Source organism: Candidatus Omnitrophota bacterium (genome assembly GCA_028716165.1).
Lineage (GTDB): Bacteria > Omnitrophota > Gorgyraeia > JABMRG01 > JABMRG01 > JAQUQI01.
Genome location: JAQUQI010000007.1, coordinates 1 through 57,671, shown reverse-complemented (window position 1 = coordinate 57,671; position 57,671 = coordinate 1). Strand labels below are relative to the sequence as shown.

The 57,671-nt window shown below is 43.5% G+C and carries 57 protein-coding genes, 4 tRNA genes and 1 pseudogene (1 of these 62 running past the window's edge); 6 read left to right on the top strand and 56 right to left on the bottom strand.

The window, feature by feature from the left end:
• The 4 genes in view from PHV77_04795 to PHV77_04780 are tightly spaced (at most 3 nt apart) and all read right to left on the bottom strand, a layout consistent with a single transcriptional unit that may run on beyond the window.
• A protein-coding gene (locus PHV77_04795) for a secretin N-terminal domain-containing protein (protein MDD5504612.1) crosses the window boundary here: on the bottom strand, positions 1-387 show its 5' portion. 1,164 nt of this gene lie to the left of the window's left edge; only the first 387 of its 1,551 coding nucleotides appear in the window; it begins with the start codon at positions 385-387; its stop codon lies off the left edge, out of view.
• A complete protein-coding gene (locus PHV77_04790) occupies positions 384-1,049 on the bottom strand; it encodes a hypothetical protein (GenBank protein MDD5504611.1) in 666 nt (221 codons plus the stop codon). The genes PHV77_04795 and PHV77_04790 overlap by 4 nt, the downstream gene beginning before the upstream one ends.
• A gap of 3 nt (positions 1,050-1,052) precedes the next feature.
• On the bottom strand, positions 1,053-1,877 hold the full coding sequence (locus PHV77_04785; GenBank protein ID MDD5504610.1) for an AAA family ATPase: 825 nt from the start codon (positions 1,875-1,877) through the stop codon (positions 1,053-1,055).
• Positions 1,874-2,104 carry a MerR family transcriptional regulator gene (locus tag PHV77_04780; protein ID MDD5504609.1) on the bottom strand — a complete coding sequence of 77 codons (231 nt, stop codon included), beginning with the start codon at positions 2,102-2,104 and terminating at the stop codon, positions 1,874-1,876. Before PHV77_04780 ends, PHV77_04785 begins: the two co-directional genes overlap by 4 nt.
• An 800-nt stretch (positions 2,105-2,904) precedes the next feature.
• Here PHV77_04780 and PHV77_04775 point away from each other — a divergent pair.
• Genes PHV77_04775 through PHV77_04750 form a run of 6 tightly spaced genes read left to right on the top strand, consistent with a single transcriptional unit; the run spans position 2,905 to position 5,677 of the window.
• Positions 2,905-3,831: a hypothetical protein gene (locus PHV77_04775; protein ID MDD5504608.1), complete on the top strand. Its 927-nt coding sequence runs from the start codon at positions 2,905-2,907 to the stop codon at positions 3,829-3,831.
• On the top strand, positions 3,804-4,805 hold the full coding sequence (locus PHV77_04770) for a radical SAM protein (GenBank protein ID MDD5504607.1): 1,002 nt from the start codon (positions 3,804-3,806) through the stop codon (positions 4,803-4,805). The genes PHV77_04775 and PHV77_04770 overlap by 28 nt, the downstream gene beginning before the upstream one ends.
• 21 nt (positions 4,806-4,826) lie before the next feature.
• Complete coding sequence (locus tag PHV77_04765) at positions 4,827-4,979, top strand: hypothetical protein (GenBank protein ID MDD5504606.1); 153 nt, start codon at positions 4,827-4,829, stop codon at positions 4,977-4,979.
• 16 nt (positions 4,980-4,995) lie between these two features.
• Positions 4,996-5,169, top strand: coding sequence for a hypothetical protein (locus tag PHV77_04760; protein ID MDD5504605.1), 174 nt, complete (start codon positions 4,996-4,998; stop codon positions 5,167-5,169).
• 16 nt (positions 5,170-5,185) lie between these two features.
• Complete coding sequence (locus PHV77_04755; GenBank protein MDD5504604.1) at positions 5,186-5,356, top strand: hypothetical protein; 171 nt, start codon at positions 5,186-5,188, stop codon at positions 5,354-5,356.
• Positions 5,357-5,386: 30 nt separating this feature from the next.
• Positions 5,387-5,677: a PqqD family protein gene (locus PHV77_04750; protein MDD5504603.1), complete on the top strand. Its 291-nt coding sequence runs from the start codon at positions 5,387-5,389 to the stop codon at positions 5,675-5,677.
• Between the two features lie 41 nt (positions 5,678-5,718).
• Here the strand turns inward: PHV77_04750 and PHV77_04745 are convergent, their stop codons facing one another.
• The 52 genes and pseudogenes from PHV77_04745 to purM form a co-directional block, all read right to left on the bottom strand.
• Positions 5,719-6,918 (bottom strand): nucleotidyltransferase family protein, encoded by a 1,200-nt coding sequence (locus PHV77_04745; protein ID MDD5504602.1) that lies wholly within the window; start codon positions 6,916-6,918, stop codon positions 5,719-5,721.
• A 91-nt stretch (positions 6,919-7,009) separates the two neighbouring features.
• Entirely contained in the window at positions 7,010-7,171 is a 162-nt protein-coding gene (locus PHV77_04740) for a hypothetical protein (protein MDD5504601.1), read from the bottom strand.
• A gap of 117 nt (positions 7,172-7,288) precedes the next feature.
• Positions 7,289-10,354 carry an autotransporter domain-containing protein gene (locus PHV77_04735; protein MDD5504600.1) on the bottom strand — a complete coding sequence of 1,022 codons (3,066 nt, stop codon included), beginning with the start codon at positions 10,352-10,354 and terminating at the stop codon, positions 7,289-7,291.
• 511 nt (positions 10,355-10,865) lie between these two features.
• A complete protein-coding gene (locus PHV77_04730) occupies positions 10,866-11,075 on the bottom strand; it encodes a hypothetical protein (protein MDD5504599.1) in 210 nt (69 codons plus the stop codon).
• A 588-nt stretch (positions 11,076-11,663) separates the two neighbouring features.
• A complete protein-coding gene (locus tag PHV77_04725; GenBank protein MDD5504598.1) occupies positions 11,664-13,820 on the bottom strand; it encodes a HEAT repeat domain-containing protein in 2,157 nt (718 codons plus the stop codon).
• Between the two features lie 124 nt (positions 13,821-13,944).
• The gene (locus tag PHV77_04720) at positions 13,945-14,076 is read right to left on the bottom strand and encodes a hypothetical protein (protein MDD5504597.1); all 132 of its coding nucleotides are present in this window, start codon (positions 14,074-14,076) and stop codon (positions 13,945-13,947) included.
• Positions 14,077-14,202: 126 nt separating this feature from the next.
• The gene (locus PHV77_04715) at positions 14,203-18,330 is read right to left on the bottom strand and encodes a class II fructose-bisphosphate aldolase (GenBank protein ID MDD5504596.1); all 4,128 of its coding nucleotides are present in this window, start codon (positions 18,328-18,330) and stop codon (positions 14,203-14,205) included.
• A gap of 592 nt (positions 18,331-18,922) precedes the next feature.
• Entirely contained in the window at positions 18,923-20,014 is a 1,092-nt protein-coding gene (locus PHV77_04710) for a hypothetical protein (protein ID MDD5504595.1), read from the bottom strand.
• Entirely contained in the window at positions 19,998-21,233 is a 1,236-nt protein-coding gene (locus PHV77_04705) for an acetate/propionate family kinase (protein MDD5504594.1), read from the bottom strand. Before PHV77_04705 ends, PHV77_04710 begins: the two co-directional genes overlap by 17 nt.
• On the bottom strand, positions 21,223-22,440 hold the full coding sequence (locus PHV77_04700; GenBank protein MDD5504593.1) for a hypothetical protein: 1,218 nt from the start codon (positions 22,438-22,440) through the stop codon (positions 21,223-21,225). The genes PHV77_04705 and PHV77_04700 overlap by 11 nt, the downstream gene beginning before the upstream one ends.
• Before the next feature lie 79 nt (positions 22,441-22,519).
• Complete coding sequence (locus PHV77_04695; protein MDD5504592.1) at positions 22,520-23,071, bottom strand: XRE family transcriptional regulator; 552 nt, start codon at positions 23,069-23,071, stop codon at positions 22,520-22,522.
• Between the two features lie 80 nt (positions 23,072-23,151).
• Positions 23,152-23,346 carry a hypothetical protein gene (locus PHV77_04690; protein MDD5504591.1) on the bottom strand — a complete coding sequence of 65 codons (195 nt, stop codon included), beginning with the start codon at positions 23,344-23,346 and terminating at the stop codon, positions 23,152-23,154.
• A 236-nt stretch (positions 23,347-23,582) separates the two neighbouring features.
• The gene (locus tag PHV77_04685; GenBank protein ID MDD5504590.1) at positions 23,583-23,900 is read right to left on the bottom strand and encodes a hypothetical protein; all 318 of its coding nucleotides are present in this window, start codon (positions 23,898-23,900) and stop codon (positions 23,583-23,585) included.
• A gap of 447 nt (positions 23,901-24,347) precedes the next feature.
• Complete coding sequence (locus PHV77_04680; protein MDD5504589.1) at positions 24,348-24,938, bottom strand: helix-turn-helix transcriptional regulator; 591 nt, start codon at positions 24,936-24,938, stop codon at positions 24,348-24,350.
• Between the two features lie 56 nt (positions 24,939-24,994).
• Positions 24,995-25,366 carry a hypothetical protein gene (locus tag PHV77_04675; GenBank protein ID MDD5504588.1) on the bottom strand — a complete coding sequence of 124 codons (372 nt, stop codon included), beginning with the start codon at positions 25,364-25,366 and terminating at the stop codon, positions 24,995-24,997.
• Between the two features lie 297 nt (positions 25,367-25,663).
• Positions 25,664-26,095, bottom strand: coding sequence for a VOC family protein (locus tag PHV77_04670; protein ID MDD5504587.1), 432 nt, complete (start codon positions 26,093-26,095; stop codon positions 25,664-25,666).
• Positions 26,096-26,213: 118 nt separating this feature from the next.
• Complete coding sequence (locus PHV77_04665) at positions 26,214-26,666, bottom strand: GNAT family N-acetyltransferase (protein MDD5504586.1); 453 nt, start codon at positions 26,664-26,666, stop codon at positions 26,214-26,216.
• A gap of 41 nt (positions 26,667-26,707) precedes the next feature.
• Positions 26,708-27,043 carry a DUF3795 domain-containing protein gene (locus PHV77_04660; GenBank protein MDD5504585.1) on the bottom strand — a complete coding sequence of 112 codons (336 nt, stop codon included), beginning with the start codon at positions 27,041-27,043 and terminating at the stop codon, positions 26,708-26,710.
• 191 nt (positions 27,044-27,234) lie between these two features.
• The gene (locus tag PHV77_04655; GenBank protein ID MDD5504584.1) at positions 27,235-27,468 is read right to left on the bottom strand and encodes a hypothetical protein; all 234 of its coding nucleotides are present in this window, start codon (positions 27,466-27,468) and stop codon (positions 27,235-27,237) included.
• 434 nt (positions 27,469-27,902) lie between these two features.
• Positions 27,903-28,403, bottom strand: a pseudogene (locus tag PHV77_04650) (zeta toxin family protein).
• 70 nt (positions 28,404-28,473) lie between these two features.
• Positions 28,474-28,563 (bottom strand) — tRNA-Ser (locus PHV77_04645).
• An 82-nt stretch (positions 28,564-28,645) separates the two neighbouring features.
• The gene (locus tag PHV77_04640) at positions 28,646-29,467 is read right to left on the bottom strand and encodes a DUF3108 domain-containing protein (GenBank protein ID MDD5504583.1); all 822 of its coding nucleotides are present in this window, start codon (positions 29,465-29,467) and stop codon (positions 28,646-28,648) included.
• Positions 29,460-31,343 (bottom strand): aminodeoxychorismate synthase component I, encoded by a 1,884-nt coding sequence (gene pabB / locus PHV77_04635; protein MDD5504582.1) that lies wholly within the window; start codon positions 31,341-31,343, stop codon positions 29,460-29,462. Before pabB ends, PHV77_04640 begins: the two co-directional genes overlap by 8 nt.
• 17 nt (positions 31,344-31,360) lie before the next feature.
• Positions 31,361-32,236, bottom strand: coding sequence for a hypothetical protein (locus tag PHV77_04630; GenBank protein MDD5504581.1), 876 nt, complete (start codon positions 32,234-32,236; stop codon positions 31,361-31,363).
• 63 nt (positions 32,237-32,299) lie between these two features.
• Entirely contained in the window at positions 32,300-33,124 is an 825-nt protein-coding gene (locus PHV77_04625; GenBank protein MDD5504580.1) for a class I SAM-dependent methyltransferase, read from the bottom strand.
• Positions 33,125-33,190: 66 nt separating this feature from the next.
• Complete coding sequence (locus tag PHV77_04620) at positions 33,191-33,433, bottom strand: GIY-YIG nuclease family protein (protein ID MDD5504579.1); 243 nt, start codon at positions 33,431-33,433, stop codon at positions 33,191-33,193.
• Between the two features lie 118 nt (positions 33,434-33,551).
• Positions 33,552-33,641, bottom strand: a tRNA-Ser gene (locus PHV77_04615).
• 276 nt (positions 33,642-33,917) lie between these two features.
• Positions 33,918-34,006, bottom strand: a tRNA-Ser gene (locus tag PHV77_04610).
• A gap of 87 nt (positions 34,007-34,093) precedes the next feature.
• On the bottom strand, positions 34,094-34,759 hold the full coding sequence (locus PHV77_04605; protein ID MDD5504578.1) for a M50 family metallopeptidase: 666 nt from the start codon (positions 34,757-34,759) through the stop codon (positions 34,094-34,096).
• A gap of 3 nt (positions 34,760-34,762) precedes the next feature.
• Positions 34,763-36,046 (bottom strand): serine--tRNA ligase, encoded by a 1,284-nt coding sequence (gene serS, locus PHV77_04600; GenBank protein ID MDD5504577.1) that lies wholly within the window; start codon positions 36,044-36,046, stop codon positions 34,763-34,765.
• Positions 36,047-36,088: 42 nt separating this feature from the next.
• Positions 36,089-37,552 (bottom strand): RtcB family protein, encoded by a 1,464-nt coding sequence (locus tag PHV77_04595; GenBank protein ID MDD5504576.1) that lies wholly within the window; start codon positions 37,550-37,552, stop codon positions 36,089-36,091.
• Positions 37,553-37,615: 63 nt separating this feature from the next.
• A complete protein-coding gene (locus PHV77_04590; protein ID MDD5504575.1) occupies positions 37,616-38,032 on the bottom strand; it encodes an archease in 417 nt (138 codons plus the stop codon).
• Between the two features lie 53 nt (positions 38,033-38,085).
• Positions 38,086-41,337, bottom strand: a complete 3,252-nt coding sequence (locus PHV77_04585; protein ID MDD5504574.1) for a hypothetical protein — start codon at positions 41,335-41,337, stop codon at positions 38,086-38,088.
• A gap of 238 nt (positions 41,338-41,575) precedes the next feature.
• A tRNA-Lys gene (locus tag PHV77_04580) sits at positions 41,576-41,651 on the bottom strand.
• A gap of 47 nt (positions 41,652-41,698) precedes the next feature.
• Complete coding sequence (gene frr, locus PHV77_04575; GenBank protein ID MDD5504573.1) at positions 41,699-42,262, bottom strand: ribosome recycling factor; 564 nt, start codon at positions 42,260-42,262, stop codon at positions 41,699-41,701.
• Positions 42,263-42,994: a UMP kinase gene (gene pyrH, locus PHV77_04570; protein ID MDD5504572.1), complete on the bottom strand. Its 732-nt coding sequence runs from the start codon at positions 42,992-42,994 to the stop codon at positions 42,263-42,265.
• Entirely contained in the window at positions 42,991-43,575 is a 585-nt protein-coding gene (gene tsf, locus PHV77_04565) for a translation elongation factor Ts (GenBank protein ID MDD5504571.1), read from the bottom strand. The genes pyrH and tsf overlap by 4 nt, the downstream gene beginning before the upstream one ends.
• Positions 43,576-43,595: 20 nt before the next feature.
• Positions 43,596-44,327: a 30S ribosomal protein S2 gene (gene rpsB / locus PHV77_04560; GenBank protein MDD5504570.1), complete on the bottom strand. Its 732-nt coding sequence runs from the start codon at positions 44,325-44,327 to the stop codon at positions 43,596-43,598.
• Between the two features lie 308 nt (positions 44,328-44,635).
• On the bottom strand, positions 44,636-45,355 hold the full coding sequence (gene thyX, locus PHV77_04555) for an FAD-dependent thymidylate synthase (protein MDD5504569.1): 720 nt from the start codon (positions 45,353-45,355) through the stop codon (positions 44,636-44,638).
• Between the two features lie 153 nt (positions 45,356-45,508).
• Positions 45,509-47,326 carry an ABC transporter ATP-binding protein gene (locus PHV77_04550; GenBank protein MDD5504568.1) on the bottom strand — a complete coding sequence of 606 codons (1,818 nt, stop codon included), beginning with the start codon at positions 47,324-47,326 and terminating at the stop codon, positions 45,509-45,511.
• A gap of 250 nt (positions 47,327-47,576) precedes the next feature.
• Positions 47,577-48,302 carry an anaerobic ribonucleoside-triphosphate reductase activating protein gene (locus PHV77_04545; GenBank protein ID MDD5504567.1) on the bottom strand — a complete coding sequence of 242 codons (726 nt, stop codon included), beginning with the start codon at positions 48,300-48,302 and terminating at the stop codon, positions 47,577-47,579.
• 24 nt (positions 48,303-48,326) lie between these two features.
• Positions 48,327-48,593 (bottom strand): thioredoxin family protein, encoded by a 267-nt coding sequence (locus PHV77_04540; protein MDD5504566.1) that lies wholly within the window; start codon positions 48,591-48,593, stop codon positions 48,327-48,329.
• Between the two features lie 17 nt (positions 48,594-48,610).
• Complete coding sequence (gene nrdD / locus PHV77_04535; protein MDD5504565.1) at positions 48,611-51,037, bottom strand: anaerobic ribonucleoside-triphosphate reductase; 2,427 nt, start codon at positions 51,035-51,037, stop codon at positions 48,611-48,613.
• Complete coding sequence (gene nrdR, locus PHV77_04530; GenBank protein ID MDD5504564.1) at positions 51,034-51,498, bottom strand: transcriptional regulator NrdR; 465 nt, start codon at positions 51,496-51,498, stop codon at positions 51,034-51,036. Before nrdR ends, nrdD begins: the two co-directional genes overlap by 4 nt.
• Before the next feature lie 133 nt (positions 51,499-51,631).
• Positions 51,632-52,102: a cytidine/deoxycytidylate deaminase family protein gene (locus PHV77_04525; protein MDD5504563.1), complete on the bottom strand. Its 471-nt coding sequence runs from the start codon at positions 52,100-52,102 to the stop codon at positions 51,632-51,634.
• Positions 52,103-52,146: 44 nt separating this feature from the next.
• Complete coding sequence (locus PHV77_04520; protein ID MDD5504562.1) at positions 52,147-53,394, bottom strand: serine hydroxymethyltransferase; 1,248 nt, start codon at positions 53,392-53,394, stop codon at positions 52,147-52,149.
• 44 nt (positions 53,395-53,438) lie between these two features.
• The gene (gene rpiB, locus PHV77_04515) at positions 53,439-53,888 is read right to left on the bottom strand and encodes a ribose 5-phosphate isomerase B (protein MDD5504561.1); all 450 of its coding nucleotides are present in this window, start codon (positions 53,886-53,888) and stop codon (positions 53,439-53,441) included.
• Positions 53,879-54,355, bottom strand: a complete 477-nt coding sequence (locus PHV77_04510; protein MDD5504560.1) for a low molecular weight protein arginine phosphatase — start codon at positions 54,353-54,355, stop codon at positions 53,879-53,881. The genes rpiB and PHV77_04510 overlap by 10 nt, the downstream gene beginning before the upstream one ends.
• On the bottom strand, positions 54,345-54,956 hold the full coding sequence (locus PHV77_04505) for an L-threonylcarbamoyladenylate synthase (protein MDD5504559.1): 612 nt from the start codon (positions 54,954-54,956) through the stop codon (positions 54,345-54,347). The genes PHV77_04510 and PHV77_04505 overlap by 11 nt, the downstream gene beginning before the upstream one ends.
• Complete coding sequence (gene purE, locus PHV77_04500; protein ID MDD5504558.1) at positions 54,953-55,432, bottom strand: 5-(carboxyamino)imidazole ribonucleotide mutase; 480 nt, start codon at positions 55,430-55,432, stop codon at positions 54,953-54,955. Before purE ends, PHV77_04505 begins: the two co-directional genes overlap by 4 nt.
• A gap of 23 nt (positions 55,433-55,455) precedes the next feature.
• Positions 55,456-56,751, bottom strand: coding sequence for a phosphoribosylamine--glycine ligase (purD, locus tag PHV77_04495; protein ID MDD5504557.1), 1,296 nt, complete (start codon positions 56,749-56,751; stop codon positions 55,456-55,458).
• A gap of 105 nt (positions 56,752-56,856) precedes the next feature.
• On the bottom strand, positions 56,857-57,671 hold an 815-nt coding region (gene purM / locus PHV77_04490; protein MDD5504556.1), incomplete at its 5' end, for a phosphoribosylformylglycinamidine cyclo-ligase.

The window sequence follows — 57,671 nt, the reverse complement described above, 5'->3', positions numbered from 1 at the left end:
TTTTCTGCCGAAAGCCTTTTCGTATTCATCCGCTGTCATGACCTTCATCAGGTTGCCGTTTCTTTCGTAAGCCAAGTTTTGCGTAGTCATAATAACATCCAAGGCGTTCTCAAAACTTAAATTATCTATCAGCACCGTCACGCGGCCCTGCACCGCGGGGGTGGTAATTATTGTTATCCCGCTTCGCTGGGATAAAATCCTGAAAAGCTCTTTTACATCAATACCTTTAAGGTCAAGATATATCTTATCGGTATATTCGCGGCTTTGCTCAACCGCCTCTTCCGCTAAAGAAGGGGAAGGCAACCCTTCTTCTGCCCGCGCCGGGCGCGGGCCGGGGCCTGATGCCGCAAGCAGACAACACAAAACCAAACAGGGCCATGCTCTCATCTTAATTCATAGTCCCTTAGCCCGTCTTTTGTTGATACCTGCAGTATGACGGAATTGCGCAGGACGTCTTTTACCGTGCATTTATCACCAAGTGTATCGCCTTTTTTAACGACAAGCGTCCTGGTGTCCATTTCGCTTTCAATTATCGCCTCGGGCACTTGAGACCATATAATCCCAACCAGCTTATATATGCCAAGCTCATCTTCTATGTTTATCTCCTGTTCTTCCTCGTAAGCGCTTTTAACGCCGAAAGGCAGGAAGATGTCCCTTTCTGATTCCGCTTCAGAAATATTGCCGCGCATTTCAAGCTGGTTGTGGCTTGCCTTTATCAGCCTTTGTATCTGGGTAATATCGGCAGGATGAAGGATAGCGCCCGCGGCACCCGATAATGCGGGGGACACAAACAGTATGTAAAAAAAGACAGCGCTTAATAAGAATGCCAGCGCGAAAAGAGACTTGTTAATATATGCCAGGTCAAATTTTGCTATTTTTAGCCTTAAAAAAGGCTTTAGGATATTGAGCCTGGAAACGGGTTTTATGCCCAGTCGCTTTGCCGGCTTAGGGTGCTGCGCGGGCTGTGATGGCGCTAACGGGCCATGGGTTGAAGAATACTGGCCTTCAAGCAATTTCAGCAGTCTTTCATCCGAGGTCTGCTTGTCCATATCTTAAATCACGCTCCTTGCTATAACCTCTCTTACGTCAACGCCGTCTATAAGCATCTTATCGCTTACGAGAAGGTTTCTTAGGGCATTGTGGCATATAAGATTTATCCTGCGCGGATATCCCTGGCTGTGCCTGTAAATTTCGCTTACCGCCTCATCGGTAAACAATAAAGTCCCGGGATTAAACCCTGAATGTTCCATGCGAAAATTGATAAAATCCTTTGTTTCCGCCTCGTCTAAAGAATTCACAACGTATTTCAGCACTATCCTGTCAAAAAAATTTTTCATCTCCTTAATGCGCGGCAAAAGCTCCATCTGGGAAAATAATACAAGCTGAAGCAGTTTAAAATCATTTGTCTCATAATTTAACAGAACGCGCAAGGTCTCAAGCGAGGCAGGATTAAGCTTCTGCGCCTCATCAACGACAAGGACAATGGTTTTGTTTTCTTCAACGCCTTTCTGGAATAAAAATTTCTTTATCGTTTCCTTATAGTCAAGTATCGTCGGCAGGCCTTCTATCTGCTCCTGCAGGTTAAACGTGCGAACAAGCGACTGCAGGAAAAGCTCCTCACTGCCGGAAGTGGGGTCCATTATCATGTAAAATAAAACGTCCTCGCGCTCCTTGAGCATCTGAAAAAGCTTGCGCGAAAGGGTGGTTTTGCCGACACCCACATCGCCTAATATCACACTCAAGCCCCGCCTAAGGCGTATCTCTATCAACAGCCTTGTAAGAGCGGCCTTGTGCTCGCTGGATTCAAAGAAAAACTCCGGGTCAGGGCTGTTTGAAAAAGGCTCTTTCTTTAAGCCCAGCGCGGTATAATAGCTCATCTATTCTCCCTCAACAGGCCGCATATAAGCCTTAGGGAATACCCCTGGCTTTTAAGGTCGGATAGTTTTTTAAGCCGCGAGTTGACGTCTTTTGAATTATACAGACGGCTGTTGGCTATTTTCTTTTCCACTTTTAAAAGCCCGAGATTGGTATAATAATTAACAGTCTGATATGAAATATCGTGCATCTTGCTTATTTCTGCCGGTGTAATAAGGGATTTTGCCATCGTGTTTTTCCTCCATAAAAGATAAGCCGCGCATCAGGGCTTATAACAGAAATTGCCCGAATGTTATTATAGTAAATTATAGCATCTCTTGTCATATCATATATAATCATATGAGATATTATATCCTTTGTCAAGCGTATTAAGCGGCTGTAAACGTTTTAAACCTTGAGCGCCGAAGGCTATCGTTGTCATTCAGAGGAGCGCCGAAGGCGCGACGAAGAATCCAATACTGACTTCACTCCCAGATCCTTCGCGGCTCACACTGACCCCGACTCCTGCCGCTCTGGATGACAGGCGTATGACCCGTGCCTCGCCGGTTCCGCTCTGGATGACAGGCGTATGACCCGTGCCTCGCCGGTTCCGCTCTGGATGACAGGCAGAGTACGCCTGTCATTCCGAGCGAAGCGAGGAATCTGGTACTCGCCTCCTTTTGTCATTCAGAGGAGCGCCGTGGGCTTCCTTGTCATTTAAGAGGAGCGCCGAAGGCGCGACGAAGAATCCAATACTGATTTCCCTCCCAGATCCTTCGCTAACGAAACTTGCTTCGCCGGTTCCGCTCTGGATGACACAGGGCTCACTCCCAGATCCTTCGCGGCTGACACTTGCCTCGCCTCCTGCCGCTCTGGATGACAGGCAAAGTGCGTCTGTCATTCCGAGCGAAGCGAGGAATCTAATACTGCCGCCCCGGATGATGCGTGAAAACGCTTGCCTCGTAACTTTCAAAACGTCTGTAATACTTGTTGATAACAACAGCCATATGAGATATAATTATTTTATTAAGCTTCCCAACAGGAGACCTGATGCCAAAAACAGCATACGCTCTGAATGACATTCACGCAAAACGGTTATTGACCTATGATTTTTCCATATATGATTACAAGATCAACCTGATAACCGATGTCCCCGTTCTGGTCAATTACATAAAAAATCATTATATAAATACCCCTACTGTAAAAAACCCAAAAAACATTACCATAACCCTGTTGCGCGGTAAAGAAACATACAAGACACTGCGGCAGGATATACTGGCATCCGGCGGTAAAATTCAAAACAATGACCACTATGAATCGTTATTTAACCTTAAAAACAGATCATGGGTTGGCCTTGTTTACAGAAACCAGCAGACTATAGGTTATTACGCGCTGTTTCAAAATACTTTAAAGACATTGTTAAAAATTGACGGTTTCGCGTTTCTGCACGCCTCATGCTGGGCAAAGGACAGGCATTGCGTAATTGCCACAGGGCCTTCGGGTTACGGCAAAACAACCCTTCTGATAAGCGCCGCGGTCAACGGATTTAAGATAATAAGCGATTCCCATACCATGATAGGTAAAAAAGGCCGTAACACCATATCTGTCACATTTCCCTATATTGAAGGACTAAGCAGAAGAAATAACCGCAAAGACACGCTAAATCTCTTAAATGCCGGCTCATGGGAAAGCTACCGCGTGCCGTCTCTGCTTATATTTCTTGAAAAAGCCACGGGGTGGAATTTGCGCTGGCAGGCCATCTCAAAACCGGAAGCCGCGATAAAACTATTGACATCAAGCGTTAATACCTTTAATATGGAGATTGTAAACAACCGCGCTGTAAAAAACATGTTCAACCGATTAAACAGCTTGGCACTTCAGGTAAAAAGCGGCATATTAACAATAGGCTGTGAAAATATCAAAAAAGAACTCTTGAAAAGAGGGTCATTGTGGAAGGACTTGCAAAAAATTATATAAAAAAGGTTCACATAGAACTCACCCGTTTCTGCAATCTTAACTGCATGTATTGCATCAATAAAAAAGACGGTGCCGAATTAAAACACGAAAGGCTGATAAAACTGCTGGATGAGCTCGCCGATGCAGGGGCTTTTCATATTACATTTACCGGAGGCGAGCCGTTTACCTTAAAAAAAATATTTTATTATATAGAACAGGCCCGCGACAGGGGCTTTAGGGTAGATATATTAAGCAATGGGACGCTGATAAATCAGGGCATGGCCAAAAAACTTTATGATTACGGCATCAATGAAGCTGGAGTAAGCCTATATGGAGCAAGCGAAGAAACTTATGAGGCGTTTACCGGCAAAAGAATGTTCAAAAAAGCGGTTGAAGGGATAGAGAATCTCCTTGCCGCGGGTATTAAGGTATACATTGCTTATAATATAAATGCCGTTACCTGCAATGATACCCCGCTTATTAATAGTCTTTTCGTGAATAGGCGCGATGTAGAACTAAAATTTTCAACAGGCGTTTCCGCCGGCAGGCACTGCGACCAGACGCTTACCAAATGTAAAATACCGCTGGAGCAGATACTTCCGAAATTAAAGCAGTGGGGTGTTATAATAAAATCATATGAAAAACCGGTTGAGCCGTCTCCTAAATCAGTTGACCCCTTACCGTGCCATGCCGGCACTGAAAGATGCTATATCGCCGCTGACGGAAAAGTTTTTCCATGCGCCGTATTTCCTATGGAAGCGGGTAATATATATAAACAGCCGCTTAAAGAGATATGGCGTAAATCTGAATGTTTTAACGCTCTTAGAAAATTAAAGTGTGAGGATTATATTGACTGCAAGGTATGTGAATTCAAAAAAACATGTATGTTCAGATGCCCCGCTCAATCACAGGCTGTGACAAATACCTTTGTAAAATGCCCCGAACAAGCTTATACCAGTATCAAGGCTCTGCACGATTTTTGGAAAGAATTATAATGAATAATATAAAACCCAAACATGAAAAATACGAATGCAAAAGATAAAATTCTTAACCGCGAAAAAACCAAGAAGAAATACCAAATACCGGAGATTGAGGCAATAGAGCATCCCGAAGAGGGCACTATAGCGCATGCCGCGGAATGCCCTTCATTTATAGTTTGCGACGGATAAACTGGAGGAGAAAACTATGAAAAATGATGCGAAAGATTTTAAACATTTTGCCAAAAAAAACACTAAAAAAAACTATCAAATACCGGAGATTGAGGCAATAGAACATCCCGAAGAGGGCACTATAGCGCATGCCGCGGGATGCCCTGTATCGCCCGCGGAATGCCCTTCATTTATAGTTTGCGACGGATAAACTGGAGGAGAAAACTATGAAAAATGATGCGAAAGATTTTAAACATTTTGCCAAAAAAAACACTAAAAAGAACTATCAAATACCGGAGATTGAGGCAATAGAACATCCCGAAGAGGGCACTATAGCGCATGCCGCAAGATGTACCGTCTCGCCCGTGGTATGCACGGGAAGTGTTGTTTGTAGATAAATAATATTCCTCATTGAAGAAAGGAAACATATGCTAAAAAATCAACCTGAACACAACCATAAACCTATAATAAATAAACGACAGCTGGCATGGCGGGCAATTGACGGAGAATTGATAATAGTGCACATACCTTCAAACAAGGTATACAGATTAAATCCCATGGGATTATACATATGGGACCGGATAGACGGTCAAAAAAACCTGTCGGACATTATCGGCCTTATCGGAGCTGAATTTGATGCTTCACCGGAAAACATAGAAAAAGACGTATTAGAATTTACCGACAATCTGCTTAAACATAATATCATTAAATATGCGTAATCTGCGCGCTTTGGCAAAGGATTTTCATTCCCCGCGCGACATCAATTCTTGCGTTTTTTCTTTAAAAACCGTCCTATGATATATGCCGTCCTAAACCTATAAGCTATTTCCGTTTTTTTATCGTCAAACGGCAGGCAATAATATTTGGCGAACTGTTCTTTCGGTATATTAATGATATACATAACGGGCTCTACAAGACTGTCATACAGCAAAAAATGGCTGCGGAGATAATTGGGTCTTATCCTTTCAAATAAATACCCTGAAGCTGTATTATCCAAGATAAATCTTTCCATCATCTTGCGCTTTAGAAAATCGGGCCTTAACAGCCGCAGGCCTTTCGCGATACCGGAATGTCCCGGCAGAAGGACTTCCGCCTGAAACAGCAAAAAATACACGCAGTTGCGCATACGTTCCTTCACGCACATATTGATAACGTAATCCCAGTCAAAATCATTCTCATATTTTTTAAAAAGAAGCGCGGTATCAAGAGCGTATTTAAGGCAAAGCGGCTTGCCGAATCTCCTCTGGTGCAGTGCCAGGCTAAACAGGCTGTCTTCGGGTGAAAGCCGGAGAAAATTCTTTCCGTTTATATTAATGTCTCTTGCCCTCTGCCAGACATAGGGCAAAGGTTCCCTGCCATATCGCTTAAAATCAAGCCTTAGATGCAGTTCAACGGCGGGATTGACCATTGCTTTTTTCTGCCGGGCGCTGAAAGGGACATGGCACTGTTTCATTATCCAATAAGACTCGCTTAACCCCCTAAGATCAATGTCATAATTCGCGCTCTTTAAAATATCTTTTGATTTTTCATAATCAGTTTCGCGGACAAGACAATCTATGTCGGACATAGGCCTTACGGGAAATTTTTCATAAAGGTCTTGCAAGAGGGCCGCCCCCTTGATCGGCAGTAATCCAACCCCGTTTGATCTAAACGCGTCATATATGTCCGAATATGTTTCAAGGATAAGCTGGTTTTGCAGGGCTGTCCGGCAATAAATCCAGGACAGGACTTTTTCCATGTCAGAGGGTAACAGGCATTTATAATGTTTTGCCGCTACATAAAAAAACGGGGCAATCTCATGATAGAATAATAAATTATTTAATAAATGCCAATCAATATTTTTATCACTCAATAAGCTCTCAAATTCTGAAGATAACTGTCCATTGACAATATAGCGCAGGGCATGACTGATTAATGTGAATTCGCGGTTGTTTCTAATGTTTATATTTTTTATATTCATTTTGTCGTCATTAGCGAAGCCCTTGTCATTCCGAGCCTCTTATTGTCATTCCGAGCGAAGCGAGGAATCTGGTACTCGTTTTCCTTGTCATTCAGAGGAGCGCCGAAGGCGCGACGAAGAATCCAATACTTCTTTCACTTCCAGATCCTTCGCGGCTTACTCCTGCCTCGCCTTCCGCCGCTCTGGATGACAGGCAAAGTACGCCTGTCATTCCGAGCGAAGCGAGGAATCCAATACTCGCCTCCTCTGTCATTTACAGGGTGTTACCTCATAGGACGCCTACAACACCGTGCCTTAAAACGTCTGTAAAATAAAAGACGCGGATGATCTGCCTTTTATCATCCGCGCCCCTTTTTTAAAACCTCATTATTTAAAAACTATATTTAACCGTTATAGCACCGTTGTGGGAATTAAAATCATCCCTAAAATTAAAGTCATAATCAAAGTCAACCTTTACATTGTTTTTACCCAAAAACGTAAGGCTGGCTCCTATGTCAAAAGAACTCTTTGCAGGTTCGGCGCCTGTTGTGCTAAATGAAGCGCCTCCTCCGGTAAATCTTGAGGTTGTCTCCATTTTGTCGCCTATGAAGTCATAGAGCCATTTGCCCCTTACCGAAGGGATGACATCGTAACCTTCGTTTTTCATTATTGAAGAGACCTTTACGCCGAGCCCTAATTCCAGAAGGTCGTAATGCTGTTTATTAACCGTAAGGTTCAGCGAATCAGCCCCGCTTTCGGTGTATTTTTCAATCTCAAGACGGCTATACTGCAAAGAGGCGAGCGGGACAAAATCTATGTTGCCCGATGGGATATAGTAGCCTGATTCAGCATATGCAGTATACTGCTGGCCGTCATAATCGGACTTTGCCTGCCTGCTTATACTGCCTGCGGACACATTACGCTTTCCTTCATACATATTCCAAGCGAATGAACCGATAAGATCAAAATACAAGGCGTCTTTACCTATATAATTTAATTCATTATTATAGCTGTAGTATAAAGAACCCTGCATACTATCTGATTCCGTTCTGCCGAGGCTTGTCTTTTTGGGTTTTATCTTGCTATACGCGTAGCCCGCACTGATACCGAGAGTGGCCTTTTCCGTGGCGACAAAATCCACGCCGACGGCAGCACCTATGACATCAGCCCTGTAACCTTCAATGCCCTTTCTCTTGTCCTGTTTGGCATATGTTCCGAAACCTTTTGCCCATATATCTTTTGTCTTTATATTGGGGTCTCCTGTGGCAACGCCCGAAGGTCCTCTATCTACTCCGAAACGGCTTATGATAGTCTGTATAAACTGTCCGGCGGCAAGATTGCTGGCGCCTATAACACCGGCATCAACTGATGGCTCAAGGGTCTGGAGCGCGGTATCAACGTTTGCTGCCGAAAGTCCCTCAAGGGTATTTAACACGGTGGTCATATCCGACGTGGGATTGGTGACATTGTCAAGGACATAACCCAAGGCCTTAGCATTGGAATCCGTGCCATTACTGGAAAAACCTGTTGCCGAGCGGTTTGCTGTCAGGATAAGTTTTCCGCTTGACATTGAAGGTGTAAAACTTATTTTTGAACTGGTTGATGTAGTCGTAATCAAGGTATCGTCAATGGTACTGCCGGCGCCGGTATTAAGGACCGTCAGCACGGTGCTATGGGGTATGTAACCGCCTACCGTGACATCAACCGTGCTTGCCGCGGCTGCATCCGCGGCGTCGCCTGTTGACACAATACTGCCGTATTCAGTTGAAGAATTGGCAGTCAATTGCAGGCTGCTGCCGGCGCCTTGAGTATAAACACCGGCTCCTATATCAACTGTATATGTTCCTATATTTAATGTCGCGTTATTGTTCACAGCTCCGGCACCTAAGGCTGAATTATTGCCTACCTGCAGTGTCCCGGCGCTGATTGTTGTGCCGCCGCTGTAAGTATTAACGCCTGATAAGGTAAGTGTGCCTGTGCCGTCCTTTGTAATTGTATTAGCGCCTGTGGCAATGATGCCTGTTATAGCGGTATTGCCCGCTCCGCCTACGGTTATGTCAAAGGCCTCGTCAATAGTAGCGCCGCTTAATGTCAGGGTGTCCGCATCCGAATTGATCCTGGCATTCGCGCCTAAAGTTACAACGCCTGACCAGTTTGTATTACCGCTGATATTTCTAAGAGCACCTCCTGAACTTATACCGGTGCCGCTTATTGTAAGCGCTTCATCAAAATCAAGAGCGCCTGTCACCTGAAGTGCCGCGCCGTCCGCAACGGTAATAGCGCCTGTACCCAAAGCTTCCGCTGACGTTGTAGCGCTTACAACACCGGCGCTGATTGTTGTGCCGCCGCTGTAAGTATTAACGCCTGATAAGGTAAGTGTGCCTGTGCCATTTTTGGTAAGCGTCCCTGCGCCTGTTCCGATAATACCGGTTATATTGGTACCTGCCGAACCACCTATAGTAAGATTTTGCCCGTCACCGCCTACCGCGCCAAGAGTCAGCAATCCGGTTGCTCCGCCAACACCGGTATTCGCGTTAATAGTAGCGGCACCGGTCAATGTAACATCGCCAAAGGTAAGTGCTTGCTCACCGCTGGCGGCTGTAGTAGCAAGACCGACAGTTAAAGTATTAGCACCTATGCTTAATGTACCCAAAGTATGTGTGACACCGGCTACACCGGTAAGTGTATCGGAATTAATAGTCGCGTCACCGCTTACAGTCACGTTACGGCCAAAAGCCAGCCCGGTGTCATTGGCAAGATTAAGTGTGCCGCCTGAGATTGCTACCGCGCCGGCGCCGAGAGCATTTGCGCTGTTTGTCGCGGTAAGTGTCCCGGCGCTGATAGTAGTTGTTCCTGTATAGGTATTATTTCCTGAAAGTATCCATGTGCCGGCGCCTGACTTGGTTATACCTAAAACACCCGTTCCGCTGCCGTTACTTATTACACCGCTTAATGTATTTGATCCCGTGTTGCCGCCGCTAAGAGTAAGAGTTTGCGCGGTATCCGCAAAGCCTGTTATTGTTCCGCCAAAATTCATAAGCTTGCTATTGTCTGTGGCAATGTTGGTAAAGGTGTAATCACCACCTAACAGTATATTGGAATTAATTGTCTGGGTGGTTGCAATGTCGGCATGATTTTGCACGGTGCCGCTCGCTGTAAGGTAAAGAGTACTGCCGCTTAACGTAAAAGCGCCTGCCGCGGCATCAAAGGTGATACCGGAAACGTTTCTGGTATCATCAACCGTAACAGCATTATTGAGCACACCTGTAAATGTCGCTACGTCGGTGCTGACGATCGTTCCGTCGGCAATACCGGGAGCCGAATCACCTACCCAGTTTCCTCCTGTGACCCAAAGCCCGCTATCACTGCCATCCCATGTCGCGCTTGCCGCGAAACTGTTGACAGGCATAAGGCCAATCATGGAAAACACCAATAAAACAGCGCACAGCTTTTTCATACCTCCTCCTCTTTTTTGATAATTTATAATGTAAGATTGGCGGCACTTCACCCAAAAAGATAAAAACGAATTAAGAATTTGAATGTTAGATGACATGCTATATGATTTTTTTCATTTGAAAACATTTTACCGCATACAAAGACAGGGTGTCAACACATTATTTATATTTTTTATAAAAACAACCGCAAACGTTTTGATTTTTATGAAAGCCGCTGTCCCCATTTTGCAAGGCACGGTGTCACTTTTGTCATTCCGGATAACTTGTCATCCTTAGCGAAGCCCTTGTCATTCCGAGCGAAGCGAGGAATCTGATACTCATTTCACTCCCAGATCCTTCGCGGCCGACTCTGGCCTCGCCTTCCGCCGCTCTGGATGACAGACGGATCCCTCCCAGATCCTTCGCTAACGACTCCTGCTTTGCTTATGCCGCTCTGGATGACACATGAACAACACCTGTCATTCAAATGCATAATTGGGTGATATAGAGAATTAATAGAAATATATGGATAGGCTATAAACGGGGGGCAAAATATCCGGTATCTTTGAGGCATCTATATAAAAGCCTGAACACTGAAATATCCGATTTATCAATGTCTACACCTTTAATGCCCGAATCAAGGACCCTGGCTATCATTTTTACATCAGGTATCATGACAAATTTTTCTTTCTCAATCTCAACCATATGCTTGCATGCTTCGGCAATAAAAACCTCTTTTTCCATATCGGAAAAGGATATCCAGTCTGCTAAAGACACTTCGTGCAGACTTAACTGTCGCGCAACCACGTTTATCGCTGGAGACAATACCAAAGACAACATTAAAAATATTATTAACAGACGCATATTAGTGGCTACAAATTATAATTACAGACATTTTGATTTTTACGTTTTGGTGACCGAGCCTCACCCTTGTCATTGCGAGCCTCTCATTGTCATTCCGAGCGTCCTCCTTGTCATTCAGAGGAGCGCCGAAGGCGCGACGAAGAATCTAATACTGATTTCACTCCCAGATCCTTCGCTAACGAAGCTTGCTTCGCCGGTTCCGCTCTGGATGACACATGGGTCACTTCCAGATCCTTCGCTAACGACTTCTACCCCGATTATGCCGCTCTGGATGACACATGGGTCACTTCCAGATCCTTCGCTAACGAAGCGTACTTCGCCTTCCGCCGCTCTGGATGACACATGGGTCACTCCCAGATCCTTCGCGGCCTACTCTGGCTTCGCCTTCTGCCGCTCTGGATGACAGGCAAAGTACGCCTGTCATTCCGAGCGAAGCGAGGAATCTGATACTAGTCTCCGTAATACATTTTAAGCTGCTATCAACGCGGCCAATGAGGCGCGGTGCATGTCCTCTGCCTGCTGATAATTGACAATGGCAGGGGCCGGAAGTTCATATATACCTTCAATAAGGAATTTCCTTATATCATCTTCCTTGGCAGGCCTGCCAAAAAGCATACTGTAAAGGTTGTCCTTGTTTAAGGCGTTTGTTATGTCAATTACTATGTCCTCTCTTGCGGAAAGCAAAAGCCTTGCTATACCGATATACGGGGCGAGCAGGAGTCCGGCATCTATCCTTTGTTTATCAACATTGAGATATAGGGCCTTTTCATATCCTTCTATGCTCCTGCGGTCCGATATGATTATAAGGTTTCTGCCTGTCAACTCATCTGTTGTCAGCTGGGACAACAAGCGTATCATACAGCCATGAGACTCTTCCAGGGCCTGATGCTGTGCCGTATCTTTTAAAAGATACTTATTGAATATATGGCCTTCGGGAAGCATCTTATCATCAATGGCAACAATGTGGTTTCTTTCAAGGCCGGCCTGATCTGCTAAAAACTTAGGGCAAAGCCTGATAAGCTCTGCCGAGAGCTTGGACTCAATAAGTGTATTCGCCAGGACACCGTTATTCTCGCGTATAGACTCATCTATGACTGATAATAAGTTGTACTCTGTAAGGGTATAAGGCTTGTCGAGTTCAAGGATACCTGCGGAGGAGGATTTGCCGCCTTTATCTTCATCAACTCCGGGAGCAAGGTCATCTAATGCGTTTTCACGCATATGACCCAGATCTGGATCAAAAGTTTTAAACGCCGTTACAATCTTGTGTGATCCAGGACCCGGCAAAACGCTTAACCCTCTCAAGGCATCCTGCTTAATAAATCCCGGGCAGGCTTCATCCTTTAAGTCTTTGCTGTATTTGAATAGCTCCATATCTTTTGTCAATAACCCAATCCGTTTAATCGCTTTCAATGCCTGCTCTCTTACAAACCAGTTATTGTGCCCTAACGCCCTTATTAAAACAATATTTCTTTCCGGAAGCTGTTTGGAAAACTCTTCTAGAATATCAATAGCGTCTTCACACGCTGAATTATCACCTATATTCAGTACATCCGAAAGCATCGGAATAACTTCGGGGCCTAATCTTAAAAGAATTGATTTTACATAAAAACGCGCATTACTTGTGCGATTGCCAAGCTCTCTAATAACAAACGGCGCGGACTTAATGCCAAGCCTGGTTAAGACATCAGCGGAATATGTCCTTATGTATAGATCGTCTTCTTTTAAAGCGTTTGCAAGGTCATCGGCAGCGATAAGCCCTATCCGGAAAAGTATCTCGGATACCCGCAAACGCAGTTTATGCTTATTAGAACCTAATGCCTCTATTAATATAGGTACCGCTTCATTACCGAGCCGGAAGAATATATCAGATGCCCTTTCCTGCGCGGCCTTATTTTCACCCTCTAACTGTCTCATCAAATTTTCTACATCAAATAATTTGCCGCGGAGAATGCGCCAATATAATGAATCCACGGCTTTAGCTAAAACCTCATTCGAATTTTTCCTGGCCTCTATAATAGGAATGGCGGGGTAGCCGATATTATACAATTCTTTGCTTGCATTAGCGCGAACATTAGGATCGGCATCACCCATGTCCATTATATATCTTTTGACTTTCATCTCAACGGTAAGCTTATCTAATGCCGCCAAAGAACGCATGGCCTTGACACGCACATCGTATTCGCTGTCCTCCAAGGCCTTGTTTAATGCGGACACAACCTCTTGCGAAGGAATACCAATAGCCCCAAGTGAAGCCGCGCTTGCAGTCCGCAGGCCTTTTTCTTCATCAGAAAGCATCACCTTTATAAGATACGGAATGGAAGGTTCGGCATGCTTACCAAGCCTGCCAAGCTCTATTGCCGCGCGATAACGTTCATCCCGTGTACCGCTTAATTCGGCTATATACTTTGCTACTTTACGCTCGGTGATATGCCACCAGGGAAAAGTCTCTACCGGCGGCGCGGAAAGCGCGTGCGTTAAATCCGCTGTAACATTACCTGCCGCGGCAGGGGCGCGTAAATACTGCGTATTGCTATTATCAAGAACCTGCGCGGAAACAATTGACGAGGCAGAAAAAACAATAGCCATAGCAATGTTTATTGCTTTAATAATAATCTTTTTCATAATAACCCTCCGGGTTTTACTGCTTTCACTCCCAGATCCTTCGCGGCTTACTCTGGCCCCGACTTGTGCCGCTCTGGATGACAGGCAAAGTGCGCCTGTCATTGGGGGCACTGCTTCTGTCATTTCAAGCGCCCCTCGCTGTCATTCCGAGCGAAGCTTTTGTCATTCCAAGCGAAGCGAGGAATCTAATACTCATTTCACTCCCAGATCCTTCGCTAACGATGCATGCCTCGCCTTCCGCCGCTCTGGATGACACATGGGTCACTCCCAGATCCTTCGCGGCCTACTCTGGCTTCGCCTTCTGCCGCTCTGGATGACAGGCAAAGTACGCCTGTCATTCCGAGCGAAGCGAGGAATCTGATACTAGTCTCCGTAATACATTTTAAGCTGCTATCAACGCGGCCAATGAGGCGCGGTGCATGTCCTCTGCCTGCTGATAATTGACAATGGCAGGGGCCGGAAGTTCATATATACCTTCAATAAGGAATTTCCTTATATCATCTTCCTTGGCAGGCCTGCCAAAAAGCATACTGTAAAGGTTGTCCTTGTTTAAGGCGTTTGTTATGTCAATTACTATGTCCTCTCTTGCGGAAAGCAAAAGCCTTGCTATACCGATATACGGGGCGAGCAGGAGTCCGGCATCTATCCTTTGTTTATCAACATTGAGATATAGGGCCTTTTCATATCCTTCTATGCTCCTGCGGTCCGATATGATTATAAGGTTTCTGCCTGTCAACTCATCTGTTGTCAGCTGGGACAACAAGCGTATCATACAGCCATGAGACTCTTCCAGGGCCTGATGCTGTGCCGTATCTTTTAAAAGATACTTATTGAATATATGGCCTTCGGGAAGCATCTTATCATCAATGGCAACAATGTGGTTTCTTTCAAGGCCGGCCTGATCTGCTAAAAACTTAGGGCAAAGCCTGATAAGCTCTGCCGAGAGCTTGGACTCAATAAGTGTATTCGCCAGGACACCGTTATTCTCGCGTATAGACTCATCTATGACTGATAATAAGTTGTACTCTGTAAGGGTATAAGGCTTGTCGAGTTCAAGGATACCTGCGGAGGAGGATTTGCCGATAGGTATTTTGACGGCATATCTTCGCAGATTAAGAGTATTAACAACATTCAATTGTTCAAATAAAAACCCGAATTTTTCCTCAAGTTCCTTGAGTATATTATCTATAGTTTCTTCGGGTAGTGTCCACATTGCAAGCTTTATTTCCGGTATTCCAAACGCTTTTTTTCTTGTTGAATACAAAAACTGCTCTTTTGTCTGTTTGCCGGATTCCAGCTTGGCCCTGTCAGAGGCAAAGGCCGGATCCGTCAGAAGTATCTCATATATTCTGTTGAGCAGTTCCTTCGGAAAATATTTGCTGTCAAATATTATATTCTGAAATCCTGTCGCAAGATGAATTTCAGAAGCTTTTTTATCAACAAAATGATGAAACGCCTCATCAGGCAAGGTGGACGCGCCGTGCTGGACAGCCCCGGACATGCCGTATTTCTTTTTTACTAATGCGCTTACCTTTTCAATTATATCAAAATCAATGTTTACCTGCGCGAGACTGCCGTCCGGCAATGGGACCCCTCCATGAGCCGTTCCTGTCTGTATGCTCAACTTGCTTAAACCAACGGATATATTATCGGCGGTAAGCATGCCGTTTAATATGTCCATGAAAGCCTCCACGTCATCAAGCGTGGTGTTCCTGTTGCCGACTTCTCCTACCTCGCCTCCTATAGATATGGTGGTGTTTTCAGGTTCTATAGACCTGATATTTTTTATCAATTCAGCAATAGCGCGCGCGTTCGGCATTTGCTGTTCCTTGAGACTGCCTTCTGTCAGGGCCAGCGTGGATGTATCCACATCAATATTTCCGAATTTAGCGTCAACGATAGCTTCTCTGAACAGGTCTTTCAATGCCTTTATCTCTGAATCGTAATCTTTTTTGGCATTGACCTGGCCGTGATCTATCTGGAAATACAAAGGCCCTTCATAACCTTCTCTCATTGCAGCCAAGGTAATCTGGCCAGCGTATTCCAATACGTCCTGTCCGGTATAACCTAACTCGCTTCTTGCTATTTCAAATATCATTACCCCGACATTGCGCTTAACAGCGGCTTTGAATGCCGCCCGGGCGGTATAATAGGTTAGCCCTCTAATATTTATGGCGGGAACAGTAAAACCGCCTGTCCAGCCTTTGCCCATTACCATGTATAGATTATGTATTGAGGCGGGAAATATTTTTTTTACAGATGCTATTTCAAATATCTCATTCAGCATCTTAAGCCTTTCCGGTTTTCCCGTCCTGAACGCAAGATCAAAAGCCATATTATCAAGCATCTCCTCGCTTATAGATTGAAAAAAACCGGGCTTTTGAATAGGTTCAAAATCAACCCCGCCGTTGAGCGTCTGCCCTGCTGAAACAAATTCAAAGAAGATAGGATTATTGGCCGAAACAGCCGGTATCTTCATAAGGCTTCTATAGTCTTCGAGTGTCTGGCGCACGCCTTGTGGCACGCCGGTAATAGAGGCTAACTTAAGCTGTTCCAGGCTATCAAGAACAAGTCCTCCCACGGAAATATATCTTAGGCTGACAGTTTCCCCAATCTCTCCACTGCCATGAGCAGCTTCAAAAGAACAAACAAACGTAGGGTCATTGGATGAGGCGCGAAATACGAATCTGCCTATATATTCTCCATTTCTTGAAAAACCTATATCCGCGTATCTAAACAACCCGCCCGCGGATTCGTCGTCTTTATACGTATCATAACTCTCAACGCTGATTTTACCTATAGGAGTCTTGAACTCCGCGCCTTTTTTAAACACTTCTGACAAAATTTTTATCGCGTGGTCCCTGCCAAGCGCTATAATCTTCTGCGGCGGCTTGTGGCCGGTTCCGTTGACAAGATATTCTACCGCTTCTTTATAATTCCATCCCGTATCGTTGTGCTTATGAGAAGAAAGAACGGCCAATAGCGGCTGTGAAAACTCCGGCTGAAAACGGGGAGACTGCTTATAGGCCACGGGTTTATATTTAAAAAGAAGGTCAGAGTTCATTACGGCAAATAACACTGCTACAGCTATTGGATTTTCAAACTCGCCCGCGGCATCAAGCCAGATATGACCGGAACGTTCTCCATAAATTGGGACGGTAAATCCGTTGGTCTGAAGAAAACGGACTCTTTCCTTTAAAAAGACGTAGCCGGCATCGGTCTGTTCCGCGCGCACTCCATACAGCTCTGCCTCGTCGTCAACGCCCCGCGTTGACAAGACATCACGCACCACGGCAATCGGTCCGGTCTGTTCATAACCGCACCCTTTAATGAGAAATTTCAATATAGCCGCCATAACATTGTCCGGTGACAATACGTCTACACCGCCTCTTCCGTCAGGCACGCAAATAGCCCCTCTGTCGCCGTCAAGGTCAAAAGCAAGGCCAAGGCCTGCTCCGGATTTAAGCATCTCGGCTTTCAGGTCTTCTAAATTTTCAGGCTTTGACGGGTCTGCCTTATGATTTCCTTTTAAAAGCATGGGTTCGGCATGCAATGATATTATCGCGGCCCCCAAATCAGCAAACGTCTTTTCAGCTATAACACCGCTTGGTGTATGGGCAGAATCTATAACAACCGTCATGCCTTTCAACGGCTGTTGCCCTGCCATACTATTGTTCATCAGCCTGGTCATTGCCGCCGGGTCTTTTGACCGCATAACAGTCCTTGCCCGGACAGCCAGCTCTTTGTTGTGTTCACCTGAAACTATCCTGCCTAATAAAGTGATAAAATCCGCGGCTTCAGTTTCTGTGCCATGGCAGGCATTCAGACTGCCCATATCCTGGCTTTTATACGCGTTTATAATATCGGGCTCTTCTATCATCAGGGTCAACAGGCCATAACTTACATCTTTTATCTCTCTGGTGGTGAGGCTTTGCAGTTTACCGTTTCTGCCCATTATGCTAACTTTAAATCCTGATACACCATCGCCTGTTACATGACTTGAGGTCATAAAAATACCCATAAGCGGCTTATGCTGTATCACAGACCATGAATAAGCGGCGGCGCTGTTACGCATAGTTTGTGAAATATCAATTACATTAAGCCCGCAATATCTTACTCCCGCGATAACAGCCTCGGCTATTTCGGGATTAACGTCACGGCAATCCCGGGCAAAAATAACAGTTTTATTGTCTACATGAAAACTGGACATGTTGTCCAGGGCCATTCTCGCCCAGATAATCCCCATCCTAAAAGCTATGCGGGGGTCAATTTCGCGGCCTCTTGTCCGGTAATCATAATCCCTGAACATATCCCTGTCTAATATTTTTTTTATATCACTGAATTCTCCGTAAAAGAAATCTTTATCAATAAACCGGCTGTTGAAATTGCTTAAAGCTGCTGACATCTGCCTTAAGGTGTGAATTTTGAGATCATTGGCATAAATAGTATTCGGAAACACAAAACTAAGCAAAACAATGAAAACTACAGCTCTTCTCAATACTGTCTTCACAATGTTCTCCTTATTTTTAACAACCGTTACTTTTCCCTCGGATAAACATATTACCGCGCGCTTTGATTATTATTAGAATTGATTAAACAACCGAATTGATAGTTATTATATTTAGCGTTTGAAAAAACGATATTTATGAAAGGATTATTTATAGGCATACATATCTAATGGTGTAGTGAGAATGTCTATTAAATGGTATTTTATATCAAAATAAACTTTTTGTCAAGGAATTAAGAGCTTTTTTAAAACTTTTTTTATTATACAGTCATGTAGATGTTTTGGATTTGATTTGGGTCGTAACTTCTGCCATTCCAAGTGCCACCTCTGTCGTTGCGAGCGTCAATTCTGCCACTCCGGACAACAGGGTGGGGCAGTACCAGATCCTTCGCTAACGACTCTGGCCTCGCCGGTTCCGCTCTGGATGACAGGCGTATGACTCGTGCTTCGCTGATACCGCTCTGGATGACAGGCAAAGTGCGCCTGTCATTCCGAGCGAAGCGAGGAATCTAATACTGTCACTCCGGACGACACACGAGACAGTATGGTGCTTAAAAGGTTCAAAACGCACTATAATATCTATTAGTTCAGTATCTTACAGTTTGACAGGCGCAAAAATCAGATTCCTGGTCCAAAGCGATAATATTTCCGGAAAGCTCATTCGGTTAAGATAGACTCCTATTCCGGATTCTTCGGAAGTTATATTAATTAAACTTGTCTTATTGTCCCACGGTAATCGCAATAAGTTTATACCCAAAAAAGATATTTTTTTGAGGACATCGTAAATTACAGGAATGAATATATCAATATTGTCGCCAGCTATAATTATATTATTCAATCCTCCCATAACAGATATCGTCTCCCCTATATATTTCATTATCTGGGCGCTATACACATTAAACGCCAAGTCAACCTTAGGGTCTTTACCTTTAAGCTTGAGCATATCTTTTAATTCAATGTCATAACCGGTAAGGCCGAGGAATCCGCTCTCCTGCTTCATCATCTCGTCAATTTTATAGCTCGAAAAATGCTGGACATTCATGAGATAAAATATTATCCCGGCATCCAAGTCTCCGCAGTGCGTCCGGGACATAATGCCTTCCAGCGGCGTATACCCCAGACTTATGGACAGCGGGCTCTTATTACGAATAGCGCATATAGTCGTTTGTTTGTCAAAAACCATTGATATGTTTTTCCCGCTTTCCGGGAATATGCCGGCGTTTGCTTCATGAAATATTCCGTGAAACCCCCGCTTTTTTATTTTATTATTCCGGTAATACTCAAAAGGCAGCGGGTAATATCTTTCTTTATCCGGTAACCTCAAAAAAAACGACGTCTCAAAAAAAGCAATGAGCCGGGCATTCTTAAATACCCTGTAAAATCTTTTCAACATCTCAACAGTCAAGGGGACATAAAAAGGAAAAAGATCCGTAAGTTTTGAGAACCTGGAGAAAAACCCAGGACATAAATGCGCCGGATTTTTAAAATAATCGCCTCCAAACAATATCCTGAAAGAAATAGCTTCAACGGTATCCATGCAGGAAACAGCGCGAATAAAATCCCGGAGAACATTGTCGTCGGTTATCTCATCAGCATCCTTCGTAAAAACCGGCGGCAAAGAACCATGCTCTCCTTTGAATCCCCAGACCTTAATCTCTTTAAGATTATAATCAACAACCAGTATCATTTTTCATCAACTCCCTGTATGCTTGCCGGGCGATCATAATTTCCTCGTCCGTAGGGATAACGAGAACTTTCGTCTCCGACCTAACAGATGAGATATCTCCTATATTACCTCGGCAGCCCGCGTTTTTACCTTCATCCAGCCGGATGCCCAATAACTCCATGCCTCTGCAAACACCCTGGCGCAAATCCGGACAGGACACCCCCAACGAATCCGTAAAAATCAACATATCCGCTTTTTTCAATATCAACGAATAAAAACCTACATACGACCTTACCCGGCGTATATACATATCAAATACCATCCGGGCCCTGGGATTATTCCTCATATCCCTGATAGCGTCCCGTAAATCGGACGAAAAATTTAACACACCCAAAATCCCGCTTTTGTTGTTAAAAACACTTTCGGTCTCTTCAGGGGAAAACCGTTCTTTAAACATTATGTAGAATATTATGCCAGGATCAATATTGCCACAGCGGGTATTCATCATCAAGCCCTCAAGCGGGGTATACCCCATGGAATTGTTTACGGATTTGCCGTTATTAATAGCGCAAACGCTTGAACCGCCGGTCCCCAGATGACAGCTTATTATTCTCTGCGAAGATTTGTCTTTCCCCAAAAATTTACAGGCCTCCTCCATAACATACTGATGGGACAGGCCGTGGAAACCTATCCTGCGGATATGATACTTTTTAATAATCTTTAACGGTAAAGCGTAAGTGGAAAATTCCGGGGGAATGGATCTATGAAAAGAAGTATCAAACACTATAAACTGTCTTATGTTGTAATATTCATCGTAGCAGAATTCAATCAAACGGTAAATTATAGGATTATGTATAGGCGCGAGCGGCAGTGTATCTTTTAACTTGCGTAAAACCACTTTGTCAACTTTCATAGTCTTGGAAAACAATGTCCCCGGATGAACATAGCGGTGCGCGAAAACATCAAAACATATATCAGAGTTTTCCGCGCTGTCTCGTGCTATGAGCTCCAGGGATTTTTTAAGCGCGGCCGCATGATTGGCAAGCGGTACTTCCACCACCGTTTTTTTCCCACAAGAAAAATGTGTAATGCGGGAAACACCCTGGGTCTTTATGCCCACCCTCTCGGCTTCTCCACGCACAAGTTCGGTGCCGCCCGGCATTTTTATTATCTTATACTTCAAGGACGAACTGCCGCAATTAAGCACCAGTATGTTTACCGTATTTTTTTTAAATCTCATCGGTGCTCCAGCCGAATATCGGCATGCCTATGTTGCGATGGATTATCAGCGCCTGGCCGTAAACCGCCTTTTCCAGTTTATCTATGCCCAGCGTCTTCTCCGCGGGATCCAGATCATTTTCCGAGCCCGGGCCAAAACCTATAGTGGGTATCCCAAGCTGGGCATACGTATAAGAGCCTTCGGTAACAATATCCTGCCAATACCCGAAATCCGACTTAAACCCGCTTTCGGTTATACTCTTAAGCGAGTTTAAAGCAAAAGGGCGATGGCCATCCATAGCCCATGGCTTAAATTCCTTTTTAGATAAAAGTTTAAGCCCTGTGTAAGTCCTGATCTTCTCTTTAACCAAGAGGGCATTTACAGTAATATCTGTTTCCTGTTTGTATACCGCCTTGGCCAAATTTTTGGCCTTATCCAGAATAAACCTTTTGGTTTCCTCCGGGACAAAACCCCTGTCTACCACTATCCGGAATTCGTTCATTTCCTCCTGCGGCCGATAACCGCTGTAACGCACATCTTTTATCCTTAAGTCAGAACGCCCAAGATTAAAATCACTTGGTAATTCTTTAGAAATTTTCTCCAGTTCGTTTATCAAAGGAAACATCGTGCCCAGCATGTTGATTCCGCGGTTCTCCAAAAAATTCTTATTTAATTTGCCTTTTACCACGATCTCGTACTCCATCCTGCCCTTGTGCCCGAGATTTATGTTAAAACCGGTAGGTTCGCAAAGAATAACGCCTTTAATCTTCTTGGTTTTATCTTTCAAAAAATTGTCAAAGAGATATTTGATTCCAAAAGCGCAACATTCCATCCGCGGAATACAACAAACTATCAAATCACCTTCCAACGGAAGCATAGCCCTTTTGAGCAAGGCTCCTGTATAAATGCTGGTAATAATACCGGACTTAAACCTCACCATATCGTTACCGTGCAAACCCTCTATTTTTTGCCGAGTTGCGGAAACAGCACTGACATGAGACAATAGCACCAGGGATTCCTTATTCCGATAGCCTTTTATTATCCCTATCAGGTTACCGGATTTATCCTTGGTTACCTTGTCAAAATTAAGAGCCTTCATTTCGCCGGTAACAATATCCATAAACTCGCCTATACAACCCGGTTTGACTTCAATGCTTCCGAGTTTCGCATAAAATTTAATCAGCGCCTCTTTAAGCCCCCTGGATTTTAATCTTATCAGTTCTTTCACGGAGAACCTCCTTTTGTTTTGTTTAAGTTAACAGTTTTAACTTATAGTTAACATTTTTCCCAAAAAAAATATCCCTATTTTAAAAGGTCGGGGGGGTTATGACCCAGACAACTTCCGTCTCATCTTTGCCCGCATTTTTAAAGTCATGCGGAATGCTTGAATTAAAATATATGCTGTCGCCTTTCTTTAGTATGTAAGATATCTCATTGAGCGTTATTTCTATGGAGCCTTTTAAAACCAGCACAAATTCCTGCCCAAAATGTTTATATGCTCTGGAGCCGGAAGACGCACCTTCCTTGAGTTTAAAAAGTAGAGGTTCCATCTGCTTATTTGCGTCGCGCGATGTCAAAAGATAAAGACTTATCCCCTTGCTTACTTCATGGACATGTTTTCTCTCATCGGACCTAACCACTGGGTTGGTTTCCGCTTTCTGCCCTTCCCCTATTAGTTCGCCAATGGTTGTAGAGAGAGTGTCCGCAATATGCTTGAGGGTCGCCAAAGAAGGTGAAGATTTGCCGCTTTCCAACTGGGATAAGAAACTGGCACTGATACCGAGGTTATTCGCCAGACGCCTTAAAGTCAAGCCTTGTTCTTCCCGTAGCCTTTTTATATTTACACCAACTATCTTCATCTTCTCTCTATGTCTTATGTCAACAAGAATACCTCAAGAAATCATATCTGTCAAGTATGATTTAACGCGTTAACTATTTATTAACAACAGGCTAACCCCCCTGATTCCGCGCTAAACCACATCATAGTCGTTTTGGCTTTTATTTGGGTCGTCACTTCTGTCATCCCGAGTGAAGCTTCTGTCATTCCGAGCGAAGCGAGAAATCTAATACTCGTCTCACTCCCAGATCCTTCGCGACCGAGACGTGCTCCGCCTTCCGTCGCTCTGGATGACAAGCGGGGTCACTCCCGGATCCTTCGCGGCTTACTCTGGCCCCGATTATTGCCGCTCTGGATGACAGGCGTATGACTCGTGCCTCGCTAATACCGCTCTGGGTGACAGGCAAAGTGCGCCTGTCATTGGGAGCGAAGCGAGGAATCTAATACTGTCACTCCGGACGACATACAAGGCAGTATAGCGCTTAAAGGATTCAAAATATCTGCATATGGACTATATATGGATAAAATGTTTGCTAACGGGGGGCAAAATATCCGGTATCTTTGAGGCACCTATATAACAGCTTAAACACTGGAATATCTGATTGATCAATATCTACGCCTTTAATGCCTGCATCAAGAACCCTGACTATCATTTTCACATCAGGTATCATGACAAATTTTTCTTGCTCAATCTCAACCATATGCTTGCATGATTCGGCAATAAAGACCTCTTTCTCCATATCGGAAAAGGATATCCAGTCCGCGAAAGACACTTCGCAAAGACTTAACTGCCGCGCAAACACGTTCATTGACAGGGATAATGTCAGGAACAATATTAAGAATATTTTCAAAACATATATTCGCATATTTATTTATGGTATCTACCTGCTAACCGCGGACGTTTTAAATTTCACCCGGGCCGTCAATTTTACCATTCCAAGCGGCCTCGCTGTCATTTCAAGCATCACTTCTGTCATTGCGAACGTCCTTCTTGTCATTTAAGAGGAGCGCCGAAGGCGCGACGAAGAATCTAATACTCATTTCCCTCCCAGATCCTTCGCGACCGAGATGTGCTCCGCCTTCCGTCGCTCTGGATGACAAGCGGGGTCACGCCCAGATCCTCCGCTAACGACTTCTACCTCGATTGTTCCGCTCTGGATGACAGACGGGCCACTCCCGGATCCTTCGCTAACGACCCCTACCGCGACTATACCACTCTGGATGACGCACGAAGTACTTCCATTGAACACGATTGAGCACGTAGGGTGTCTCCAAATAGGACGCCTGCAATACATAAATTATTTTGCGCAAGACGCTAATTTACCGCTATTTTTTTCTAATAGTTGCTCTAACTTGGTTTTCTCTAATGGTGCAGAAATATGAATAGCATCAGGCTCTCTCTTTTGTTCTTTAAATTTAAGGTCCAATTTTACAAGGTTATCCGAAACAAACTTCCCAATGTTAAATAATACTTCTACGCAGAATTTTCCTACCCCTTCTTTCAATGTTGAATCTTCTTTGGCTAACCCACTTAACTCATTAAGATATGCCTTAATCTTAAAAGCATGATATTTTATCAAATCAACAATTTTGACAGAAGGGTGCCTGTAACCAATTTCTAGGTGGAGATTTAATGCTTTCGCATAATCCAACAGATCCTGTATTGTCAAATTTTTATCAAAAGCACTTTCAATTTTAGAAATTCTGCTTTGGGTACAACCGATTTTTGTTGCAAGATGCTTCTGCGAAAGATTATGGTCGCATCGTAAATAAAAAAGAAATTTTGCCAACGTTTTACCTTTAATTTGCTTCGTAGCTAAGTCTTTAAAAGTATCGTCTTTTGAAATTCCTTTCACCATCTCTAATACGTTCTTATATTTTGTGCCCATAATCCTCACCTTCTTTCGCTTATTTTTTTACTTCAAATAATTTATATTTACTTTTCCTATTCAACCCTTTTTCTTATTTCTTTCTTAACAAATTCCCGGCAAAGATTGATATCATCTCGTTGTGTACCCTTATCCCCAATCGTAATTAAATAAAGTATTTTATTCGTAATATCCGGATAAACATAAAGCCGGGTTTGCTGCAATTTTATCTTCTGTCCGCCACCTTTTTGATCAATTGCCTTTATACCGTCCGGCTCACCGTGAACAAATCCGCCTCTCGCCTGGAGAGGGTTATTGACTTCGTTTAAGGTTTTGAAATAAGTATCTAAGTTTCCAATTACCGCTGCGAGCTCATGAGGATGCTTCTTTTCATACTGCTCATACTTACGCTCATAAACATCCGTCGTTTCTATTGCCCATTCCTCCATTGATAATATCCTTCTTCATTTTCGCCTATAATGTTAAATTACCAATTCTTAATCAGAATAATAACATGTAAATTTATTCCTGTCAAGAATATTTTCTCCCGCACCCCCATACTCATGATGTATCACAGGTTCATGCAATCCTCCTATTTGGCAATACCCTACGTGTTGGAAACGCAAGTGAAGATTTGTATAGACGTCTACCGACCTGATTAGATCCCTCTCTAACGAAGCTTGACTTGCCTTCCGCCACTCCGGATGATAAAAGGAGCTATTCCCGCGCCTTAATCATTTTTAAAATTATTTAGCTTGCTCGGCGAAACCGAGAATATAACCATTGCAATCCCTAATATAAAATTCTTTCATCCCATACCAGGTTATGGAAATATCTTTAATAATAGAGACTCCTTTCTCTTTAAAGGAATCCCGAAGCGTTTTAACATTATCTACATCGCAATAAAAAGCCGCGGATGCGCCAATAGCCGCGCCTTTGAGCGCCGGGATATCTATCTCATACTCATCCTTACGCATAAACATCACAAACACCTCATTCCGGCTGACCATTGCATAAGCATATTTTTTGCCTTCAATGATACTTGTCACAATAGTTTTTTCGTGTTCCGGGACAAGCATGTCAAGTTTAAAGCCAAGTTTATCAACATAAAACTTTACCGCTTTAGCCACATCATTGACCATCAGATCAGGAGTAATCTTCTTAAATTTTACAGTCATTATTTTTCCTTAAAGCTTTAAGATCCGTTATAATGCCGTCTGCCAAAATTACTCTTACAGGCTTTACGCTTCTTTTTGTATTTAGATAAACCCATTGCCAACTGTCAAGAATTATACCTTAAGACTTAAGGTTCTTTTCCATATAAAATATTTCTATCGCACTGCCGCAACCGTACGGCTTTTTCTTAAAAAACGAATACCCCAATTTTTGATAAAGATGCTTATTTTTTTCACTCTTTGAACCGACGAAGAGTTCAAATCGTTTGGGCTTGAAACAACCTTCGATCGCTTTCATAAGAGTTGTGCCAATGCCCAGATTCTGCGTATTGGCAACGACAGCAAGTCTTCCGATATAACACGTCCCTTCTTTTTCATAAGCCCGGACTGTCCCAACAATCTCTCCAGCGTCAACAGCGTTGAGAAACACGTGTGTTTTAAATTCTGCGCGTATTTCATCCAACGTCTGTTTGAGCGGAGCGATATCATAATCGCCATAAAGATCGGCTTCTCTCTGGAAAGCCAATTTCTGCAAATCCAATATTCTTTCGGCATCTTCAATTGATGCTTCCACAATTTGTACCGGCTTCAATTTGTAGTTTCTTTCCTTATTCATCAAACATGTTTTTTTAACTGTTCAAGGTTATTTTTTGCTTCAACAGAATGCTCTAAAACAAAGTTGAGATCCGCGCAAGAATAATCTTTGCATTCAGCACACGTTTCTATCTTCTTTGCCCGGCAGCATTTGGTTATTTTACACAGATTCCCGCAATAATAAGATTTTCTCCCGCCCTCTTTGCATCCATCACATAAAACGTGCTCCGGCTTGACATCAGCTTTAAATTGTACAGACCAAGCCTTGGCAGCTTCAGCAATTTTTCCCGCATCGCATGATTGTGTTGCAAGAAAACCAATACACTTTGAACAATCTAATCCGCAGTAAGCAATCATCTTCTCATCCTTTCTAGGTTTCGCGTCTATAATTAGTGTGGGCGTTTTTACCCGCCATCCCCGTCGGAAGGGTTTGCCTAAGATCTGGCGGGCAGTCGTGGACGGTAGGCGAACCCTACAACATCAAGAAATACAACTACTTGTGAAAACAGCAAAATGTCAAAGTCAAATAAATTCACGCCGAATCATGCTTATAAGCTGATTCCTTCCAATTGCCTCATTGAAATGCTACCACCCCACAAATCTTTTCGCATAGCAATTGCCACGTGATGAAAATATTGCTGAGAAGGCATTTTAATAAATCTTTGCATAGAATCAAGAACTTCTCCGGAAGCAAAAAGAATCATGTTATTTAGTTCCATTATAAGCTCATCCTTTAAATCCTGAGGCGTTCGGATATATTCACGGCCATGTTTCTGCAACATTGCTTTATTCTTATCGAAATCCAAGTATGAAAGCATGAGAATGATTATGCACTTATAGCGAGTCTCTTTAAATTCTTGCTTCTGAAGCAAAGCCGTGTTTCTTCGTTCCCACAAAATCCTAAGATACTACCCAACAAACCGCCAACTCCTAACAAAGTTAGCATACTGCCAATATTTTCAAAATTCATATACGTTCTCCGATGGCTACTTTACCGCATTTGGAGAAATGCGAACAGTTTTTCCATTTGCCCATACCACAAGCGGACGACCTGACTTTCTGTGCCGCTCCACAACCCCCCGTACCGCTTTTTTCAATGCCGCTTCGGCTTTATCTTGTAAAGACATTCGTTTTTTCACTTATTACCTCTACTTTCCTGAACATGGGCAAATAATTCGTTGTTAAGCACTTCGGTATGCCCATTTCGTCTTTTCGCGATTAATATAGGTTTTGCCTTTGAATTATCAAACAACATCCAAGAATCAAATAATGATTCGTATAGCGCGAAGAAATTATTGATGCCGCGCGAGAATCGCCTGCGCACATCTTCAACGGGAACATTGTGCCCGCCCTCTGCAACTCTATCTTTAATACGAGCTATCGCCAATTCCGGGCTGGGTACCCAAAGAAAAAAAAGATGAAGCGCATAACCTTTCTTTTTTAATTCGGCAAGTAGACTTGCGTAGGATTTGCCAGACAAAGTCGTCTCAAACGCAAAAGCAACGCCTCGATTGGCATATTCATCAATTTGCTACAGTACAAGATTGCCAGCCTTAATAGCGGCTGCTCGCGGCTCAAATGGAGCCAACCCCAGAGCAATAAGGTCAGCATTTACAAAATTAGGGCAATTCACATAATCAGGCAAAAACAATTTCGCAAAAGTTGTCTTTCCTGACCCATTAGGCCCAGCAATAATATAAACTGCCTTATTTTTCATTAACACACCACCTTATGCTCTTAGCGAACCCTGCTATTTCCACTCGTAAGGTTCGCCTGAGCGTCAACAATGGCGGAGAGGCAGGGATTCGAACCCTGGAGGCCTTGCGGCCTACCTGCTCTCCAAGCAGGCGCACTCAACCGGGCTATGCGACCTCTCCGCGATTATCTTAAAAAACTTTATCCAAAACTTATTGCTCCTAAATGACCGTCTCATTATACGGCATATTATACAACCCATTCTTATTTTTGTCCATAGTCCGCGCGCTCAAGCTGGGCCGTAATCTCGGTAAAAACAGGGGCTTGGACCGCCGCCAGAAGAGGGATTCTTCTGGAGTCAGCGCTAAAATATCCGCTTACTCTTCCCTTCCTGACTTCTTCTTCATTTATACGGGCATAAGGCTGTATATAAAAAGCCGGCACTTTACCGATGCAGGGGACTCTTACGTATCTTTTTGACTCTACCACACCAAAAAGCTCATACATATCTTCATTACTGCATACCTGATACCCGACTCTTGTGCCGAGATCAATATTTAAAAGCCTGAAATAATAGCAGGCGCTTAATGTGTCCTGCGTGCCGTCAGGTATATCAAATACCTTTTCCGACTTATCCAGCATATTTTTGAAGCGGGCTTTTTTGGCGGTATAGTCAAAATCAGTGACAGCGTCTTTTCTATATCTTCCCTCTTCTCTATAAACTTCATGGCGCAATGTATAAAATTTTTCCGTGTCCACATAAGAAACAAATCTGTCATTTATCCTGTATATAGCCGAACAAAAACCATTTGTCTTTGCTGTCAATTCTAATTCATACGCCTGTCTGCCGTTTATCTGCTTTATGCCGTTTATAGAGGCGGTGATAGCCCCTACGGGTATGCCGAGCCATCTTACCGTGTAAAATAATTTCTCATATTCAGGAAACTTTAACGCGGCAGGTTCAATTATTATTTCATTGTCATAAAACTGTTCCTGTTTTATATTGGCGGGGGTAAAATTCTGGCCCGCGAAAATATCCGCGCAGTTTAATATGACAATTAAAAATATGATGGGTTTTTTAAACACAGGCACACTCCTTATCCGTTTGGCGAAGCCTATCGCAAACACCTTTAGGTTTAACGTTAAGACAAACTTTTGCCATGCCTCTTACGGCATTTGTCAAATAGATATTGTCAGCCTTTAAAAGATCTTCCGGATACATAACCTTTTCTTTAATATCTAACCCGCTTTTTGCGATGAGAAAACGCCTGTATACTCCGTTGAGAACGCCGCATTCAAGAGGCGGCGTATAATAGGTGTTGTTTTTTTCAATGAATACATTAGATATGGCCCCTTCAGTGACCTGGCCTTTTTCGTTCAAAAACAAAACATCATAGTAACCGAGCTTTTTATGCTTGTTGTATTCACTTTCATAAACATTCCTGTTTGTTGTCTTGTGGAACAGCCACTTATCGGATGACCTTGTCTTTATTGCCGATATAATAACCTGCTTGGGGGCATTATCTTCGCGTATAATTGAATAGTCCGCTCTTGGCCTGCCGTCTTTGGCCAGAAGCAGTCTAACACGGTAATCTTTTGTTCTGTCAAATGAGCTTGATATGTCTTTAAGATACTTTACGATAGCCCTTCTTTCGTATATAAAATCAAAATAACGGGCTGATTCCGAAAGCCTCTTTAAGTGCAAGCCTAAAAGTGTAAAACCGCGCGCGGGCCGCCATAGCATGGTCTCTATCAGGCTAAAACCGGCCGGCCGTTCCGTAAGAAAACTTGCCTTCAGAATACATTCTTCGTATTCATTATCACCGTCTGAATCATACACGATACCACTGCCTATGCCCATCTCCGCTTTGCCGGTTGCCTTGTTCAGAAACATGGTGCGTATAGCCACATTAAAAATACCGCTGTTATCCGGCGTAAGAAAGCCTATGCCGCCTGTATATATTCCTCTTTCAGACGATTCTATTTCGTCTATTATGCGCATGGTGCGTATCTTCGGAGCGCCGGTAACAGAGCCTGATGGAAATACCGCGGCAAAAAATTCGTATAATGAAATTTCCGGCCTTATCCTCGCCTTCACCGTTGATGTCATTTGAAATAACGTTTCATATTTTTCTATTTCAAAAATATCACGCGCCCGGACAGAACCTTCGCGCGATATCCTGCCAAGATCATTTCTTAAAAGATCAACTATCATTATATTTTCACTTCTATTCTTGGGACACCCGTAAAGCAGGCGGGCATTACGGGTATCTTCTTTCAGTGACCTGCCTCTGGGCATGGTGCCTTTCATGGGCCTTACAGTTATAAGCCCGTTATTTAATCTAAAAAAAAGTTCCGGCGAAAAAGAAAGTATATGCCCTTTGCCGAATTTAATAAAAGCCGCGTAGGAAACCTTCTGTTTTTGGCGCAGGCCGGCATACAGCTTGGGAACAGAGCCCTTAAAACGGCTTTTTAGCTTAAACGTTCTGTTTACCTGATACGTCAGGCCTTCCTCTATGCGGCGCTTGATATCTGCTATTGAACGTATGTATTCTTTCTTTGCGGTATCTGCTTTTATATCAGAAAGCCCCAAACCTTGGCCGGCAAAGCCTTCATCGCTAAACCGCGCCTTTTTGCCGTCATAAATAACCGGCTTTTTAAACACGCCGAACCAAAGCAGAGGAAAATCGTAGACCCTGTTCCGCCAAAGTGAGGGCTCCAGGGCAAGGCCGGCTTCATATGATAAAAAACCCGCGGCATAGTATCCGTTTTTAAGCATTTTTTCAATTTTGTCTATGCTTAACCTTAACAGCTTGCTGTCGTAGCAGGAAATAATATCAATAGGTTTTTCAAACAGGTAACTTCGCCTGTTATCTTTGTCAAAACGGCCTGTGTCAAAAAAAACAAAGTTTTCCTGCCGGCAGGCATCTTTTAAAAAACCGATCAATGGTATTTTGCGCATAAAAAATAACCGTATCCTTATGGGCGGTTTTCAACCGAACGCAGTGTCATTGTGTAGCCCAGGGAAGTGTGGCTGGTAACCTTAACAGGCAGTCTTTGGCTGTCTCTGCTAAGATAGAATGTGAATTTGGAAGGTTCACTTGTAAATATATCGGCAATATACCGGCCTGAAGGCGTGTCTTCTTCGCTTTGTCCGGATAAGCGGATTCTAAATTCCTGCGTTGGTAAAATAACTTTTGAATATTCGTTCATGTTTATATCCTCGCCGGAACGGCAAAGATATGTCAGCAGTATCGCGTTGTGTATATAACCTTCTTTCTGCATAATGTCTTTGCCGGATAAAAACGCGCTTTTCTTCTTTATCGTGACCGTGAATTTATCCTGGTCATACTCTTCTTCAATCTCCTCGGTTGATATGCCCCCCATCTTATGGACTATTCTTTTTATTTTAAGAGGCAAAAAAGAACCTTTATGCGCGTATATATCTTCATAATCTTTTAAAAAAGGCAGTTCCGTTTCAAAGGTCATATGATAAACCCTTTCGCCGTCAAGTTCTTCTTCGCCAAGAAATTTAAGAACCGAACTGCCTGCCTTAACGCCGGCGCAATACACATCATAAACAAGCGTTTCACTCGGAGCAAAGGGCAACAGCACGGCATGCTCTTCGGTCTCGGGCGCGGCAGGGGTATCTGAAAAATTTTCAGCCTCCATAGTATCCTCTGAAGAGCTGGGCCCAACACTTTGTTCGTTTGGCAGGACAAAACCATGCTCGTATTGCTCTCTATCAGCAAGCGATATTTTATCTGTGCGGGCATTAAAGTTTATGTTAAAAAAATAAAATATCCAAAGGCTTACTAATATTAAAATTGGAATTAATATAAATATCTTTTTCATTTAAGCTGTTGCCTCTTAAGACAGGTTCCGCGAATAACTGACAAAAATAATCCAAAAAACAGGCTATGGCCTTTCCTTCAATGCGAACTTAACAATATAGCTGTAACCCAAGTCAGCATAAGATGTCTTTAAAAACCCGAACGGGGACGCCATGCCCTCAATATCTTCAACGGACAATCGCAGGGCGCGCGGCGGGCCAAAGGGTGTTTGTTCTTTTTTCATCTCAATAACCGCCAACCTGCCGGACGGCTTTAATACCCGATTTATTTGTTTGAACATCTCTTTGTAGTGCCGTCTTACGTCCGGTATATGTAAAACCATAGCGAGCAGGCATACGTCAATAATAGCATCCGCGACAGGCAGGACATGCGCTGTATCGGAAACTAAAGGTTTCAGATTTGCAAACCCCTGTTCCCGGGCTTTTTCTAAAACATGGTCCGCGATATCGGCCCGCTTATCAAGGGCAAAAACAGTCCCTTTTGTGCCCACATATTTAGCGGCTTGCATAGAATAATCGCCCTCGCCGCAGCCAATATCAAGAAAACCATCCCCTATCTTAAGACCAAGGCACTTAAAAACAATGGCCGAATCATGCAAATCAAAACTGCTTATATATTTTTTTTGTTTTTCCGGCATTTTATTATTACAGACGTTTTGATTTTTGTAAGAACCGTTGCCCCTATCTTGTAAGACACGGTGTAACTTTTTAAGACTTGTCATTTCAAGCGCCGCCTTTGTCATTCCGATCGTCCACCTTGTCATTCCGAGCGTCCACCTTGTCATTCCGAGCGAAGCGAGGAATCTAATACTGACTTCACTTCCAGATCCTTCGCGGCTTATTCTGGCCTCGCCTCCTGCCGCTCTGGATGACACGTGAGGTATTTCCATTGAACGTGATTGAGCACGCAGGGTGTCTCCAAATAGGACGCCTGCAATACTTCAAAAACTGGCATTTCAAATAAACCGTTTTTTTAAAAACGCAAATCCTGATCCGGATTTTAAATATCTTTCAAATTCAACAGCTTTTTTCTTCTGACTGAAAGTTATATATGTCGTTAATTCCCAAGGCCCATATTTACGACTATAAGATGATTTATCGGCATTATGCTCCTCTACTCGACGGGAAATATCTTCAGTCAGGCCGATATAAATTCTATCTGGATATTTTTTACTGATAAGTATATAAACTATATACATATTCGTTATTGTCCTACTTCGCCCTTCAACAAGCAATAGCCGGTAGGGCTACGCAGAGACATTCTGCTTCGCCAATTCCTGCGAAGCTCAAAGCTGAAAAGCTTTGAGCGAAGCAGAATGGCGGAGAGAGGAGGATTCGAACCCCCGAGACCCGTAAAGGCCTAATCGCTTTCGAGGCGACCGCTTTCAACCACTCAGCCATCTCTCCGCAACGCATACCTTTTTAAGCATCAAATAAAAAACTGATGCCAAACGGCATCAGTATAATAAGGTTCATCCCCATTAATTTGATCGCAAGGGTAGGGTATGCCCGTCCGGCAATGTATTTATACCAAAAAATAGCTCAAAAAGCAAACGAATTCCGGCCCGCGCATTATTAGTGAATACCTGACTGAAAGTTTTGAGGATACTTTACGCGGATAGGCCTCTCACTAGGCAAATCGCGGGTTCGCTGACAAAATCCTCGCTTTGCAATCAAATATGCTGGCGGAGGAGGTAGGATTCGAACCCACGGTACCTTTCGGTACAACGGTTTTCAAGACCGCCGCGATCAACCAGCTCTGCCACTCCTCCGCGTGATAATCTGATATTTAGCCTTTATAATATACCAAAGGCTCAAATTGTTGTCAAACCCAATCCCGGGAAAGCCTGCTATGCAAATTACAAGAACAGTTGTTTGAATATCTCCTTATATGCGTCCGCGGATATCATATAAGAGTCTTTTAAAAAATTGGAAAATACAAGGCCCTGAAATAAAAAACTTAATACAAAACCCACTACAACCAGATTAATAATATAAATCAAACATGCCGACAACGGGTAACCGGCATACTGGAGATCTGTCTGCCTGGTTTTCAAAAAATCAACGGTAAGAACTATATGAAAAGCCAGCGTAAAACCGGCGGCAAAAAGAAACCATCCCTGATAAGGCCCACTGCCTAAAACCCGTTCCGCGGCAAACCATAATAAAATTATTATTATCGTATATAAAGGAACAAAATAAGGGCTTAACGCGATAAACACATTATTCTTGGAAACCGACACACTGCCGCCTTTGGATGATATTTGTATGGACCTGACTTTCGCCCCTGTAAGCAAAGCGGCTATGGCATGCGTCAGTTCATGGCTTAAAACAAAAGGATACAGAGGCTTAATGACCAAGGCATGAAATACAAAATACGCGATAATACCAAATAAAAAATATTTTTGCTGATACAATGAAAAAATACTTAAGGTTGCAACGTGGCGGTATAAACTTAATGATACCCCGAAGCAGACCGGCAGTGCCAATACCCCGAGCGATATCTTCAATATCCTGGTTAACATGCCTTATTTTTTGTCGGGCTTTAAAAGCCTCTTTTTCCCCAAGTAAGGCCTAAGCGCGGCAGGGACATCCACACAGCCGTCTTTGCGCTGATAATTTTCTAATATAGCGATGATGAGCCTTGCCAGGGCCACGCCTGAACCGTTTAATGTGTGCACAAAATTAAGTTTATCGGTTTCAGGGTCTTTGAATTTGATATTGCCTCTTCGCGCCTGGAAGCTTTCAAAATTAGAACAACTTGATACCTCAAGCCATGCCCCCGCGCCGGGCGCCCACAACTCAATATCATAACATTTACTTGCCGCAAAACTTATATCGCCGGTGCATAAAAGCTGGACCCTGTAAGGAAGCTTAAGCGCCTGTAAAACATCTTCGGCATTATTCAAAAGTTTTTCAAGCTCGTCATATGATGTTTCAGGCCTGACAAATTTTACCATTTCAACCTTGTCAAATTGATGCACTCTTGAAAGGCCTTTGGTATCTTTGCCGTAGGAACCCGCTTCTCTTCTGAAACAAGGCGTATAAGCCGTGTAATATACAGGCAAATCACTGCCGTTTAATACAGAGTCCCTGTGTATATTAGTAACAGGCACTTCAGCTGTTGGTATTAAAAAAAGATCCTCATCTTTTAACCTGTACATATCATCTTCTAATTTGGGTAATTGACCTGTGGCGGTCATGCTTTGACGATTCACCAGGGCGGGGGGCCATATCTCTTTATACCCATGCTTTTGGGTATGCATATCCAGCATAAAGTTTATTAATGCCCTTACCATTTTCGCGCCATCACCTATAAAAAGTGAGAATCCGGCTCCCGAAAGCTTGGTTGATCGGACAAAATCCATAATATTCAAACTCTCGGCTAACTCCATATGATTTAATGGTTTAAATCTAAAATTAGGCAGTTTGCCCCATTGCTTAACTGTCTTATTAGAACTCGCGTCCAAGCCAATGGGTAGACTAGTATGGGGGATATTTGGGATTTGCATAATAATATCCGCTATACGAAGTGTCAAATCCCCCACTTTTTGGTCTAATTCTTTTATTTTTTGGGATACAATCTTCATTTCGGAAACTTTAGCCGCTGTGTCCTTGCCTGACCTTTTTAATATCGCTATCTCTTCAGATTCAATATTGCGGACATTCTTTAACCTGTCAGCTTCAGCCACAAGAGCCCTTTGTTCTTTGTCAAGGCACATAAGATGGTCTATATCTAAACGGCAATTTCTGTTCTTTAATGCCTCTTTTACCTTATCCGTATTCTCTCTTATAAACTTGATGTCAAGCATTTTCCATCCCGCCTTTCTCTAAAAATAATATTAATTAACAACTTATCCTTTGACTACGCCTAAAGGCCTCATCCTGCAAACTTTTTTTGATATACCGGACTGGACCACAACCGAGATAACATCATCTATATTTTTATAGGCATCGGGCGCCTCTTCTGATATAGTATTTTTATCAGATGCCATTAGCACAATACCTTTTTTATTAAGTTTTGAGATAATCTTTTCCGATACATAAAGCTCTGAAGCGGCTTTCCTTGATAATGCCCTGCCCGCTCCGTGGCAGGTGGTAGCAAATGTATCATCTACAGCCTTATCAGTGCCAAGCAATAAATATGAATATGAGCCCATGCTTCCCGGTATAATAACCGGCTGGCCGATTTTTCTATACTCCGCGGGCATTTCCTCGGGCCGCGATGGGCCAAAAGCTCTTGTCGCGCCTTTCCGGTGCACGCAAAGCATTTTCTCAACTCCGTCTACGATATGCTTTTCAACCTTTGCTATATTATGGGCAATGTCATATACGGCAAATATCCCTAATGACTTAAATGTCTGGGCAAAAACTTTTTCAAATACAAGCCGTATAAGATGCGCTATACACTGCCTGTTATTCCAGGCATAGTTCGCGGCGCACTTCATAGCCCCAAAATAAAGCTTGCCTTCTGTTGAACCAAAAGGCGCGCAGGCAAGCTGACGGTCGGGTATCTGGATATTGTATTTAGCAAGAACTTTTACCATCTCGCGCGAATAATCATCGCATATCTGATAACCTAAACCCCGCGAACCGGAATGTATCATTATGGTTATCTGATTTTTTGAAAGGCCGAATATGCCCGCGGCATGCGCGTCGTATATCTCATCAACCGCCTGTATCTCTATAAAATGGTTGCCGGAACCAAGCGTGCCCATTTGCGGCTTGCCGCGTTCATAAGCTCTGGGGGATACGGCATCCGGGTTGGCGCCCGGCATACAGCCATTTTCCTCCGTACGGGCAATATCCGATTCAATAGCATAGCCCTTGCAAAGCGCCCACTGCAAACCCTTTTCAAATATCTGTGCTTCTTCTTTTGCCGTTACCTTGATATCGCCTTTTGAGCCTATGCCTAATGGTATAGCGCGATAAAGTCCATTGACAATATCACACAGTTTCGGCCTTATATCATTCTCAAAAAGCGAGGTCTTTAAAAGCCTTATACCGCAATTTATATCAAAACCTACCCCGCCTGGCGATATTATTCCTCCCGCGTCAATATCTGTCGCGGCTATACCGCCTATGCTAAACCCATAACCCCAGTGTATATCGGGCATAGCCAATGAATATTTGACAATACCCGGCAGCATAGCTACATTAGCAACTTGCCGCAGAGCATTGTCGTTTTTGGCCGCCTCAATCAATTTAGCGCCGGCATATACCAAGCCGTCTACACGCATCCCCTTGATACTGTCTTGCGGTATAAGCCAACGATTACTGTCTATCCTTCTAAGAGGCCCGTCATAGCGTGAAATCATAAATACCCTTTGAAGGCCTTATTGCGCTTATTTTTACTTAAAAAATAATCATCCTTGAACATATTATACATCAAATATAATATCCGTATGAAATTTGTTGTTTCTTTTAATTATTTTTAAGTTGTGGTAGGTGACCGCTTTGATCTCGCGTTTTAAACGGTGACGGGAGCTCAAGCACCTCTCTCCGCTGACCCTGGATAATATATCTGTCTTATTTAACCTGATAACATTAAATTCGGCAAGTAACAGGCCTTTGCCGTGAAAACAATACAAAAGTTCAGACAGCCAATTCCTTAAAAGTTCATCCCTGTCCATACCTTTAGACCTTATAAAAAAAGACCTTACCGGCCGGACCAGGCTGACATCGGATATGATGTCATACATGGCAAACGCGGAATTAGTAAAGAGGCTTTTGATATCACGCCCCCAAACTCTTATACCTAAATCCGACGTATGCTCTATATACTTATAGCATTTCATGCAGTAAGTATATCAAAATCAAGGCGCTCAAGTCAATCGCGGCGGGGATAAAACTACGCGGCATTACCTATGGCTTTTATAACTTTAAAAATAGATTTTATGCGCGCGAAGGAAACTTTTGGGTTGGCATTTTTAACATTGTCAATGTTTCTGATGACGGCGCAACAGCCTTTGGTAATATCATGGCTGTTAAATATGTTTTTCTTATCAAGATCAACGGGCTGTTTATTTTTTACGCTCTTTTCATAGTACTGTATAATATCGGGATTGTTGGTGCCAAGGCCTTCTTCGTACATTCTTAAAGGAACTATTATCTTTCCTGCCCCCATAGAAACAGCTATCTTTTCCTCATAATCCAGGACTTTTTCTACAAAATCCCCCACATTTATATTGCGCGTAAATTCAACCCGCGGGGATAATCCCCTGTCAATCATTACCTTTTCACCGTCAATAGAATTAAACATTAATAATGTCCCGCCTAAAATTTCTCCCAGGTCTTCATCTACAAAAAAAAGCGGTATCACGTCGGGATTGTTTTTGATGATATCGGGAGTGTCTACCCAGCACATATCCGAGTAATAACCTATATATTCGGCTATCCAGCCGCGGCATGGATATACCCCAATCCTTTTCTTAAAACACGGACTATTTCTGTTAAACCGGTTTATTTCATCTTTAAAAGTCGCGGGATTAAGGTGCTTGAGCAGTGCCTTGCCGACTTCAATATCAGCGTTAGAAAGCAAATCCTGCTTGAGAAATATATCCGTAAATTCAACAAATCTAATTATGTTATCAAGCGTCAGAACGGACACATTCGGAAGGCTGAAATATTTTTCCCACTTGGCATTATTATAAAATGCCGCCATAAACAGTGCCTGCCTGAATAACGGCCTGGCAGGCTTTATATCACTTAACACATTGAGTTCAGGGGCTTCTAAAAAAATCAGGGGCAGAACCGGGTTGTGTTGGTAATGAATAAGGTGTTGTTTGGCTTTATTAAATAAATCCAGTCTTTGCCTGATGTTTGATAAAGCCTGTTGGTTAATTAATTCCCCGCGCGCCTTGTCGGACAGCTTGCTGATTTCATCATCAGCAAGCTCAATAAGTAAGCTGATAATCCCGGAATAAGGGCCGCCGGCATTATTCATATTGCTTGCGGCGGATATAGCGGTATGCGCGGCATCTATCATATCCTTATAATATTTTCGTGCCGGCGGGGAAAAGGATTGCGCACTATTGGTCAATACCTCTATAGTAATAGGCGCGGGAATATTCCGTGCCAGGGGTTTTATCTTTCCGTCATCCCGGTTTTTTTTAAAATCATAATAAATTTCTTCAAATCCTTTTTTACCTCTTCCAGCAAAATCACTTATATCAAATCTTGTGATCGCTTTCAAAAGAATGCTTGTCTCTTTTTGACTTATATCAACACCTTCGGGCAGGGTATCGCTGAATATACAGCTATAAAGATTATCATATGTTTGCCGGATTTTGCTAAAACCTTTTTGCGCGATTATATTGCTCCACACCATATCCGGGGTTAAGGCATCCATAAGCCTGATAAGGGCCCTGACAAAATGCTCTCTCTCGTCTACCGCGGATAAAATAATATCCAGATAATCTGTTTTATTATTTTTTAACGCACAAGACAGTCCGGAATAGATAAAATACAGCGTTTTTTCATCCCGGGCCTGCGTCATATCATTTAATATAAAGGCTATCTTATTTATTCTTTTATAGCAGGTGCTGTCTTTTAACATATCCAGCGCGATATAACCCGCGTCATTTAAATCGTCAAAAATATAACATTTGTTTATATAACTTAATATATCATCATAGCCTATTCCGGGAAGATTTTTATTTATAATAGATTGGATAACCGGCAAAATGGCATAAGAATTTTTTTCCATAAAACATATGTCAATAGCATCTTTCAGCTCGCGTGCGGTAATGCCCGTTATGCCGCTATCTACCAACAGAGACAATAGACGCCCCGCACTATATAAAAGACCCATAGAAAACATTTCGGAAATACTTGTTTTAATATCATCAATACTTACGGATGATATACCGTTTTTTACTGCCTGCATAGCGATAATTCCACCATCAAAATATTCTCTGCCGCGGAAACATCCGGATACACACTTACTGACATAATCATCCTCTACCCCCGGCACGCCGCGTTTAATAGCCTCTACCGCTAGAAGGCCCGCGGAGTAGTATTTACCCAACGAAAAATCATATTCAATAATATCCCTTACGCTGTCAGCCGTTACGCCGGGTATACTATTATTAAAAGCCTCAATAGCAACCATTCCGGCATCATAAGACATTTGCTTCTTACGGCATCCCGCGACAACACTATCAATCTCTTTTGCCGTCACATTGCCCATTTTATTAGTCAGTATATAAATAATTAACTGGCTCGCGCTAAAATCTTCATCAATACAACCTTGGATGCCTTTCTTTATATAAGGCCAAAAATCACCGGGCATATTATTTTTTTGAGCTTCAAGCGCTATCATGCCGGCGTCAAAAGGGGAACCATACTCAAAGGACATCTCAATCCAATTTATTATCTCATCGCTTTTTATGGCCGCGGCAGGTTCTCGCATGGAATCTATTATAAACTTGCGGGCAAATGCCACCTGATTTTGTTTAAGACACACTTCTATTGATCTGCGTATATTATCAGGCGATATCCCGGGTATTTTTGCCTTTAACGCCTCTAATGTCATTTGGCCGGCAACAGAAAACAAGTTACTTTGCAAACAGCCTTCTATGCTCTTTTGCACATAGTCTGTGTCAACGCGGTAATTTTTCTTAAAAGCTTCAATAGCTATATATCCTGAATGAAACGCGGAATCCGCGCAAAAACATTCGGCAATCCACTTGTTAATCTGTCCAGGCGTAATACCCGGAATATTATTTTTTATTGCTTCAATCGTCAATAGGGCCGCGTGATTATAAAAACCTCTCTGCAGGCTTTCGCTTATGCTTCTAAAAACAGCTGATAAACTGCCTATCTCTTTCCCTAACGCCTGACGGGACATCTCATCACGGGGCATTTCCTTGTCAAGCCTTTTTAAAATAGAGGTAAAAAGTTCGGATTGTTTATCGGTTCGGTTATACGCTGATGGAATCTGCTCCTGCCGCAAACCTAAGTCTTCATTGGCCGCATGAGAAGATATCGGACGAAGGGTATTGATACCGGCAGAATATTGATAACTGCCGCTGATATAATGAATATGGTTATCGGTCAAAAAAACAATTACTACGAATAATACAAATATACGTTTTAGCATAAATAAAACCTTAGAGGATTATACAGATAGCTATTTTTGGATAATGGGTTAAAATAAATGATTAGAATATGTTTTTAAAAGTATATCATAACTAATGTACAAAGTCAATACCAAATTGTTTCATATTAATGTCAAGGCACGCCATAAAATATATCATTATTTACGCGGTATCATAAAAATAGATGCGAGATATAGGCCGTGTCACAATATCCCTGCCCATATTTCGCATCTTTATAAATGGTACCCCGCGTTGGACTCGAACCAACGACTCACGCCTTAAAAGAGCGTTACTCTACCATCTGAGTTAGCGGGGCATATACAGTTATATAGTCAATCTTCTTAAGTGTTACTTTTACAGCCCTCAAACCTCTAATAATTCCTTATCCTTTTGTTGAAGGATATTTTCTATTTCCTTTATATATTTATCCGTAAGCCTTTGCACATCTTCCTGCGCCTTAAAGGCCTCGTCTTCTGAAGCAAGCTTATCTTTTTCAAGCTTTTTGGCAGACTCATTAGCATCGCGTCTTATCGTGCGTATAGACACTCTGCTGTCTTCAGCCATTTTTTTTGTGATCTTTATCAGCTCTTCACGTCTTTCTTCTGAAAGAGGCGGTATACTGACACGTATGACTTTACCATCATTGACAGGCATAGAACCAATATTACTCTGCTGAATGGCTTTAGCTATTTCAGGCAGGCTTGCCGGATCCCATGGCTGAATTATTATAAGCTTTACATCAGGTGCTGATATATTGGCAAGCTGTTTCAGCGGCGTCTGCGTGCCGTAATAATCCACGTGTATGCCTTCTACAAGAGAAACGGATGCCCTGCCGGTCCTGACAGAGGCAAACTCCCTCTTTGCCGCTTCAACCGCTTTCTTCATCTTATCTTCAGCGCTTTTCACGACCTCTTTTACGGTATTCATCTATTCTGCCCCCCTGACAACAGTTCCTATCTCTTCCCCTTTTACGGCTCTCTTGAGATTGCCTTCCTTAAATAAATCAAAAACAACTATAGGTATTTTATTGTCCATGCATAAGCTAACAGCGGTGGCATCCATAACCTTGAGTTGTTTGTTCAAAAGGTCTATATAATCCAAACGCGCGTATCTTTTAGCTGATTTGTCTTTCAGCGGATCGGCAGAATATATACCGTCTACTTTTGTCGCCTTAAATATAATATCAGCCCCTATCTCTGTTGCCCTTAACGCTGCTGTTGTATCCGTGGTAAAATAAGGGTTCCCGATGCCGCAGACAAAGATAACAACCCTTTTCTTTTCCAAATGCCTGATGGCCCGCCTTCTTATATACAATTCGGCTATTTGGCGTATCTCAATGGCTGTCTGCAGCCGCGTAAATACGCCCTGCTTTTCAAGCGCGTCCTGTAATGCCATGCCGTTTATAGCCGTGGCAAGCATGCCCATATAATCAGCTGTTGATTTATCCATGCCGCTTTTGGACGCCTGCGCGCCCCGCAATATATTGCCTCCTCCGATAACAATGGCGGTTTCAATGCCCATATCGTGGACTTGCTTTATCTGCGATGCTATTGAGCGGGTCGTCGGAATATCAATACCATAACCGCTCTTGCCCTGTAATGACTCACCGCTAAGCTTAAGAACTATTCTTTTATAAGTAAGCTTGGCATCCTTTTTCATGCGACCTGGCCCAGTTGATACCGGGTAAACCTTTTGACAACAATGTTTTCGCCGGTTTTAGCTATTAATCCGGTAAGCAGGTCTTTAATAAAAATTTTCTGGTCTTTTATATACGGCTGTTCAAGTAAACATACTTCCTGATAATAGCTGTTCAGTTTGCCTTCTATTATTTTTTGCAAAGCGGCAGCCGGTTTGGTTTTGTTCTGTTCCTGTATTATGTCCTTCTCTTTTTCCAGGATATCACCGGGCACATCGTCCCTTGATATATAACTTGGCGCGGTGGCGGCTATCTGCATGGAAAGTTCTTTTACGAAATTTTTAAAATCGCTGTTCCGCGCGACAAAATCCGTTTCACAATTAACCTCAAGCAGAACACCTATTTTATTGTTTGTATGTATATAAGAAACTATCAGGCCTTCTTTTGCCGCTCGTGACGACCTTTTGCTTGCAAGGCTGATGCCTTTTTTGCGCAGTATCTCTATCGCCTTTTCCATATCTCCGCCGGCTTCAGACAAGGCCTTCTTGCATTCCATCATTCCAGCGCTTGTTTTTTCTCTAAGTTGTTTTACTTTATCCAGCATTTTGACATTCCTTTCCAGAACTATTTATCGTCTTCGCTCTTTTCTTCAGCTTTAGCTTTAGCATTAGCCTGTTTCTTCCTGCCTTCCATAACGCTATCGGTCAGCACTGTAAGGACCAATTGTATCGCCCTGATAGCATCGTCATTACCCGGTATGGGAAAATCCACGCTGTCTGGATCAGAATTTGTATCTATCAAAGCTACAATAGGTATACCCAGCCTCCGGGCCTCCCTAACGGCCGTCTCCTCTTTTTTAGGATCAATTACAATAACAACACCGGGCAGTTTTTTCATATCAGCTACGCCGGAAAGGTTTTTATTAAGCTTGGCCCACTCTTTTTCAAGGGCTGATCTCTCCTTCTTCGTAAGCGCGTCCATGCCGAGGCCTTCCTTCATGGCCTCTATTTCCTTCATCCGCTTTACGCTGCTGCGAACAGTCGTAAAATTGGTCATCAGCCCGCCAAGCCATCTTTCCGTTACGGAAAACATCCCACATCTTTGCGCTTCGGACAAAACGGCCTCTTTGGCCTGTTTCTTTGTTCCGACAAACAGGACATTTTCGCCGCGCGCTACGGCTTCATTTATAAATTTACACGCGTCTTCAAGCCTTTCAGCCGTCCTTTCAAGGTTAATAATATAGATACCGTTACGCTGTCCAAATATAAACGGCGCCATCTTGGGATTCCACCTTTTTGTCTGATGCCCAAAATGGACCCCTGCCTCTAAAAGCTGTTTCATTAAATCCGTAACCAAAATAAGCCTCCTCGCTCCTGCGCTATTACAAATTCCTTTTCAATCGGAACATAGCGCTTGTATTATCCCCATTTTTCATTAAGACGCAATCATTTAAGGGGATAGATTTATTTACCGGCAATTGCGCCTGGCGTTTTGCCAGAATATTGAAATCGGAGATAGATTATATCACAAAATACATAACTTGCAACAAAAATGTCAAAATTGAACTGCCAACCATTAAAAAGGGTTGTTTTAAGGGCATATCGGCGTGTTTTGCGGCTTCAACTATATTTTTAAACAACGCATTTGCTTTTGGCCTATCGCGCTTATTTTAAACTCACCGGGTATCTGCCGCAAGTATAATTTTTACCTTCCGGGCAATAACCCAGTCTTTCACATACTGCGCCCGCCTTTGCGAATATCTCGGGGATGTTTTTCCTGCATATTGCAAGCATGGCGTTTGCCAAAGCCCTTATCTCCCATTGGGCCCTTGCGCAGCAACGCTGACTGAAAAAATGCAAAAGCTGCCTGCAGTTCATGGAAAAGACTATCATGGTTTCTGCCGCTTGAGGAAGAACAAACCTGGCATCTTCCGAGGCTTTTCCTTTTTCAACGCGGCCTTGTAATAATTTGATTATTTTGCCATAATCTCTTTGGGCATTTTTCATTGACCTTATAAATATTTTCTTGGCCACGGCGGTTTTTTCAATGGAAGCCGGCATAATAAAATTAAAGTCCCGGCCAGGCACATACCTTTGGCTCTGCTGTGAATACGAAGCCAGCCTGTGCCGGACAAGCTGATGTGATAATGCCCGCGACACGCCTTTTATTGAAAAAGTTAATGTAACGTGTTCAAGCGGGCTTTCGTGGCCCGAAGACACTATTCTTTTGATAAAATCTCTCTTTTGCGGGCTTGAAATACTCTTATCATTATATATGTCCGCCGCGTATTTTTTTGAATAACACTGTCTGGCCGCGGAATAAATAACCGACAGCGCGTCGGGGGTAACTGCCAACAGCTTAACTGCCGCTTTGACTCCTTTCATTCAAACCCTCCTTTTTGGCATATCTATATCGTATGGCAAAAAAATAAAATCCCGGCTTAAATGCCGGGATTACGCCATAACCGCTTGGCCCCTTGCCCGCGCCTGTGATATTCTTCCGATAGCTTACGCGCTTTTTTCCGGAAAAAGAGCTTGTTAAAAACCGGCAAACTGCATGTTATAAAGTTTACTATAAAGGCCTTTTCTGGCGATAAGTTCTTCGTGCTTTCCCGCGTCCTCTATCCTGCCGGCCTGCATAACAATAATCTTATCCGCGTGCTTTATTGTAGAGAGCCTGTGGGCAACGACAAAAACCGTTCGGCCGCGCATTAACCTATCTATGGCCTCCTGCACCAATTTTTCTGATTCGGAATCAAGCTGTGATGTGGCTTCGTCAAATATAAGTATAGGCGGATTTTTAAAAACCGCTCTTGCTATTGCCAGCCGTTGTTTTTCGCCGCCTGAAAGCTTAAATCCTTTTTCGCCAATTACCGTATTGTATTTATCAGGCATCTTCATTATAAAATCATGGGCATTGGCGGTCTTCGCCGCCTCTATTGCCGCGTTAATGTCGGCATCCTTTTTGCCGTAAGCTATATTTGCCAGGACCGTGTCGTTAAAAAGTATTGTATCCTGGGTCACCAGGCCTATATTATCTATGAGAGACCGCAATTTTATGTCCCTTATATCAATCCCGTTTATAGATACCCTGCCCCGGTTAGGATCATAAAAACGCGGCAGAAGATTAACAAGGGTAGTCTTGCCAGACCCGCTTGGCCCCACAAAAGCTATCACTTCGCCAACTCTGGCTTTAAATGAAATGCCTTTTAAGGCATCAGCCTGCTTATCAGAGTATCTAAACCAGATATCGGAAAAAACAATCTCGCCTTTGATGTCACCGAGCGCACGAGCATCTTTTTTATCTTCCACGGCGATCTTTTCATCAAGGATTTCATACACCCTATGGGCCGCGGCCAGGGCCTGCTGGTTAATATTATGGACCCTGCTCAACCTATTAATAGGCTTTGATAGTGACAGGACCGCCAAAGCAAAGGCTGTCAATGTCCCTATGCTCATACTGCCTGTGATTACCTGCTGTCCTCCGAGCCACAGTATGCCCATAGCCGATACCATTGTCACTAATTCTGACAATGGGCTTACTGCCAGTATCCTCTTATTGGATTTCATTACCATTCTCTTCAGGCGCTCATTCTCTTGCCTGAATTTTTCCCTTTCATATTCTTCCATAGAAAAACCTTTTATCACTCTTATCCCGGATATGGCCTCATATAATATATTACTCATACCCGCCATGGATTCCTGGTGTTTTCTGCTTATCTGCCTGACGCGCTTGCCGATATATATCAAGGGAACGATTATAACGGGTATTACAACAAAAGCAAAAAATATAAACATCATATTGATCCGGAAAAAAATCGCTATATAGATTACCATGATAAGAGAGAAGACAAACTGCAGTGACTGCCAGATAAGGTCGGTTAATCCTTCCGAGGCGGCATCCTGGATAATCGTCGTGTCATGGGTAATGCGTGAAACAAGAGTGCCCGTGCGCGAATTGCTGTAAAAATTCATTGAAAGCCTTAAGAGCTTATCATACAAGAGATTTCTTATATCGCGGGTAACCCTCTGGCTTACCTCCCGCATAAGATATTGCTGGCAATAAAGAAACACGGCCCTTAGGGTAAAAGAGACTATATAAAAAACAATAAGAATTTCAAAAAGCCTCATTCTCGGCATATTGTTCACCCATAATACCGCCTCTGATATAAAATTTGGTATATTCTTACCGGTAAGCACTATATCCTTGCCCATCATCACCTTATCAATGAACGGTATAAACCCTCCTAATGACAGGGGCTGAATCAATGACGACAATATCATGAATACGGTAGCATAGGCTAATACCCATAAATGCGACCTTACATATCCTATAAGCCTTAAATAACTCTTCATATCGGTTTGCCCTTGGCGAAACGGATTACTAACGCGGCTGATAATTTTATTTTTTTCTAAACAAATCAGTGTATTTTATCATAGCTATTTGGGCTTGTCGAGCCAAATGCCCAAAACACCAAAAACTTGAGAGAATATATGGAAAATAACAACGCTTAGTGGGCCTGTCTAAGCCTGGTATCGCGGCAATATTGCCGCGACTGCGCTAAACCCCTTAAAAAAACCGGCAGGAGACGGTTATTTAAAACGCTTAATTCGGCCTTACTATTGTATTTTTTATATAATGTTTAACGGAATCCGCCATCTCATAGAGGTCTTCGGCTTTATATGGCTTAAGTGACATGAAGCCGGGGTTGAGAGTGTCTCTTGGCACAAATTGCTGGATGCAGTATTTCCGCGCTTTTCTGATTTCTCTTGCTATATCAAGAATATTATTTTTATCAATTATTCCCGGGACTACGGTTGTCCGGAATTCGTGCTCAAGGCCGGAATTTATTATAATATCTTTTGACAGAATTATATCATCTATATTTACATTGACATTTACCGCGCGGCTGTATTCTTTCCCGCGCAATGGCGCCTTAATATCCATTGCCACATATTCAATAAGGCCGTTTTTTATGATCTTTTCAAGCAATACCGGGTTTGAACCGTTCGTATCCAGTTTGACCGGAAACCGGAGTTCTTTTATTTGATTGATAAGGTCTATAAGGGCCTGCTGATGGAGGCACGGCTCTCCTCCCGTTATGACAACCCCGTCTATCCAGCCTGATTTTTTAGACAGATACTCCGCGATGCGCTCAAACGGTATTGTATCTATATCGTCAAAACCATCCACAAGCATTTTGGAATGGCAAAAACCGCACCTGAAATTACACCTGCCTAAAAATATTATACAGGCTATATTTCCGTCCCAATCCGTAAGAGTGGATTCCTGAAAACCCTTTATAAGGGCCTGGGGCCTGGTATGAAACATAAAAATAAGCGTCCGAAACTCTGCCTATCGCAGGTAAGCGGCAAAGTCTTCCGTCCTGGGAACTTCCCCGTCCCACCTGGCCAGCACCTGGTCTTCTTTTTCTATAAGAGTAGTGGGAATTTTCAAGACATTGTTGTAGGCGCCTTCCGTCATGCCTTCCACAGTATCAAGATCGTGGAATTCCAACGCGGCGTTTGAAGGGTTATTATTTTTTTTAAGATAATGGTTTATTTTATTTTTTGTTGTCTCGCATTTGGCACAGTTATTTTTTCCAAAAACTTTTATCTTCATAATCGTCACGCCTTTCCTTACACCGCGTAGTTTGCCGGGTTCTGCCTTCTGTCCTCAAGCTCTCCCAATTTAGATTTATTCCAATTATTTATACGGCTATAATAACCTACTATACGCGTCATACCGTAAACATCATCTGAACCGCAGGCCCTGCAGGCATCGCGCAGGCCATTGTCCCTTTTATGGCAGGAATTGCATATGGTAAATTCCGGCGATATGGTAAGCTGGGCCGCCTGGGTCTTCTGAAATGTCTTTTCCAGAAGCTTCATTATTGCCTGCGGGGAAGGCAATCTTTCCCCCACGAAAGCGTGTATAATAGCGCCTGACTCTATAAGCGTGTGGAATTTTGATTGTTTCTGTATCCTTGTGATCAGGTCTACGGGAGCGTTTGCCGCAAAGTGTATGGAATTAGTATAATAATACATGTCGTTTGCCATATCGCCTTTTATGACATTGGCCGCTTCTTCAGGATATTGCCTCAAATCCACCTTGGCCAATCTTCTTGCCGCGCTTTCCGCCGGTGATTCTTCAAGTGAAAATTTCAAACCAAGCCTCTTCTCCGCTTCTTTTGCCTTGAAATACATATACGATACTATTTTGATGCCGAGCTTAAAAATCTCCTCATCATCGTGAAGCTGTTTACCGGTCAAGTGTTGAAGACATTCATTAAGACCCACCAGGCCTATTATATATGTGGCCTTATCAAGGTCTATATACGGCCTGCCGTCAAGAGCGAGTTTTCCTACTTCCCACATAGGCAAATGCGGTTTTGACATTAGCCGGCTTATAAAATCTTTTTTCTGGACATGCGCTTTTATGGCAAGTTCCATACACCTGTCCACTTCTTTGTAAAACGCTTCTAAATTGCCTCTGCCTGAACGATACGCGGCCTGCGGAAGGTTTATTGTTATGTTTTGGAAACCGCAAAATCGCATGGATTCCGGGTGCTCTATCATATAATTGTCTCTTATTTGCGTTCTCAAACGGCAGCAAGCGGAAAGCGTTACCTCGTCTCTGTCAAAAACAAAATAGGGCGCGCCGTTTTCGCTTGCTATCTGGCAGGCGTATTCCAACAGCTGTCTCTGACTGGGATCACTAAACGTGTCGGCGCTGATATGCAAATCGCATTTAGGAAAAGCGAAAGGCCTGCCAAATTCATCACCGTCACGCCAAACGCTAAGCATGGCCCTGGCAAAACGCTGCGCGATTTCTTCATAATAACCATATGTTTTACCGGTATATTTTCCATCCGGCCCGATAGCCGGTATATTTTTCAGGTAATTAGGCACACCCGTATGTATGTTATGGTCTATAAAAAGGCTCTGCCCGCCCCTGGAAAAAGCGTTTTGGGAAGCTGAAAATATAAGATGCTGGGCCTCCTGGCGCATCTGTTTATCGGTCATGTCTCCGACATAGGGCGCGTACATAATATTAACATAGGCAACACCCAGAGCTCCGGCATAATATGCCTGCATACTGGCTAAAAACGTATTGAGATGGCCGGTAAGCGTCCTGGCGTGTTTCGCGGGCGCGCTTTGCGTGTCAAGATTACCCAGATGCAGTCCGTATTTTTTCAGGTATTCAAGGGAATGTGAAGAACAATAAACCCTGGTTGGATAACCGAGATCGTGCAGGTGTATCTCCCCTTTCAGATGGGAATCCGCTATATCCTGTGAGAATATCCTTTCAAGAGCGTATTGCTTAAGTACCGTTTCGGCTATGGCCAGGTTTATGGCCTCGGGATTATTTGAATTAATATTAGCGTTTTCATTACTCTTGGAGAATATAAGCGTCTCCAGGTCATACACAGGCATACCTATCGCGGCCTGTTTCTTAAGGGTCTTATTTAATCCTCTGGTAAAAAGCTCATTATCTACCAATTCCCTTATAAGGCTTGTTGATATTTGGCTGATATCCGAATTGACTATTTTATGCTCAACCGCTGACGCTATCTCATTGGACAGTTCCATGCTCAAACCAGCTTCTTTCCGGAGAGCTTCAGCAACCTTATTCTTATCCCATAGCACTACTTCATCTTTTGCCAGGGGCGTAACCATTAAAGATATATCAGTGGAATTATTTTCCTGCCGCACTTTTTTTCTTACGCGCAGGTTTTCCCTGGCCCGGGCCCTGTTTTCCCTGTATAGTATATAAGCCTTCGCTGTCTTGGCGTGGCCTGTTTCAATAAGCACCTTTTCAACAGCATCCTGTATCTGTTCTATGGCCGGTATTTGAGAGGTAAATTTTTTTCTTAAGTATAGTGTAACGGCCGAGGCAAGTTCTTCTGCCATTTCCCTGTCCTCTCCCCCGACTGAAAGAGCCGCTTTAAAAATAGCGTCCGCGATTTTGCTTTTGTCAAAAGCAACCAATCTACCGTCTCTTTTGGATATAACGTCAAAATACCCTTGCCGGACACCCGCACTGCTTGACTGCTCTACGCTCATCCCTTACCCCCTTTTGCCAAGACATATTTTAGTTCCTTCATAAATTCCGTAACATCCTTGAATTCTCTGTAAACAGAAGCAAATCGCACATAGGCCACTTCATCAATCTCATGGAGCCTGCTCATGACCATCTCTCCTATATGCGATGATTTTATTTCTTTTTCATTTTTTCGCTGGAGCTGTCTTTCAATGTTATCCACGAGGCTTTCAATCCTGTCCGCGCTAACAGGCCTTTTCTCGCAGGATTTCAATATGCCCGATATAAGTTTATTACGGTCAAAAACCTGTCTTTGGCCGTTTTTTTTCACCACTATCAAAGGCATATCTTCTATATGCTCATACGTGGTAAAACGCCTTTGGCACCTGGCGCATTCCCTTCTCCTTCGTATGGCGTCATTTTCCGAACTCGCCCTTGAATCCACTACCTTGTCTTCTTTATAACCGCAATAAGGGCACTTCATTTTCCCGCCTGGCATAAAAACCGTTAATTAAAAAACACATTATATAGTAGTGTGAGAAAATATACACCCTATATATTGTATTGTCAAATACCGTGATAAGGCTGATTATAGTAATTTAATGCGGAAATTGCCCTTAAACACCCAAAATCTTCTGTTTTCTCTGTTTTTTAATATGAGCTATCTTGATACCGGCCTCTTTCAAAAAACCTTCCGCCATCTGGTCGGAATAACTGTCAGCAGCAACTATTTTTTTTATGCCGGCATTAATAAGCATCTTCGCGCATATGGCACAGGGCATATTCGTGCAATATAAAATAGAGCCTTTAAGGCTAACCCCGTGCAAGGCCGCCTGTATAATCGCGTTCTGTTCCGCGTGCAATCCTCTGCATAATTCGTGCCTTTGCCCTGACGCTATGTTGAGCTTTTCGCGTATACAACCTGCCTGGCGGCAATGCTTGATGCCTTTGGGCGCGCCATTATAACCTGTTGAGAGTATATGTTTGTTCTGAACAATTACCGCGCCGACTTTACGCCTTAAACATGTCGCCCTTCTGGAAGCAAGTATTGCCAAATCCATAAAATACGTATCCCAATCAGGCCTCATATCACTAACAGCTCTTATCCTGTCGTGTTTTTTACCTTTTCTTTTCATTTTTTCACCTTATACACAGGGAATTTTTTTGTAAGCCTTGATACCTCTTCTTTGATATCCTTGATCCTGGCTTCATTTGTAATGTGGGATAAGACATCATCTATCAAGCGCGCGATTTTTTTCATCTGCGGCTCTTTCATTCCCCTTGACGTAAGGGCTGGGCTTCCTAATCTTATGCCGCTGGCCACGAGAGGGGGCTGGGAGTCGTATGGTATCAGGTTTTTATTAACCGTGATACCCGCCCTGTCAAGAGCAGCGGAAGCATCTTTACCTGTTACCTGTCTTGAACAATAAACATCAACTAAAACCATATGATTATCTGTGCCGCCTGAAACTATCCTGTATCCAAGATTTTTTAACTCTTCGGACAGAACAAAGGCATTTTTCAAAGTTTGTATCTGCTTGCGCTTAAACCTTTGTGTGGAGGCCTCTTTAAAAGCAATGGCCTTAGCCGCGATTATGTGCATCAACGGCCCTCCCTGCAATCCCGGAAAAACAGTATAATCCACCTGTTTGGCAAAGTCTTTTCTGCAAAGTATAAATCCGCTCCTTGGCCCGCAAAGTGTCTTATGGGTGGTGCTTGTGACAAACTCCGCGTATTCTACGGGATTGGGATGGCAACCGCCTGCTATAAGCCCTGCAATATGCGCCATATCAACCATAAGCAAGGCCCCTGTTTTATCGCATATATGCCTTAACCTGTCAGGATGTATGGTTCTTGGATACGCGCTGGCACCTGCTATCAAGAGCCTTGGTTTGTGTTTTTCGGCAAGGGACAATATATTATCATAATCAAGCCTTTCGGTTTTCCTATCCACTCCGTAAGGTATTATATTAAAATACTTGCCTGAAAAATTCAAAGGATGTCCGTGTGTCAGATGCCCGCCGCAGGCAAGGTCCATTGCCAAAATAGTATCACCGAATTTTAGCTGGCTGAACAAAACAGCCATATTGGCGCTTGAGCCTGAATGCGGCTGAACATTGGCATGTTCAGCTTTATAGAGGCTCTTTGCCCGCTCAATGGCAAGAGACTCTACAACATCAACATGCTCGCAACCACCATACCACCGCCTGCCCGGATAACCTTCGGCATATTTGTTCGTAAGAACCGAGCCCTGCGCCTCCATAACAGCCTGCGTGGCATAATTCTCGCTGGCTATAAGCTCAAGATTGTCCTGCTGTCTTTCGCGTTCATTAATAATAGCATTATATACCTGTCTGTCCGTATTTTTTATAAACCCCATCTCGCGCGTTCTCCCTTGTTATAAAATCAAAGTGACCGGACCCATTACTTAAAAACCTTCGTCTCAATCTTTTTTATCTGCCTGACGCGCCGGGCATGCCTTCCCGCTAACGCGCTTGTCTTAAGCCAGGCGCAAAGCATTGATCTGACAGTGCTTTTTTTAACATATAAAGCGCCCAGCACAAGCATATTGGCGTCATTGTGTTCGCGGCTGGACCTGGCCTGGGCAACATTAAAACATAATGCGGCGCGGACACCTTTTACTTTATTAGCAACTATTGAATTGCCTATTCCGCTTTTGCATATCGCTATACCCCTGTCCACTTTCTTCGCGCCGACAAGGCCTGCTACGGCAAAACTATACTGCGGATAATCGCAGTCATCCGGGTTGAAACAGCCCACATCCACAACACAGTAATTCCTCTTTTTGAGGTATTCAATGATATCTTTTTTCAACTCAAAACCGCCATGGTCCGAACCTATCGCTATCCGCATATGCCACCTCTTACACGCTCGGCCACTTTTTTTGTGGCTTTCTTTATGTTATCCCGGACGGCCCTATACACATCAAGCGGTTGGCCTATCGGGTCATCAATATCAGAAACACCATTTCCGATACCCGCAAATTCATTATAAAGAAACACCCTGCCTTCAGCATAAGGAGCTTTTTTTAACACGCCTTCTTTATGCGAAGAGGTCATGACAAGAATAATATCCGCCGACCTTGCCAGGGCCTGCGAAAAAGATTTTGTAAGATAAAAAGATATATCAATACCCTCTTCGCGCATGGCCTCAACAGCAGTTCTGGTAGGAGGCATGCCGTCAATAGCGGATAACCCCGCTGAAAAAACCATAAATCCTTCTTTGGGATCAAGATATTTTTTTAAAAACCCTTCCGCCATAGGGGACCGGCAGGCGTTTCCTGTGCAGACTATAAGGACCTTTTTAATATCATTTGTCATAACCTAAAAACCGGGTTAGCTGCCGGGACAAGGCACCGTGACGTAATATCTTAAAATGTGAACGCGTACAGTCAAGAACGGTTGAGGCCGTGCCTTCGGCTATTGTGCCATCGTCTACGATAATATCTATAAGCCCGTCAAATGTATTGCCTACTTCTTCGGCGGAAACGAGCTCTTTTTTGCCGGACATATTCGCGCTTGTGACAAAAACAGGAAAATCGGACGCGGCAATAATTGAAAGCGCGGCCTTATTATCGGGCATACGAAAACCTGTTTTGCCGGCGGAAGTTTCCAAAAGAACTGTAAGTGGCCCGGGCCAGAATCTATTTAACACACGGTTAATTTTGCCGTCAAGGCTTATGCCATAGCCTAAAAGCTTGGCTATCTTGTCAACCTGAACAACAAACGGCTTGTCTAAAGGCCTGCGTTTAAGTTTATACAATCTCCTGACAGCCTCTTTATTGGCGCCACTGCAAGCCAGCCCAAACACGGTCTCCGTCGGAATTGCCGCTATCGCGCCTGATTTTAAAAGCAAGGCGATTTCGCGCGTTTTACGTCCATAATCGCTTTTGCCGTTTAAATCTATCGTCCTGGTAATCATTTTTTCAAAGCAGACTTTGCCAAAGCAATCTTATGGCCATCCAATTTGGTTCTTAAACTATTGTCGTTTAAAGCTAATATCTCTATCGCGAGCACAGCGGCGTTTATAGCGCCCGCTCTGCCTATCGCCATGCACGCGACAGGAATGCCCGAGGGCATCTGCACGGTAGAAAACAAAGAATCCAGCCCCCCCAGGGCTTTCGTATCCATGGGCACACCTATAACCGGTAATGTTGTATGAGCGGCCGCAACTCCGGCAAGGTGGGCCGCACCCCCTGCCGCCGCTATTATCAGCTGATAATTGTTCTTCCGGGCATTAGAGGCAAATTCTATCGTCCGCTTAGGCGTCCTATGGGCCGATAGTATCCTGACATCGGCATTAATACCAAATCCTTTTAATGTATCAACGCAATTCTTCATAATTTCCATATCCGAATTGCTTCCCATTACCACGGCTACTTTGTGTTTTTGCGCCATTTTATCCGCCCTCCGGCCTTGCTTTATTCAGCCCCTCGCGAAACCGCTTTAAACCCGATATCTTTTCTAAAGTGCATTCCCTCAAAAGCAATAAGGCCAGCCGCGGCATAGGACTTTCTTATCGCCGCATCAATAGTGTCAGCCATTGCCGTTACGCCTAAAACGCGTCCGCCGCTTGTTGTAATAACAAAAGATTGCCCGTCGGTGGAAGATAACCTTGTGCCGGCATGAAAAATAAAAACATCCTTTATAGTGCCTGCCTTATTTAACCCTGATACCGGTAAACCTTGTTTATACGGGCCAGGATACCCGCCGGATGCCAATACTACGCTTACACACGGGCGCGGGTCAAAATCAATCTTAAAATTACCGAGTTTATTATCAAGCGCCGCCTCAAAAATATCCACTAAGTCCGTCTTCAATCTCGGCAGTATCGCCTGCGTCTCCGGGTCTCCAAACCTGACATTAAATTCAAGCACATAGGGCGTTTCGCCTATTATCATCAGGCCTATATACAGAACACCTTTATAAGGGTTTCCTTCAGATCTAAGCCCGTCAAGCAAAGGACGTATTATATCATTTTCTACTTTTTTAATAATTCCATCTGTCGCGACAGGCGCCGGGGAATAGGCTCCCATGCCGCCGGTATTAGGGCCTTTATCATTATCAAAAACCCTTTTATGGTCTTGGCTGGTCGGAAACAATACATAATCCCTGCCGTCGCTTACAAGGATAATAGAGGCCTCTTCCCCTTTCAGGCACTGTTCAATTATAACATTTTCTCCGGCAGGGCCGAATTCTTTATCCAGCATAATGGACTTTACGGCGGACAGTGCCTGCTGTTTCGTGCCGGCTACGATAACACCCTTGCCGGCGCAAAGCCCGTCAGCTTTGATAACAATGGGAAGCGGCGATGATTGTATATGCTTCTCGGCAAGGGCGGGATCATTGAAAATAGCAAAATCCGCGGTTTTGATGCCAAACCGTTTCATTGCTTTTTTGGCAAATACCTTGCTTGACTCAAGACGTGCTGATGCCTTATCAGGGCCGAATATCCTTAACCCCCGTTTATTAAAAGCGTCAATTATGCCTATTGTTAGAGGGGCTTCGGGGCCTACAACGGTAAGTTCTATTGATTTGGATACGGCAAAATCAAGCAGGGCATTAATATCGTCGTATTTTATATTAACGCACTCGGCTATTTCCGCTATGCCGCCATTGCCCGGCGCGCAATACAGTTTACTAATCCTGCGGCTTTGTGCCAATTTCCAGCACAGGGCATGTTCCCTGCCGCCCGAACCTATTACAAGCACTTTCATAAAAACATATACCTGTTATCGGGTTAATAAAAAATATTTTAAATATTTTGCCTTTGCCGGCGATGCCTGCTCATAACAAAAACGTGAAAACGGCCTGCAAAAACCTTATATTAGCTTGACCCTGGATTGGCCTTTTGCTATCTGGCCTATTACAAACGCTTTTATGCCAAAGGCCTTTAAAATCCGGCATGCGTCTTTAGCGTGTTCCGGATTGACCACAACAATCATGCCGATACCCATATTAAAGACGCGATACATCTCGCTGTCTTTAATTCCGCCTTTTTTCTGGATAAGTTTAAAGATATCGGGCACCTGCCATGAGTTCTTGGCTATAAAAGCGCAAAGCCCTTTGGGAATTATCCGTGATACCTTGTCCTCATAAGCGCCCCCTGTAATGTGCGCTATACCCTTAAGCGTTATCTTTTCCTGGACGGCGAGCAAGGGCTGGGTATATAAAAGCGTGGGAGCCAGAAGGCTATGCTTAAGCCGTTTGATCTGGCGGAGCGAAAATACCTTTCTTATTAACGAATATCCGTTTGAATGGGGCCCGCTTGACTCTAAACCGAGTATTATATCGCCTTTCTTGATGCGCGAGCCGTCTATAATGTCCTTTTTGTTTACCACGCCCACGCAAAAACCCGCGAGGTCATATTCTCCCGCGTCATACATGCCGGGCATCTCGGCCGTTTCACCTCCGACAAGCGCGTATCCGGATTGCCCGCAGGCCGCGACGATAGACTTTACCACGTTTGTCAATACACCCGTCTGTAATTTTCCTGTAGCGATATAATCAAGGAAAAACAAGGGCCTTGCTCCCGTCGTAGCGACATCATTAACGCACATGCCTACCAGGTCAAAACCTACTCCGGAATGCATATTTAACGCCTGGGCTATCATAAGCTTGGTCCCGACGCCATCGG

What these genes read in the sequence shown, in the direction of transcription:
- PHV77_04790 (MDD5504611.1), bottom strand. Translation starts at nt 1,049, where the DNA reads ATGGACAAGCAGACCTCGGATGAAAGACTGCTGAAATTGCTTGAAGGC.
- PHV77_04785 (MDD5504610.1), bottom strand. Translation starts at nt 1,877, where the DNA reads ATGAGCTATTATACCGCGCTGGGCTTAAAGAAAGAGCCTTTTTCAAAC.
- PHV77_04780 (MDD5504609.1), bottom strand. Translation starts at nt 2,104, where the DNA reads ATGGCAAAATCCCTTATTACACCGGCAGAAATAAGCAAGATGCACGAT.
- PHV77_04775 (MDD5504608.1), top strand. Translation starts at nt 2,905, where the DNA reads ATGCCAAAAACAGCATACGCTCTGAATGACATTCACGCAAAACGGTTA.
- PHV77_04765 (MDD5504606.1), top strand. Translation starts at nt 4,827, where the DNA reads ATGAAAAATACGAATGCAAAAGATAAAATTCTTAACCGCGAAAAAACC.
- PHV77_04760 (MDD5504605.1), top strand. Translation starts at nt 4,996, where the DNA reads ATGAAAAATGATGCGAAAGATTTTAAACATTTTGCCAAAAAAAACACT.
- PHV77_04755 (MDD5504604.1), top strand. Translation starts at nt 5,186, where the DNA reads ATGAAAAATGATGCGAAAGATTTTAAACATTTTGCCAAAAAAAACACT.
- PHV77_04750 (MDD5504603.1), top strand. Translation starts at nt 5,387, where the DNA reads ATGCTAAAAAATCAACCTGAACACAACCATAAACCTATAATAAATAAA.
- PHV77_04745 (MDD5504602.1), bottom strand. Translation starts at nt 6,918, where the DNA reads ATGAATATAAAAAATATAAACATTAGAAACAACCGCGAATTCACATTA.
- PHV77_04740 (MDD5504601.1), bottom strand. Translation starts at nt 7,171, where the DNA reads ATGACAGAGGAGGCGAGTATTGGATTCCTCGCTTCGCTCGGAATGACA.
- PHV77_04735 (MDD5504600.1), bottom strand. Translation starts at nt 10,354, where the DNA reads ATGAAAAAGCTGTGCGCTGTTTTATTGGTGTTTTCCATGATTGGCCTT.
- PHV77_04730 (MDD5504599.1), bottom strand. Translation starts at nt 11,075, where the DNA reads ATGGAAAAAGAGGTTTTTATTGCCGAAGCATGCAAGCATATGGTTGAG.
- PHV77_04725 (MDD5504598.1), bottom strand. Translation starts at nt 13,820, where the DNA reads ATGAAAAAGATTATTATTAAAGCAATAAACATTGCTATGGCTATTGTT.
- PHV77_04710 (MDD5504595.1), bottom strand. Translation starts at nt 20,014, where the DNA reads ATGATACTGGTTGTTGATTATAATCTTAAAGAGATTAAGGTCTGGGGA.
- PHV77_04705 (MDD5504594.1), bottom strand. Translation starts at nt 21,233, where the DNA reads ATGAGATTTAAAAAAAATACGGTAAACATACTGGTGCTTAATTGCGGC.
- PHV77_04695 (MDD5504592.1), bottom strand. Translation starts at nt 23,071, where the DNA reads ATGAAGATAGTTGGTGTAAATATAAAAAGGCTACGGGAAGAACAAGGC.
- PHV77_04680 (MDD5504589.1), bottom strand. Translation starts at nt 24,938, where the DNA reads ATGGGCACAAAATATAAGAACGTATTAGAGATGGTGAAAGGAATTTCA.
- PHV77_04675 (MDD5504588.1), bottom strand. Translation starts at nt 25,366, where the DNA reads ATGGAGGAATGGGCAATAGAAACGACGGATGTTTATGAGCGTAAGTAT.
- PHV77_04670 (MDD5504587.1), bottom strand. Translation starts at nt 26,095, where the DNA reads ATGACTGTAAAATTTAAGAAGATTACTCCTGATCTGATGGTCAATGAT.
- PHV77_04660 (MDD5504585.1), bottom strand. Translation starts at nt 27,043, where the DNA reads ATGATTGCTTACTGCGGATTAGATTGTTCAAAGTGTATTGGTTTTCTT.
- PHV77_04655 (MDD5504584.1), bottom strand. Translation starts at nt 27,468, where the DNA reads ATGTTGCAGAAACATGGCCGTGAATATATCCGAACGCCTCAGGATTTA.
- pabB (MDD5504582.1), bottom strand. Translation starts at nt 31,343, where the DNA reads ATGCGCAAAATACCATTGATCGGTTTTTTAAAAGATGCCTGCCGGCAG.
- PHV77_04630 (MDD5504581.1), bottom strand. Translation starts at nt 32,236, where the DNA reads ATGAAAAAGATATTTATATTAATTCCAATTTTAATATTAGTAAGCCTT.
- PHV77_04625 (MDD5504580.1), bottom strand. Translation starts at nt 33,124, where the DNA reads ATGGAAATACCTCACGTGTCATCCAGAGCGGCAGGAGGCGAGGCCAGA.
- PHV77_04620 (MDD5504579.1), bottom strand. Translation starts at nt 33,433, where the DNA reads ATGTATATAGTTTATATACTTATCAGTAAAAAATATCCAGATAGAATT.
- PHV77_04605 (MDD5504578.1), bottom strand. Translation starts at nt 34,759, where the DNA reads ATGTTAACCAGGATATTGAAGATATCGCTCGGGGTATTGGCACTGCCG.
- serS (MDD5504577.1), bottom strand. Translation starts at nt 36,046, where the DNA reads ATGCTTGACATCAAGTTTATAAGAGAGAATACGGATAAGGTAAAAGAG.
- PHV77_04595 (MDD5504576.1), bottom strand. Translation starts at nt 37,552, where the DNA reads ATGATTTCACGCTATGACGGGCCTCTTAGAAGGATAGACAGTAATCGT.
- PHV77_04590 (MDD5504575.1), bottom strand. Translation starts at nt 38,032, where the DNA reads ATGAAATGCTATAAGTATATAGAGCATACGTCGGATTTAGGTATAAGA.
- PHV77_04585 (MDD5504574.1), bottom strand. Translation starts at nt 41,337, where the DNA reads ATGCTAAAACGTATATTTGTATTATTCGTAGTAATTGTTTTTTTGACC.
- frr (MDD5504573.1), bottom strand. Translation starts at nt 42,262, where the DNA reads ATGAATACCGTAAAAGAGGTCGTGAAAAGCGCTGAAGATAAGATGAAG.
- pyrH (MDD5504572.1), bottom strand. Translation starts at nt 42,994, where the DNA reads ATGAAAAAGGATGCCAAGCTTACTTATAAAAGAATAGTTCTTAAGCTT.
- tsf (MDD5504571.1), bottom strand. Translation starts at nt 43,575, where the DNA reads ATGCTGGATAAAGTAAAACAACTTAGAGAAAAAACAAGCGCTGGAATG.
- thyX (MDD5504569.1), bottom strand. Translation starts at nt 45,355, where the DNA reads ATGAAAGGAGTCAAAGCGGCAGTTAAGCTGTTGGCAGTTACCCCCGAC.
- PHV77_04550 (MDD5504568.1), bottom strand. Translation starts at nt 47,326, where the DNA reads ATGAAGAGTTATTTAAGGCTTATAGGATATGTAAGGTCGCATTTATGG.
- PHV77_04545 (MDD5504567.1), bottom strand. Translation starts at nt 48,302, where the DNA reads ATGTTTCATACCAGGCCCCAGGCCCTTATAAAGGGTTTTCAGGAATCC.
- PHV77_04540 (MDD5504566.1), bottom strand. Translation starts at nt 48,593, where the DNA reads ATGAAGATAAAAGTTTTTGGAAAAAATAACTGTGCCAAATGCGAGACA.
- nrdD (MDD5504565.1), bottom strand. Translation starts at nt 51,037, where the DNA reads ATGAGCGTAGAGCAGTCAAGCAGTGCGGGTGTCCGGCAAGGGTATTTT.
- nrdR (MDD5504564.1), bottom strand. Translation starts at nt 51,498, where the DNA reads ATGAAGTGCCCTTATTGCGGTTATAAAGAAGACAAGGTAGTGGATTCA.
- PHV77_04525 (MDD5504563.1), bottom strand. Translation starts at nt 52,102, where the DNA reads ATGAGGCCTGATTGGGATACGTATTTTATGGATTTGGCAATACTTGCT.
- PHV77_04520 (MDD5504562.1), bottom strand. Translation starts at nt 53,394, where the DNA reads ATGGGGTTTATAAAAAATACGGACAGACAGGTATATAATGCTATTATT.
- rpiB (MDD5504561.1), bottom strand. Translation starts at nt 53,888, where the DNA reads ATGCGGATAGCGATAGGTTCGGACCATGGCGGTTTTGAGTTGAAAAAA.
- PHV77_04510 (MDD5504560.1), bottom strand. Translation starts at nt 54,355, where the DNA reads ATGACAAATGATATTAAAAAGGTCCTTATAGTCTGCACAGGAAACGCC.
- PHV77_04505 (MDD5504559.1), bottom strand. Translation starts at nt 54,956, where the DNA reads ATGATTACCAGGACGATAGATTTAAACGGCAAAAGCGATTATGGACGT.
- purE (MDD5504558.1), bottom strand. Translation starts at nt 55,432, where the DNA reads ATGGCGCAAAAACACAAAGTAGCCGTGGTAATGGGAAGCAATTCGGAT.
- purD (MDD5504557.1), bottom strand. Translation starts at nt 56,751, where the DNA reads ATGAAAGTGCTTGTAATAGGTTCGGGCGGCAGGGAACATGCCCTGTGC.